Here is a 57,671-nt window from a genome sequence, read left to right as displayed (position 1 = left end):
GATGGGTCTGCTCCCGGTCCCATGGACAGCCGTCCGGTCCCCTCAAAGTCGAAATGATCTCCCTCAGGGCGCTGTACTGCTTGTATCGCTGTGAGCGATCTTTTACTGCAGGTACATACAGGCTCGTAAGATTGCTCAGCTGTGCAACACGATCAAGCTCGACGAGAGGGAGTCGCTCCACTTTCTCATCTGAGCTGCCAGCCGCCGTTACCAGCATGACTTCGAAATCATATGGATAGAGCTCCATGAGTGTCAGTTTCACTTCCGACGCGATGAAGCCGTCGTACACCTGACCGATGATGAGTTGTTGGGTCATCTGGATATCGTGGACGCTTAGGCTCGTCCCGTCAAGAAGCTGGAAGCCATCGATGGGATCGGCGCCGACGGAAGCAAACAGGGCATCCAGGAAGCTTTGTCCCCCTCCGATCACGACCTCCGCTTCTCCATTGTCTTGGAGCTCAAGGAGCAGCTGGACGGTCTTCTCCGCTACAAGGGGATGTCCCGGAACCGCATACAGGACTGAATGCTCCTTGGAAGCGGCCACAAGCTCCTGAACGATCTCCTCGTATACCGCTTCAAAGCGCTCGTGCTTTTCGTATACGGAATCGAAGGATGTATAGGTCATCCCTTCCGATTCCAATTCCTTCACGACAGGATGTTCCTTTGTACGGAGGAATAGATGATGTTCGTTTTTCAACAGTTTATATACACCCAAAGGGATCTGATCTAAATCCCCTGCACCGAGTCCGATGACTGTTATGGTATGGCTCAATTGCATTCACTACTTTCTATACCGGGGCTGAAGGCCTTTCTTCAACCGGTTCATTTTACTGCCGAATGGCAAAAAGCTGATTTCTTCTTCTGATAGATGCCCCGCTCTTAGGAATAAGAAGAGAAACACCCCCGCCCCCACTGCCACACCGACAAGGGCGAAGAGCGCCGAGGTCATCCGCTCATGCGCCCCGTTTGTCATGAGCCACCTGTAGCCAAGCAACAGGCCCTGCAGGACGAGGGTCATCCCTGCACCGCTGATAAAAAGGCTCTTATAAAATGACGGGGTGATCAAGCTGATTCCGAATAATCGCTTCATCTTCCACACAAGCCCGATCGTGATCAATCCCAATGTAAGAACCGTCGAGAGTGATGCACCCATGACACCGAACATAGGGATAAGGAGCATATTCAGGAGGTATTTGATCGGGATCCCGCCAATGATGATGGCTGCGGGGAAATAAATCCTTCCGATCCCCTGCAGGATGCCTGAAAACGTAAGGATCAGACAGCTGAAGAAAATCGATAGGGAAAACACCGACAATACGCTGGATCCGTCTGCATTCTCAAACAGCATCGTATTCGTGGGCACCATGATATTCACGAGTCCGAGCGTTGCCGCAAAACCGATAAGGATACTGATCTTCAACGCAAGCTGACTGTAGTCCCTTACGAGCTCCTGCTTCCCTTTCAGGTAAGCCGTGGTGACCAGGGGAACGATCGTCAGCGAGATGGAGGTGGCCGCAACGGTCCCAAGCTGTATGAAGGGCTGTCCACGGTCATAGACACCTTTAAGGGTCTTCGCAGCTTCCTCTCCCACCCCGTGTGTAGTCAACAGTGCATATACATTCAGGGAGTCGACAAACTGAAGAAGGACGAGGAGCATGGCGCTCACACAGATGGCTGTTCCATCTTTCATGAGGGCCGTCCAGATCCCTCTGAACCCTTTAGGGAAAAAAGAAATGCCGGTAAACAACCCTTCCTGTTTCGCTGCCGTAAATAAAACCAGGACAATCACGGCACCAAGCCCTCCCGTAATCGAGCCGAATAGCGCCCCCTGTCCGGCAGCGTAGAGAGAATCCCCCTTGGCAAGAAGGACAGTGGACGACACCAGGATGGTCACGACACGGATACTTTGCTCAGCCACCTGACTGACCGCCGTAGGTACCATCTGCTCCTTCCCCTGATGGTACCCCCTGAGGACCGATAATGGGGCCAGTAGCAAGAAGGATAAGGATATGACACGGATCAAAGGGGCCAGCTGAGGATCCCCCATCCAGGTCGAAATCATATCGGCGCCTGCATAGACGGCAACAAACCAGATCACTCCCACGAGGAGGAGGAAGATGAATGAGGTGGCCGCCACCTTCTTTGCCCCTTCCTGATCACCCCTGTCGACCTTCTCTGCCACCATTTTTGAGATGATCACAGGGAATCCATAAGTGGAGAGGGCAAGGGCAATCCCGTAAAAAGGATACACCTGCTGATAAATATAAAACCCAATATCTCCTACGATATTCTGAAAAGGGATCCGATAGACGGCGCTCAATAACTTTGTCACAAGTGCCGCCATGGTGAGGATCATCGCACCCTTCAGAAATCCTTTGGAGGAGTATGTATGACCCAATGAAATCTCTGCCTTTCAAAGGCTTCCTTCCATGAAGGAACCCTGCATATTCCCAATGATCGAAGCGTGGGATTTCTTAAAAATAGTTTACCACAAATGAAAGTAGCGGGATGAATTCCACTATCAACAAAAAAAGAAAGAGCGGCTAAGAGCCGCTCCCATGAAAATATTATTGCTCCATCTGTCTTGCCAAGAAGCTGGCTGCCGTTTCAACCGCTTTATGTTCCACTTCACCAACCGTGCGATCTTTAGAGAAGATCGCCACTGCACCGATTGGGTCGCCATTGGCAACGATCGGGGCGATGGTGTAGGAAGAAAGATCTTCCCCGTGGCCGTCAACAAGCTCGGCTTGTCCCTGCTGGGTGTGAAGGAGGGATGCGCGGTCCTCCATCACCTTCTCGATGAGTTCACCGACATTCTTATTGAGGTATTCCTTCTTGGATGCTCCTGAGATGGCGATGACGGCGTCACGGTCGCAGATCAATACCGCACTTCCGAGACTGTCATACAATGCTTCACCATACTCTTTCGCAAAGTCTCCAAGCTCCGAGATCGGAGAGTATTTCTTCAAGATGACTTCGCCGTCGCGATCGACGAAGATCTCAAGGGGATCTCCTTCACGGATCCTCAAGGTCCTGCGGATTTCTTTCGGGATGACTACACGACCTAAATCATCAATACGACGAACAATACCAGTTGCCTTCATCTATAGCTGCCTCACTTTCATCAGATGATTTTATAGGGTAAAGCGATTGAAGCCGCTCTACCGTAATTGAGTTTAGTATCTTACAACTTAGAAGTTCTATACACAATCAGTTATTATTTCTGTCATTTCTCTTAAATGCTAATAGAGGTATCTTTTTCCATCAATGGCAGCTGCATTAATACTAATACCCTTATCATAGTAAAATCAAACTACGAGCGCATTTACATTTGAGTTACATTATCATAACGATTGGTAAGGAAAACCGGCACTGTATATGTTTTCTATGACAATTATTAAGATTGGTCAGGCTTCATGAACTTCCGTTTTCAAAGCCTGGTCCAAATTCTTCACAATGTCATATGCCATATTGAACCATTTGTCTGCTTTCAGTCTTGTGGTATTGATGGAGATCTTGAGTTTGGACCCTTCCATGCCGAGTCCTACGACCCTTCCATGTTTCGAACAGATGTCGAATACCTTCGATCCATCAATGGCCGCCGTACCTTCAGGCGACATGAAGATGTTCACGCTCTTCTTATCCTGCTTGACGCTGTCGAGCCTTGTATTCCTCGCATAGACCTTCATTTCCGATATCAGGAACAGATAGCCCACTTCTTCAGGATATTCCCCGAACCGGTCAAGGATCTCTTCTTCCAGTTCCTCAACTTCTTTAAGGGAAGAAAGGGCACGGAACCGTTTATACATTTCAATCTTTTGATGGCCGTCCTTGATGTAGGTGTCCGGAATGTATGCATCAAGATCAAGATCGACCTCAAGTGAGGCTTCCGGTTGCTTAGGACGATCACCTTTACGCTCCTCGATCGCTTCTTTGAGCATCTGGGAATACAGATCGAAACCGACGGAATCAATGAACCCATGCTGCTGGGCTCCGAGCAGATTCCCCGCTCCCCGGATGGTCAGATCGCGCATGGCGATCTTGAACCCAGACCCGAGTTCCGTGAATTCCTTGATGGCCTGAAGCCTCTTCTCCGCTACCTCTGTCAGGACTTTGTCCTTGCGGTAAGTAAAGTACGAGTATGCCACGCGGTTCGACCTTCCGACACGCCCCCTCAATTGATAGAGCTGGGAGAGACCCATTCGATCCGCATCAAAGACGATGAGGGTATTGACGTTCGGTATGTCGACCCCTGTCTCGATGATCGTCGTCGTGACGAGGACGTCGTATTCCCCTGCCAGGAAGCCGAGGATCACGGCTTCCAGTTCATTTTCTGACATCTGGCCGTGGGCATACGCCACCCTGGCATCCGGTACCAGCATCGAGATTTCGTCTGCCTTCCGCTCGATATCCTCGACGCGGTTGTACAGGAAGTATACTTGACCATTACGTGCCATCTCACGTTCGATCGCCTCTTTGATGAGGGCGCCGTTGTACTCCATCACATAGGTCTGGACAGGAAAACGGTTCTCAGGCGGCGTTTCAATGACGGAGAGATCCCTCACTCCGAGCATGGACATGTGAAGGGTACGCGGTATCGGTGTCGCCGTGAGTGTCAGTACATCGATATTGGTTTTCAGCTGTTTGATCTTTTCTTTATGTGTGACGCCGAATCGTTGTTCTTCATCGATGATGAGAAGGCCAAGGTCGCGGTATTGAATATCCTTCGATAAGAGCCTGTGGGTACCGACGACGATATCGACCGTGCCATCTTTCAGGCCTTTCGTGGTCTCCTGTTGCTGCTTCCGCGTACGGAATCGGCTCAAGAGGCTGATCTCCACCGGGAAGTCCTGGAATCGTTCCTTGATGGTTTCATAATGCTGCTGAGCAAGGATCGTGGTCGGTACAAGGAGGGCGACCTGCTTCCCGTCGGCAATGGCCTTGAAGGCCGCACGGATTGCAACTTCGGTCTTCCCGTATCCGACATCCCCGCACAGGAGGCGGTCCATGGGGCGCTCCCGCTCCATATCCAGTTTGATTTCATGGATCGACCTGAGCTGATCTTCGGTTTCCTCGTATGGGAAGGCAATTTCAAACTCTCTCTGCATGTCCCCGTCAGGTGAGAAGGCGTATCCCTTCGCCGCTTCCCTTTCGGCATAAAGCTTGATGAGATCATCGGCAATATCCTGTACGGAAGAAGCAACCTTTGATTTAACCTTCTTCCATTCGTTCCCGCCAAGTTTGTACAGCTTCGGATCTTTATTCTCCGAGGCAACATATTTCTGGACCAGATCGATTTGATCGACTGGGACATAGAGCTTATCACTGCCCTGGTATTTCAGGTGGAGATAGTCCTTGTGAACACCGTTGATCTCAAGCGTTTCTATACCTAAATACTTCCCGATCCCGTGATTCACATGGACGACAAGGTCTCCCACCTTCAGCTCGGAATAACTCTTGATCCGCTCGGCATTGGACATTTTCTGCCTTCTCGGCTTTTTCTGCGTGCGCTTATTGAAGAGCTCCTCTTCCGTGATGACGGCAAGCTTCTGCAGAGGAAGTTCAAAGCCGTTCGTCAAGCTTCCATTGATCATCTGGACTTTTCCGTTAAGAAGGGTGCCGCCGTCTTTTACGAATGCAATTTCGATCTGATAATCATCCAGTACGCGCTGAAGCTTTTTCACACGCTCTTCATCCGGTCCCAAGAGAACGACGGTATACTTTCCTTTTTTCCACCGGTCGAGCTCCGCTTTCAACACATTCATCTGCCCGTGGAAGTTCTGCATGGGCTTGGTGGATACATTGAAGATGTTCTGAGGGCTCGTATTCGGTATTTGACGAAGGAACAGGGAGAAATACACCTTTGATCGTTTCGCATTGGATACAAGGGATGCAAAAGGATGCGACACGACCATGTCATGGATAATCTGCCCTTCGGAAAGCAACGAGGTATACCATTCGGCTTCCTCTTTCTCAAGGGACTCGCTCATCTCCTGCACACGGCTGTACTCATCGAAGAAGAGGACGCCGTCTTCAGGCAGATAATCTAATAGACTAGCAGGCGTTTCATAGGCGAGGGACAGATACTTGAAAATCTGTTCCGGCACCTGACCGTTCTCCAGCTGCCCGACTTCATGACCGATATATTCCGTCATCTTTTCTTTGACGCCTGCAGACTTGATCTTTTTCAAGCTTTTAGATAGACCTTTATTGATTTCTCCGATCAGCCGCTCGATGTTCTGATAGGTAAGAAGAACCTCTGTGGCAGGTCCGATATCGACCGTCTTAAGTTTGTCGATGGACCGCTGATCCTCCACTGAGAACATGCGGATGGAATCAATTTCCGTATCGAATAATTCAATTCGAACCGGATGCTGTGATGTCAAAGGGAAAATATCGACGATTCCTCCCCTGAGACTGAATTCACCCGGCGTGCTCACCATGCCTGCGCGCTGATAGCCCATCTGGACAAGCTGATTCAAGATCTCATCCAGATCGATGTCTTCACCGACGTTGAAACGGATCTGGTTCTTGATCCACAGGTCCATCGGTGGCAGGATCTTTCTCAAGCCTGATACCGGGACGATGTACACCCCGTTCTGACGCTGGGAAAGCTTGTTCAGCACTTCGATTCTCTGGGCCCTGAGTTCCGGGCTCGCCACGCTCAGTTCAGCTGCAATCAGTTCGTTGGCTGAATACAGATAGACTTCGTCCTCACTAAGGAACTGCACCAGATCCTCATAGATTTTCTGTGCTTGGAACAGATTATGTGTGACAACGATCGTCGACCGCTTCGTCTGCAGATAGACATCTGCTATATAAGCGCTTCTGGAAGAACCCGAAAGTCCTGCCACAAGCTGCTCTGAAAGACGTTCCTCGATCCCTGTGATCAGGGACTGGACTTCTTCGCTCTGATGGACATATGTTAGAATTCCTTTCAAGAGTACGCTCCTCCCCGTGTTTCAATCTATATATATGATCGCTCTTTCATATTTAAACAGAAAAATGCTTTGGTTCTTCACCAAAGCGTCTTACTGGATGATATGGTCCAACCCATGATAGTCAGGATACCGCTCAAGGCTTTCCTGACAGTCTTCACAAATGGTTTTAATCTCGATATCACCGTCATTCCGGTAATGGATCATGTGCAGCCTCTCCTCATCCGACAGCCGATCAAGACCAAGGGTTTCCGAGTTGCATGCGTGGGCAAGGGTCCCGACCTTTGTACCGCAATGCCGGCACTGATAGTGAATAGCCAAATTTCCTTCCCTCCAAACCTTTCATTACCCATTAGTATGAACGGCTTTGGAAGGAAGTATTCATTCATCAGTTGAAGTGATTCATCACTTCGATGAACGGTTTTTCAAACCATGTTTTACATGCTTCCACGCTGGAAGTGATGACTTTGTCGAGCTCAACCTGATCTTCCTTGGAGAACTTCCCGAGCACGTAATCAGGGACGCTCATCCCGTTTGTCGGTCGATCGATCCCGACTCGGATCCGGTTGAAGTTCTGAGAACCGAGATGGGCAATCGTGGATTTGATCCCATTATGACCGCCGGCGCTCCCTTTTTGCCGGAGGCGGATCTTACCGACTGGCAGGTCCAGATCATCATAGATGACGAGGAGGTCTTCGTTGGCAATGTCGAAGTAATCCATCAGGGGAACGATGCTTTCACCTGAAAGATTCATGAACGTAAGGGGCTTGAGAAGGACGATCTTCTCTCCATTATGCCGGTGAACCCCATAGACTCCCTTGAACTTCGACTGATCAAGGGGGGTGCCCAGGTTGTCTGCAAGGGCATCTATAATGTCGAACCCGATATTATGACGCGTTTGATCAAAGCGCGCTCCCGGGTTTCCTAATCCTACTATCAATTTCATTTTTTACACCTCGTTTTGACCTTATATCAATAGAATAACGCAAAAAGCGTAACCTGCAAAAGGTTACGCTGTAAAACGTTAAATTATTCTTCTTCGGATCCGTTTTCTGAAGAGGTATTGGACTCTCCGCCTTCTTCGCTTTCAGGAGAATCTTCTTCCTGCTTCTCACCGGAATCAATATCTTCCTCTTGACGCGATGCAAGAACGGAAGCAATGGTTGTTTCGTCTTCATCGTTGATGGTGAAGTTATATTGATCACGGATATCACCGATCGTGACGGTATCACCGATTTGCAGTCCGGCGATATCGACTTCGATGCTGTCTGGGATATCAGATGGTTTAGCTGAAACTGATACCTCATACAGTGGTTGCTGAAGGACTCCGCCTTCTTTCACTCCTGCCGATTCACCCGATAGATCGATGCGTACGTCAGCGTCAATTTCCTGTGACATGTTTACTGCCAGGAAGTCCACGTGAGTGACGGCATCCTTGAGATGATCCTGTTGATAATCGTTCAGGATGACGTTTTGTTTGCTGCCGTCCACATTAAGGGAGATGATCCCGTTGCGTCCAACTTCGCGAATCGTCTTGATGAATGTAATCGCGTCGACCTCGATGGCCGTATTATCCGTTTTATACCCGTACACTACTGCAGGGATGCTTCCTTTATGTCGTAGTTCCGTTAGTGAAGAACGTTTGAAGTCTTTACGTTTGGTTGCTTTCAATTCTGTTGCCATAAGTTATCCAACACCTTCCCAAATTCGTTTAGATGAAAAATTCTATATTTATTTGTTTCCCCAATCAGTATCGATTTAAACATGATCGCAGTCCGATCCCTTTCGAGGAACGGGAAGGATGCCCGCATATCAAGGCTTATGGCCGTTTGAGCTTTTTCGTTAAAAACGCAAAAAGATCCCCCAGTGATTCTGGGGGATCCTTTCAAAACATCAATCGAACAACGTGCTGACAGATTGCTGCTCATAGACGCGGATGATCGCTTCACTGATGAGCGGTGCAACGGAAAGCTGTTTGATTTTACCGATCTTTTTCTCGTCTCCGAGAGGAATGGAGTTCGTGACAACAAGTTCTTTGATCATGGAGTTATCAATGCGCTCGATGGCAGGACCTGAAAGGACAGGATGCGTACAGCATGCATATACTTCCTTCGCTCCATTTTCCACAAGGGCGTTGGCTGCCAGGGTGATGGTTCCAGCCGTATCGATGATGTCATCGATGAGGATAGCCACTTTACCATCGATATTCCCGACAATATTCATGACTTCCGCTACGTTTGGACGCGGACGGCGTTTGTCGATGATGGCGATTGGTGCTTTGAGTCTTTCTGCAAGCTTACGGGCACGTGTCACTCCTCCGTGGTCAGGGGATACGATCACGAGGTCATCACGATTGAAGTCTCTCTTCTCGAAATAATCCGCAAGAATCGGAACACCCATAAGGTGATCGATGAGGATATCGAAGAATCCTTGAATCTGTGGAGCATGAAGATCAAGTGTGATGACGCGGTCTGCTCCAGCCGTTTCAAGCAGGTTCGCCACAAGCTTCGCCGTGATTGGCTCACGGGCACGTGCTTTACGGTCCTGACGGGCATAACCGTAGTATGGCATAACGATGCTGATTGTTTTAGCAGACGCACGTTTAAGGGCATCCACCATGATCAGAAGTTCCATGAGGTTTTCGTTCACCGGTTCGCAAGTCGATTGGATGACGAATACATCACAGCCACGGATGCTTTCTTCGATATTGATCTGGATTTCCCCATCGCTGAATCGCTTAACAGATGATTTACCGAGTTCCACGCCTACTTCATCAGCGATTTCCTTCGCTAAATGGTAGTTGGAATTAAGAGAGAATATTTTAAGCTTCGAATTAGTATAAGAGTTTGGCATGGTGGACCTCCAATTATTTCTTATGATTTAGATTTTGAGCATAATTTTCTTTGTTTACCTGGCGTGCTCTTGCGATAGAGAGTGCCTCACCCGGTACGTCTTCCGTGATGGTCGACCCGGCAGCCACATAGGCGCCCTGTCCGATCGTCACCGGTGCCACGAGGTTCGAGTTGCAGCCTACGAATACACCATCTTCGATTTTGGTGAGGAATTTATTCTTCCCGTCATAGTTCACTGTGATGGAGCCACAGCCGAGATTCACGTCACTGCCTACCTCGGCATCGCCGATGTAGCTGAGATGGGACGCTTTGCTTCCTTTTCCGAATGAAGCCTTTTTAATCTCGACAAAGTTTCCGATCTTCACTTCATCGCCGATGTTTGAAGCCGGTCGGATATGAGCGAATGGACCGACCTGGACATCTGCTCCTATGAAACTATCGTGTGCGACGGATTGTCTCAGGACAGTGCGATCGCCAATTGTGCAATCCTTCACTTCCGTATTCGGTCCGACCACTGCATCCTCACCGATGACCGTGTTCCCCTTGAGCACCGTCCCTGGCAGGATGACCGTATCTCTCCCTATCGTAATATCTGAATCAATGTACGTATTTTTTGGATCTTTGATGGTTACACCATTTCTCATATGAAATTCGTTGATGCGCCCTTGCATGGTGATCTCGGCCTGTGCTAAGGCCACTCGATCATTCACACCCAGCGTTTCAGCGAAATCGCCTGTTTGATATGCGCTGACAATCTCTCCTTCGGCCTTGAGGATCTCAATCACATCCGGGAGGTAATATTCCCCTTGGACATTATCATTCGATACCTTCGTCAAAGCCTCGAAAAGAGCTTTATTGTCAAAGCAGTACGTTCCCGTATTGATCTCCTTCACGCGTAGCTCTTCGTCTGTCGCATCTTTATGCTCGACGATCCGCTCGACCAATCCTTGATCATTACGGATGATACGTCCATATCCATCCGGAGCTTCCGTATGCCCTGTAAGGATGGTCGCCTTCGCGCCGAGACCTTCATGATGTGCAACCAGCGCTTCCATCGTCTCACCCTTGATGAGGGGAGTATCTCCGCATACGACTAAAGTAGTGCCTTCCAGATTCCCTAACACATCTTCCGACTGCCTTACCGCATGAGCCGTTCCCAGCTGCTCAGCCTGCAGGGCAAAGTCACTCTTCCCTTCAAGATGGGACTTGACGAGCTCTGCACCATGGCCGACGACCGTGACCGTCTTTTCCACGTTCAATGTGGAAATATGATCGACCACATGCTCAACCATAGGCTTCCCGCACACCTGATGAAGCACTTTATATAGCTTGGACTTCATCCGGGTCCCCTGACCGGCAGCTAAAATAACGGCATATCTATTTGTCATCTCGGATCCTCCAATAACCTTTTTATCCATAACGAATATATCCTAAAAACTCACCCATTTCAAGGATTCCTCTAAAAGTACATATATTTGTTAAAGGAGAGGATGCTTGCATGGAAGAGGAAAAATGTCACCCTGAAAATTGAAAGCGATTCATCCATACCAAACCTCTCCAGCTGCACAATCACCCATATTTTTAAAAAAGTTCACAAAAACAGGTTTTCGCCTCCCGATAGAGGGTATAAGGTAAGCGAAACAAAAACCCTCGCACATAAAAAAAGAGCCTTACATAGTAGTAGGCTCTAGATGCATTCAATTCTTAAGAAGCCCCCGCTTCTTCCAGTTCTACTTCTTCTAACTCACCTAGACGATGATACTCTTCTAAAACAGCATCTTGGATCTTACCTCGGGTACCTGAATTAATCGGGTGGGCGATATCTCGGAATTCCCCATCAGGAGTGCGCTTACTTGGCATTGCCACAAATAAGCCATTGTTCCCATCGATCACACGGATGTCGTGTACGACAAATTCATTATCCAACGTGATAGATGCAATCGCTCTCATTCGGCCATCGGTGTTAACACGGCGTAATCTTACGTCTGTCACTTCCATTCTGTTCACCACCTTTTCCCTAGATGAAATCTACTGTATGTATTCAACATTTTTTTGAATATTCCTTCTTAAAGATCATATTTTTTTCAAAATTTTATTTTATTATCCGTATTTTTCTATTTCAAAGGAACTAGTCTTCTTTTGAAATGGTACCGCTTGCACACTTGCCCTCATAAAAAAACACCCGTGAAGCGTTACTTCACGAGTGCGATGACTTCGATTTCCACCAGTGCGTCCTTCGGCAGCTTTGCTACCTCCACACAGGACCTGGCCGGTTTATGAGAGCTGAAATACTCTCCGTACACTTCATTGATTGCTCCGAAATCATCCATGTTCTTGATGAATACGGTCGCCTTCACGACGGATTCAAGGCTTGCATCGGCTTCTTTCAGCACGGCTTGGAGATTGCGGAACACTTGATGTGTCTGCGCCTGCACGTCTCCTTCTACCATCATCCCTTCCGGAGTCAATGGGATCTGCCCTGAACTGTAGAACAGATTATTCACCACGATTCCCTGAGAGTATGGTCCGATGGCTGCAGGTGCCTGATTCGTTGAAACTGTACGCATTGGTATTCCTCCTCATGTCTTTATGGTAAAAACGTGACCCCTGACTGAAAGTAATTCCCCTCCGTCAACGAGATCTGTTTATCCCGTTCATTGACTTCCGACAGCTTCAGGATGGAAACATAGTCATCCACCAGTCGTTCGTCCAATGTGTCCGATTCGACAAGGACCCCGATCCCCGACAGGGTGGCAGAGAATTCCTCCAGCAGATTCTTCATTCCATTGACCGTACCACCGGCCTTCATGAAATCATCGACGACCAAGACCTTTGATCCTTCCTTCAAGCTTCGCTTCGAAAGGACCATGGATTGGATCCGCTTTGAAGACCCCGACACGTAATTGATGCTCACAGTGGACCCTTCCGTTACGCGGCTGTCGCGACGGACGATCACAACAGGCACGTTCAGGAACGATGCAATGGCATTGGCGATGGGAATCCCTTTGGTCGCCACCGTCATGATGACATCGATTTCCTTTTCAGCGAATGCAGAAGCGAGCATTTTCCCTACCTTCTTCATCAGCTGAGGATTTCCCAGAAGATCGGTCATGAACAAATATCCCCCCGGCAGGAGGCGATCTGAACTTTCCATATGTTCGCAAAGCTCACTGACGATCGCCTTTGCTTCCTCCGTATTCACCTTGGGGATATATTTCACTCCGCCCGCTGCCCCTGGAACCGTCTGGACCGTGCCTACCCCGCGCCCCTCGAATGTCTCCTTGATAATGGTCAGGTCTTCACTGATGGAAGACTTGGCTGAACCGTACCGCTCAGAGAAAAAAGTCAAAGGGACAAGCTGATGAGGACGATCCAACATGTAATGGGTCATGTCGATTAATCGCTCACTTCGTTTAAACTTCACTAAAGAAACCTCCCGAATCCGAATAATGTAATGTAAATATATCATTATTATACGGATTTAGGCAAGGACCTCTTATTCACCAAGCATCCTGACCGCGAACACCTGATCACAAAAGCCGCGAAGGCCATTATAGATCCGGTGGACCCTCGATTCATACTGCACCAATCCATATACCGTCGGACCGCTTCCACTCATCAATACCGAATCGGCACCGAAGCGCTCCATTTGCTCTTTAATATGCGCCACTTCTGGATACATATTTAATGTGACAGATTCCAAAACATTGCTGAGATGATCACAAATCCCATGGTAGCTCTCATTTTCCAACGCTTTGATCATCGCTTCTGTATCCGGGTGCTTCAGGTTTTTTACATCCAGATTTTTGTAAACATCTGCTGTAGATACACCGATCGTCGGCTTGGCCAGGATGACCCAACAGTTCGGCGGGGATGGAAGATGTCGGATCTTCTCCCCTCGTCCCGATGCAAGCGCCGTTCCCCCGTAAACACAAAACGAAACGTCAGAGCCGATTTCAGCCCCAAGATCCGCAAGCTCGTCCATGCTCAATCCAAGGCCCCACAGCTCGTTCAGACCTTTCAGCGTGGCGGCTGCATCGCTACTGCCACCTGCCAGTCCTGCTGCCACAGGAATCACCTTATCGATGGTGATGGCCACACCCTTTTTGATATTGAACCTCTTCTTTAACAACTGGGCAGCCTGATAAGCAAGATTCCGTCCGTCATCCGGAACAAACCGATTATGCGAAAGAATTGTAATTTTATCTTCTGACAGATCCACCAGTTCAATTCGATCCGCAAGATCGATCGTCGTCATGACCATTTCAACTTCATGGTAACCGTCCGGCCGCTTATGTAACACATCCAAAGACAGGTTGATCTTTGCAGGCGCCTTTACTGATAACCTCATATCATCACCTTCTTACCAATCTCTTTGCTCTATATTGTATCATACACTAATTATAACGAGTGTTTTACATCAAAGCAGTAAGTAATTTTATCACGATGGGCCGTTTAAAGGAAAGGAGCCCCCCGTTGAACAGGAAGGCTCCTTCGGTAAATAATAAAAGTCGGCTAGACTACGACTGATCCCTTGATGTCAGCTGCTGGCTTGCGAGTTCTACTGCACGCTTCACCATGTTGCCGGCATCCCGTGAAGAAATACCGCCCCAGCCTTCACGTTCCACGACATCATAAAATCCAAGATCTTTGGCCAGTTCTGCCTTCAATTGATCAGACATGACACCTTTTCGTTTAGCCATAGTCATCCTCCTTCAAGATCCACCTGGGCTTAGTATGTGCATGTACCCAGTCGGATACGAAGGGAGTTTGCACCAATTGGAATTTTTGACAAATAAAAAAGCAGTAAACGAGTTGTCTACTGCTGGCTAAAGATGATATTTCCTGCTGCTTCATCATAAAATGTTAGTTGAACTGTCTCAGTGAGAACATCTGCATAGCTGTAAGAAACTCTTTCAAACGCATTCTCTTCTTGATCGAGCTGAACCACGAACACTGAAGGATACGTTTCGGCAAGAACGCCTGAACGCTCAATCGTTTTGCGACGTCCACCGTTTGCTTTGAGCATTAATCGTTTCCCCAGATTGGAATCAAGGGACCTTTTAATGTCGGCTAATGTTTTTGGCATTTCGCTTCCACCTCACTAAAGATAAGTATAACACATTATGTAATTTCAGTCAAATAAATTTATTATTTTAACAAGAACCATGAATACCTGTCAACATATTTTATTCAACAAAAAGTACGTTTTTTCTACACCCCTACCTTTCCCCAGAAGTTGAAAAATTATGTAGACCTCGTCCAAAACCCTTATTCCTAAGCTATTTCGGGATGTACAAGCACACAAAAAGACCTTACAATCCCCTTGTAAGATCTCACTGTCTCTTCATAGATCGTCGGTAATCTTAAATGGCATTCCCGTCCGGAGCACCCCTCTAGTCTCGATCCCCCCAAGGCCCTTTTCTCCCGTGAGCGTGTTGCGGATCACATCCCACACGTTGACCGAGTCCTTGAAACCCGTAAAGCAGATCTTCGCCACAATATAGACGGGGTCGAGGGCATGGATATTCACCCTGGAAGGAGAGCTTGCGAAGTTGGCCCCAGCATGGATGAGGGACTCAAAATGGGACTGGCAGGCCCCTGCAAAGATGACTAGTTGATCAAGGTGGGGAGATTTCCTCCTCGCTTCCTTGACGGCCTCCACAAAATACTTGGAGTGCCTATAGGCATTGATTTCGCCCTTACCGCCTTTTGATTTGGTATACGCATCATGTCCGGTGAGGACGATGATATTCGGCCTGTATTTATCAATCAGAGGACCGATACGGTTCGGCATCTCGGTTTCACTGCAGTGTATCCCCTTGACGGGCACGCCGATCTTTTCGTACAGATCGAGGCATTTTCTTAAGTAACTGGGGTCCCCATCGAGGTGAAGGACCTTCCCTGGAACCTGGAAGTAGTTATAGTCCTCCCTGTAGGCATTGGTCACTCTGTATTCCTGCTTATGTTTGAGGAGTTCGATATCCTGCTTGAACAAGTCGAATGATTGCTCCTCCAGGTTGCGGAATTCCCTGGTGATCCGGTCCCGTTCCCTCGGATCCATCTTCTTCAGGTCGTGAAAAGGAGCATCCGCTATCAATCGATAATCTTCCCCGTATAGCATCGCCGTTTTTTGGTCATTCACCATACGGATATCGATCACGCGGAATAATATATCACACTGATACGATAGCCGGCCGACGACATCATTGATTTCGATATTCATATCCGTCACTCCCATAGACGATCAAGACTCAGGTCTGCCGATGTCTATCCTGCAGATTCCTTTACTTACCCTATGCAGCCCACCATTGATCTGTGTCAGCGTCCCAGGAAAAGGAAAAGAAAAAGAGACCGGACAAAGCCGGGCTCTTCGTTCGTTATTCTTTAAAATCAGGTAGTAATGCGTCACTGAGGTTCCCGAATTCTTCAATGGAAAGGGTTTCCCCCCGGCGAGTCGGATCGACGCCTGCTTTCGACAGGGCCTCCAGGATAAGATCTTTCTTTTCTTTTCCTTGTGGAAGCTGACTTGTCAGGTTGTTCAGGATGGTCTTCCTGCGCTGGGCAAAGGAAGCACGGGAAACCGTGAAAAGGAAGTCTTCATCCTGTACCTGGACGGGAGGGACGCTCCGCTTCGTCAATCTGATGACAGCTGAATCGACGTTCGGCTGCGGCATGAAGACAGACTTCGGCACGGTCATGACCATCTCTGCCTCCGTATAGTACTGAATCGCGATGGAGAGGGAGCCATAGGCCTTTGTCCCGGGACGGGCCGATATACGGTCCCCTACTTCCTTCTGGAGCATCACGCAGATCCCGTGGATCGGCAGGCGCTCCATCAACAGCTTCAAGATGATCGGCGTCGTGACGTAATATGGGAGGTTTGCCACGACCATGATATCTTCATATCCAGCGAGTTCTGTCTCGATGATCGATGCCACATCCGCTTCCAGCACATCCTGGTTCACGATCGTCACATTGTCATAAGGAGAAAGGGTGTCTTCAAGAATCGGGATCAGGCGCTGGTCGATTTCAAATGCAACCACCTTCCCGGAAGTCCGGGCAAGATGCTCCGTCAAAGCCCCGATCCCGGGTCCGATCTCGATTGCCGCCGTCTCTTTGGATAAACCTGCATGGTCGGTGATATTACGGAGGATATTCGGATCAATCAAAAAGTTCTGTCCTAGACTCTTTTTGAATGAGAACCCGTGCTTCTCCAAGATTTCCTTCGTTCGTATGGGTGTCGCTATATCTTTATGCATGCTCTTCCTCCTGAATGATCTCCATTAATGCCTTCTTGAATTCTTCCCTTTGAATATTGAACATCCGCAGACGCTTGTGCAATTGTTTCCCATTAGTGTAACCGATTCTGAGCTTCTCACCAAGGGCGATCCGGCGATCCTTTGATTTGGCACTGCCGATCAGTCCCGCGTCGATGAGGTCTTCCTGTGTGATCAGCTCTTCCTGGTCTTCTTGAATGACTTGAGCCTCTTTCAGGGCCTCCCTGATTGCTTCAGGGCTTGCATGCTCCACGCCTATTCCCCTTCCCGCCTTCGGAAGGGCATCCTTCTTATGGATGAAGGCATGCTTGCAGCCGGGTACGGCATCGCTGACGATCTTCCGGATTCGCTCCCCGGGGAAATCGGGATCCGTGAAGATGATGACACCTCGCTTTTCATGTGCATGCTTTATTTTTTCAATGGTTACGGGAGAAACGGCAGATCCATTCGTTTCAATGGTATCTGCATCCACGGAGCGACGGATCGCGACCGTGTCATCCTTCCCTTCCACCACGATGATTTCTTTAATTTTCATATTTCCTCCAAAGTCGTTGAAACTTTTTCCGGGTCTCACCCGTCTTATAGATTGAATACCTAACGACCATTATACCTTCTTCTGATAAAAATGAAAAAAAAGCAGGAGAATTCCCCTGCCTTAATCCAAGATCTTCACTTTCACCGTTTTCCGGCCCCAGCGATAGGCATCGGCATGATCTGAATAGAACACATCGATTTTGTTGCCTTTGATGGCACCGCCTGTATCAGCAGCGACCGCAAATCCATATCCCTCTACATATACCTTCGTGCCCAGAGGAATGACGGATGGATCAACGGCAATCACTTTCGCATTCGGATTTGCTTTCAGGTTCATACCTGAAGCCGTATGGCCCGAGCATCCATTACAAGAAGCCGTATAAGCAGTAGAGCTCACATAGAATTCCTTGCCGCCGCTCGGCTCTTCCTTGGTGCTGGTGGTACTAGTGCTGACAGGCTTGGCTGCAGCCGTCGATTTACCTCGTGAAACCTGGGCTACCAGCTTCTTCGTACCGACACTGACAATCTTATCCTGGCTTTCTTTGACGGTTTTTTCACTGATCAGCTTTCGGGAGACTTCTTTTCCATTCTCCTTCACGATCTCGAATTTCTTTTCTTTCTTCCCTTTTTTCCCTTCTTGAACAACCTTCTCCTGGCCGTTTTCAAGATCGGCATCTTTTTTGGAAACAACCGTAAAATCTGTTGCCTCTTCCACTACATCGGTGACTTTTTCAACTCGAACAACATTTACGACATCTTTTTCCCCAATGACTGTGTCTAATTCTGGTTCAACTCGGTCTGTTTTCTTGAGTGTGATTCCCTGTTGCTTTAAAAAGTCAGCGACCGTAGTCGAAGTAGACCATACCTTTTTCTTTTTCCCGCCGTCTACAAGGGACAGGGCAAATGCGGTATCAATCTTTACCTTCGTGTTCCCGTCAATCTTCTCTGATACATCCGGTTGAATCTCGTCGTGCTCCCCTAATTCAATATCCTGTTCAGAGAGTAAATCCTTTACCGTGTCAGCTGTCGTCCAGACCTTCTTGTTCTGATCTCCCACTGTCACATCTACCTGTTTAGCCGGTTCCCATACTATTTTCATATTATTGGATACCTTTGTATCTCCCGAGGGATACAAATAGTCTTCAGAGCGATTTGAAACATCTAATTCTTCTAATATATCTTGAATTGTATTTGCATGCGTTCTTATCTCTTTTTGCTCGCCGTCCAGGGTCAATGCGACCGCCTTCTTCGAACCTTCATAAAAAAGAATTCCGAAGATCGCTGCACTGGTAACGATCGTTGCAACCGTCACGATCCATTTCCCTCGACTCAAAGACTTGGAAAACAGGCTTTTCATGTTTTTCTCATTCATGAAAAACGCCTCCTTTTCTCGGAGTGATTATATAGAGTAATCCAAAGACTGTCAACCTGTACTTCTTTTTTCTTAATCTAGCAAAATGTTGAAATTAAGGGAACACAAAACATATTATGCAAAAAGAAAGGAAAAAAGGAAAGGGAGAGTTGTCGACAAGGTTATCCTATGTATGGACTTTCCTTTGTAGAACTTTTTGTTATTGTAGCCCTACCGGACAAGCTCTCCCCCAAATCGACAACAGCTTTTGTCAATTAATGTTGAATAATTTCTTTGCGTTGCGGGTTGTAGCTGCTTCCACCTCTTCGATGGAGATTTCTTTCAGCTCGGCGATCTGCTCAGCCACAAGCCTCACATAGGCCGGTTCGTTCCGCTTGCCCCTGTTGGGATGCGGTGCAAGATACGGACAATCGGTTTCCACCAACAGTTTCTCGAGAGGGATCTCCTTTGCCACTTCCTTCGGCTTGCGCGCATTCTTGAAGGTGACAGGACCTCCTAATGATATATAGAAATTCATATCCACACATTCCTTCGCCACTTCCGGACTTCCGCTGAAGCAGTGCATGATTCCGCCCACTTCAGAAGCCTCTTCTTCCTTGAGGATATCGACGATGTCCTGTGTGGCTTCGCGATTATGTATGATGATCGGCAGCTTCACTTTCTTAGCCAGACGGATCTGCCTTCTGAACACGTCCTTTTGCACATCCTCCGGTGATTTATCCCAGTGATAATCGAGACCCATTTCACCTAAAGCCACGACCTTCGGATGCTTTGTCCATTCTTCGATCCAATCAAGATCTTCGTCCTTCATATCGATGGCATCCACAGGGTGCCACCCTACACTTGCATAAAGAAAATCATAGGTTTCAACAAGCTCCATTGCCCTTTCGATCGTCGGCCGGTCAAATCCGACTACGACCATGTTCTCAACCCCAGCCTCTTTTGCCCGTGCTATGACCTCCTCTACATCTTCATCGAATTGCTCTGCATTCAAGTGGACATGTGTGTCAAATAGCATGTTAAACACTCCTTGTGTGAGATTAGTTTAATATAAAAAATCATGACAAGCTTCTCAGAATTGTAACAATTGCGTTACATATTATGGTTATATTGGTTGGTTTTTAGTAATTTATGTTGCTTTTTGTCCTTCACACATTGTATATAAAGCCAACGGAAATCTAAAATGATTTGTTTATAGGTCTATTGGATCTACAGGGGAAACGGAAAGCGCCATTACATAATGAAGTAACAAATTGCTTTATTAGCGATAGCTTTATCTTCTCTCAATACAGTTGATTCATACAAATCGCATTCAAAATCATTTTCTTACTATAATAAAAGAAGAAAAGGGTGTTCCACGTGGAACACCCCTTTCCTTTCTTATTTCACCCGCGCTCCATTGGCAAGGGTTTGATCGACGGTTGCAAGAGAAAGGATGCCGTTTTCCTCTCCGGCAAGAATCATTCCCTGTGACAATTCCCCACGGAGTTTGACCGGTTTCAGATTGGTGACACAGATCACCTTCCGACCGACCAGATCTTCCGGAGAGTAGAACTTGGCAATGCCCGAAACAACTTGTCGTTTCTCATATCCGAGATCAAGTTGAATCTTGAGCAGCTTATCGGTTTTTTTCACCGGTTCAGCAGCCGTCACCTGAGCAACACGGAGGTCCACTTTCATGAAATCATCAATGGCGATTTCGTCGGATTCCTCCACGGATGGTTTTTCCTCTGTAGCAGGCGCTGACCCCTGCATCTTTTCTTTGATGAAGGCCACTTCTTCGGCAAGGTCAAGGCGCGGGAAGATCGGCTCCCCTTTCTTCACCACTTCAGTACCGGCAGGAATCACGCCGAATGTTTCAAGGCTTGCCCACGTTTGAAGAGCTTCATCATGCAGATTCAACTGCTCGAAGATATTCTTCGGTGTACGCGTCAAGAACGGCTGTAAGAGAACGGCGACACGTCGTAATGATTCTGCAAGGTGACTCATTACACTGCCAAGATCTTCGCGTTTTTCTTCATCCTTCGCAAGGGCCCAAGGCTGTGTTTCATCAATGTATTTGTTCGTGCGGCTGACAAACTGCCACAGACTTGAAAGAGCAACCGAGAACTCCATGTTCTCCATCGCTTCTTCGTATTTCTTCACGGTAGCAAGGCCCATATCGGCAAGCTGCTTGTCGTACTCGCCACGAGGTCCTGCATAGCTCGGGATGACGCCGTCAAAGTATTTATTGATCATGGCAACTGTACGATTCAACAGGTTCCCTAGATCATTGGCAAGGTCGAAATTGATTCGCTCCACGAATCCTTCAGGCGTGAAGACGCCATCTGAACCGAACGGTACTTCCCTGAGAAGATAATAGCGGAGGGAGTCCAGTCCATAACGATCGATGAGTGTCACAGGATCCACGACATTCCCTTTCGACTTGGACATTTTCCCATCCTTCATGAGCAGCCAGCCATGGGCAAAGACTTTTTTCGGCAGCGGCAGCTCGAGCGCCATAAGCATGATCGGCCAGTAGATGGTGTGGAAACGGACGATTTCCTTTCCGACAAGATGAACATCTGCAGGCCAGTATTTTTGGTACTTCTGATCATTTTCCGTTCCATATCCAAGGGCGGTGATGTAGTTCGAAAGAGCATCGATCCATACATAAATGACATGTTTCGGATCACCCGGCACTTTTACGCCCCAATCGAAGGTCGTACGGGAAACGGCAAGGTCTTCGAGGCCCGGCTTAATGAAGTTATTGACCATTTCATTCTTCCTGGACTCTGGCTGGATGAATTCCGGATTTTCTTCATAATAAGCCAGAAGACGATCCACGTATTTGCTCATCTTGAAGAAGTAGGATTCTTCCTTTACTTTTTCAACGGGACGGCCACAGTCAGGACAGTTCCCGTCCACAAGTTGTCTTTCCGTGAAGAATGATTCACACGGTGTACAGTACCAGCCTTCGTATTGGTCAAGGTAGATATCACCTTGTTCCAACAGGCGGGTAAAGATCTTCTCGACGATTTCCTTATGACGCGTTTCCGTCGTACGGATGAAGTCGTCGTAAGAGATGTCGAGTTTACCCCAAAGGTCCTTGATGCCGCTGACGATTTCATCCACATAGGCCTGCGGGGTGATTCCCTTTTCTTCCGCTTTGCGCTGGATCTTTTGTCCGTGCTCATCCGTCCCGGTCAAATACATCACATCGAATCCACGCATCCGTTTGTATCGGGCCATGGCATCCCCCGCCACGGTCGTATACGCATGTCCAATATGTAGATTTCCACTTGGATAGTAAATCGGTGTTGTTAAATAGAAGGTATTCAATTTCTCTTCCACCATAATTCCTCCTCGTTATCCTCATGCCCGATGAACCTCTTCATCTGAAGCAATGTTTTCATTTCTGTCACAAATCGACCATCCAGCATCTCTCAAGGATTTGACCGATCCGCTCTCCTAAAAAACCTTTTCCTAGATAAAAACGACCCCCACAAATAGCCCATTCCAGCCGAAAGGTCTACAGTGGTATAATTGTTATGTAATTCCATTTTCTTCTTATCATCTTAACCGCTTATCTCATCAAAATATACCTAAAAATGCTGGTTTCTGCAACTATAGCGGAATCCCCTCAAACCATGTCGAAACAAAGGGTGATTCATGTCGAAATAAGTCGAATAATCACTGTTCTCAAATGAAATTCGACAATATTCTGATTCGTTACACTTATTACAATAATGTTTAATTGGTAATACATTTTTTTACAAGGTTCCGATAATGTTGTTATAACAACATTTGAATATCCATAAATTCGTAATTTTTTACAGATTAATTTGTTGACGTGTTACCAAATCGTTGGTATGATAATAGCAGTAAAAGAAATTTGTCGAATATTGACGAACTACAGAGAGATATACATTCATTTCTATTTAATGGAGGAGATTTACTATGAAATCTACAGGTATTGTAAGAAAAGTTGATGAACTTGGTCGTGTGGTTATTCCTATCGAATTGCGTCGTACACTAGGCATTGCTGAGAAAGACGCTCTTGAGATCTACGTTGATGACGAAAGAATCATCCTTAAGAAATACAAACCAAGCATGACTTGCCAAATCACTGGTGAAGTATCCGATGACAACATCAAACTAGCTGATGGCAAACTCATCCTTAGCCGCGAAGGTGCGGATATCCTTCTTAAAGAAATTCAAAACGCCCTTACTACAAAATAATTGTCGTTATAAAAAGGACTGGCCCGTGGCCAGTCCTTTTCTTATTCCCAGTTATTCTACATGGTACGCTTGATACACATCACGCTTCGGAAGGGAGCGCTCCAGTGACACTTTCTTGATTGCGTCTTTTGAAGAAGCGCCTTCCTTCTCCATGTAATGCTCGACATGCTCTTTCACCGGAAGGGATGTCCACCATTCTTCCTCGGCAACCTTTTCACCCGGAGGCCGGCCTTCGATCAGCAGGCAGAACTCCCCGCGTACTTCTCCGTCCTGAGCCCATTCCATCACTTCTTCAAGAGAGCCCCTGATGAATTCCTCGAACTTCTTCGTCAGCTCACGGCAGACCACGATTTGACGGTTACCAAGAGAGGTGTGAAGCTCCTTGAGGGTTTCTTTTAACCTGTGCGGTGATTCATAAAGGATGAACGTGCTTTCGATCTGCTTCAGTTCCTCCAGCTCGTTCCTCTTATCCTTCTTCCCCCGATGCAGGAAGCCATAGAAGTAAAATGGCTGTGGAGCGAGTCCGGAAGCGATAAGCGCAGTGAGGGCAGCATTGGCACCCGGAAGCGGAATGACAGCCACTCCTTCTTCGATTGCCAGCTGTACAAGCTCATATCCGGGATCTGAGATAGACGGCATACCCGCATCGCTTACAAGGGCTACGGTCTCCCCGTCTTTCATCCGTTCAATCAGCTTCGGGCCACTTGCTTCCTTATTATGTTCATGGTAGCTGACGATCGGGGTCTGAATTTCGAAATAATTACAGAGCTTCTTCGTATTCCGCGTATCCTCGGCGGCGATGACCGTCGCTTCCTTCATCATCCTGATTGCCCGGAACGTCATGTCTTCCAGGTTTCCGATTGGAGTCGGGACGAGGTACAGGCTCCCTGTCTGACCGTCTTCAAAGCTTTTCTGTTGGTTCATCCTTGTTGCCTCCCTTCCCGAAGAGCATCTCCCTCACTTCTTCGGTGTACTCTCCATGTTCATCGTATACATATAGCGGTGGCAGGATCTTCAGGTCGGGCTTGCCGTCCTTGATCCCCTCCACCAGGATCGTATTGGCTTCACGCCCGGCCTTCGGATAGACGAATCGCAATCTCTTCGGCTCGAGTCTATGCTTCCTCATCAGAGAAAGAATATCCAGCAACCGTCCCGGTCTATGGACGAAGGCCGCTTTCCCGCGCTGTTTCAACACAAAGGCGGCAGCCTCTATCGTGTCTTCGAGGGTACAGAGTATCTCGTGCCTCGCAATCGCAAAGTGCTCGTTCTCATTCCGTTTGTCCTCTGCAGGGGTCTCGAAATACGGTGGATTGCATGTGACGACATCAAAATGGGAGTGATGAAGAAGATTACCGATCTCTTTCACGTCCCCGAGCTTCATCTCAATCTGATCATCGAGCTTGTTGTACCTGATGCTCCGCGTCGCCATATCATGGAGCCTTTCCTGAATCTCCACTCCCGTGATGGGTACATTCGTCCTCGCTCCCATCAGAAGGGGAATGATCCCGTTTCCCGAACAGAGGTCGACGATCTTCCCCCTTTGGAGTGGAAGGTAGGTGAAGTGGGCAAGGAGGACGGCATCCAGGGAAAATGAAAACACCGAGGGACTCTGGATGATCCTCATATCTTCTGCCAATAAGTAATCCAATCGTTCATCATCTTTTAGTTCAAGCATGCGTTCCTCCTGTTTTACATCAAGAAAAAGGACCAATCCGGTTAGGAATCAGTCCTTCGTTCTCTTCCTGCCTATTTTTTATTTAAAAAGGAAAGGCAGAACAGACAATCTTCATCCTTGCGCGGACTGCCGAAATGGATATTGCAGATGTGGAAGCCTTCCTGATACAGGCGGGCAAGGTTATCGTAACCTTCCCCGATATCCAGTGCCTTCTCCCCTTCTCCTGCTCGTTCCATTGCTTGCGCTTGTCCGGCAGCCGCTGCGGATGAGGCCTCCGTTTGCTCCAGCCTGCGGCGTAAATGTTCATTCTCAAGCTTCAAAGAATGATTCTCCTCCACCATCTCAGCCAGGAACTCCTTGAGCTCACCCAATTGACGATGTAAATGATCAATTTGTTGTTCCATATTACTGACTGAATCAAAGAATTCTTTCTTATCCACAATGCTACACCCCGTTACTCTGTGGCTTGGACTGATACGGCACTCTCATTCATAATTTCATCTAATGTGAATTCAAGAACGCGTTCTTCCTCCTTGATCTCCACTTGAAGGATACGCTCAAGAATATTAAGACCAACCACTTTGCCTTTTCCATGAGGTGTCTTGATCACAGCCCCCATATCCGGAAGTTCTTCCTTGGCCGCCTCGTATTCATCGTTCTCGTACTTAAGGCAGCACATCAGGCGTCCGCACAACCCTGAGATCTTCGTAGGGTTGAGGGATAGATTTTGATCCTTCGCCATCTTGATCGATACAGGCTCAAAATCACCCAGGAACGTCGAGCAGCATAGCATACGGCCACAAGGACCGATCCCACCGAGCATCTTCGCTTCGTCACGAACGCCGATCTGACGAAGTTCGATGCGCGTACGGAAGATGGAAGCCAGGTCTTTGACCAGCTCCCGGAAATCCACGCGTCCGTCCGCTGTGAAGTAGAAAATGACCTTATTGCGGTCGAATGTATATTCCACGTCAACCAGCTTCATATCCAGACGATGCTGATTGATCTTATCACAGCAGACATTATAGGCTTCCTCAGCAGACGACTTATTCTCGTCCACAATCAACCGATCTTTTTGATCGGCGATCCGAATGACTTTTTTAAGGGGAAGCACAACGTCATTCTCACCCACTGACTTACGTTCAACAACTACTTTACCGAATTCGACCCCTCGTACGGTCTCCACGATCACATAACAATTCTTATGGACGTCGAGCTGACCCGGATCGAAATAATAGATTTTCCCCGCTTTTTTAAAGCGTACTCCTACAACATCGTACAAAGGACCATCACCCCTGCAGTTTTAGCATAAGCTGTTCTACCAGCAGCTGCGAATTCATATTGGCGTTCAACTTGCGTTTGGCTTCAAGTATGGCCGTCATATTAGTAGAAAGACGGTTCGTCGATACATGAAGTGCGTTGGATTTCCAGTTTTCCTTTTGGTCCGGGTATACAAGCTGTTCGACTTTTCCCAGCTGGATATGGAGTAAGTCTTTATATATCAGAAGTAAAAGATCCAGTGCGCGATCGACTTGATCTTTCTCTTTGAAGTGCTGTACAAAATCCTCCTGGACTTTCACCATCGCTTGGAAGGGACTTTTCTGAAGGACTTCATATAATTTTAACACTATTATTCTTGCTTGTGCAAACCACTCATTGCGACATAATTCTACAGCTTCCTCATAATGATTGGTCAAATTCGCGGCCAAAGATGCGAATTGGGGTTCGATTCCTTCTTCCAGCAACTGCTTGACAAGCTGCTCTTTCGGAAGGGGCTTGAAGGATACAACCTGGCATCTTGAGAGAATGGTCGGCAGGATGCGGTGCACGTTCTCCGTGACGAGGATGGCCGTCGTATCAGCAAGGGGCTCTTCGAGGAACTTCAGAAGGGAATTGGCTGCATTGGCAGTCATTTTATCCGAATGCACAATGATGTATACCTTTTTCTTGGACTCCACTCCGGTTTTGGAGAATTCCTCCTGCAGCGCTTTGATCTGTTCCTTTTTTATGGAAAGGCCATCCGGTTCCAGCAAATGGAGATCGGGATGGTTCCCATTATCAATCCGTCTGCAGTTGGAGCACTCTCCACAGGCAAGTCCGTCCACTTTCCGCTCACAAAGGAGCGCCTTGGCAAACAGCAGGCTCATTTCCTTTTTCCTTGTCCCCTTTTCCCCTTCGAACAGATAGGCATGGGCCACCCGATCCTTCAAGATGCTGTTCTGAAGCATTTGAAGTACGACGGGCTGGAATGGTTGTAATTCTTCCATCATCATTTCCTAATCACTCTCTTACCTGTATAGATTGATGAGCAGTCCTTTGATTTCCCCGATTTTATCCAGGATATCAATGGACGGCCTCTCCTGATCCATCACCGCTTCGGCAAGATCGATCAGGTGCTGGTCGATGGTCTCGACGAGGCGTAGCTTCCTGCCTTCGCCAAACTGATTCCACGTATGGGATTCCTGTAGCTCCACCCCGTAGTCCACCGCTTCCTTGAGGAACTTTTTCACTAGCGTCTTATATTTGGCCAAATCCCGGAAGGACCGGCTTCTCCCTAAACGGGTGCCGGCATTTCCGATAGTCGACAGCAGTTGATTCAACTGCTCCATATGCAGCTTCTGATCATGCTGCTGTACCAACTGACCAAAGCGTGCTTGCGCCGATCCCGCCTGGCGCTGATCCTTCGGCAACTTATCGACTGGTATCCGCAGGTCCTGATTAATCTTCATCCCTACACGCCCTTTTTAGAACTGATGGAATTGCTCAACCGGCATGACGAAGACCGTCGCTCCGCCGACTTCGACTTCGATCGGATAGGGAACGTATGAATCGGCGTTTCCACCCATCGGTGAGACAGGAGCCACCATCTGTTCCCTGGACTGACAGTTATCCTTGATTACTTGAAGGGCTTTATCCACCCTGATATCTTCCGTTCCGATGATGAATGTGGTATTTCCCGATTTCAGGAAACCACCGGTGCTTGCCAATTTTGTCGAACGAAAATTATGATCCCGCAGAGCATTTGATAATTTATTGCTATCCTTATCCTGAACTACAGCCATAATCAATTTCATCTGAATCATCCTCTCATTCAATCATCCATATACTTCCTACTATTATAGCACTGAACGACGCTTTCTTACACTGTCCGTTTCTGTAAAAAGCCCTTCACGATTTCGTACGCCGCATCGGCTACAGCTGTCACACTCCGGCTCGCATCGACCACTTGTATACGACTTGGATATTTATTCACAAGTTCCAAATACCCCTCCCGTACCTTATGGTGGAATCCGACCGACTCAAGATCGAGTCGATTGACCTCTCTCCCTTTATGCTGATTGATCCGGTTCAACCCTTCCTCAGGCTCGATATCAAAGTAAAGGGTAAGGTCAGGCATATGATCCTCAATGGCAAACGCATTGATCTCTTCGATGGCATCCATCCCGATTCCCCGGGCCTTCCCTTGATAAGCTAGGGAGCTGTCGATGAAGCGGTCACACAGGACCACTTTCCCCTCCCGAAGTGCCGGCAGCACCTTCTCGACGAGATGCTGCCTCCTTGCAGCGGCATAAAGCAAAGCTTCCGTTCGCTCATCCATCTCTGTATTCTCCGTATGTAAAATGACTTCCCGTATCTGTTCGGCAATCTTGATGCCACCAGGCTCCCTGGTAATGACAACGGGTACGCCATCTTCTTCCAATCGTTTTGCCAGCACGGCCAATACGGTCGACTTCCCGGCCCCTTCAGGCCCTTCAACCGTTATGAAGCTACCATTCATCATGATTGTTCCTCCAATTCCTTGAACACATAAATCTTTTTTTCTTTCAATTCGTGGCGCCCCTGGATCGCTGCGCCCATGTCCACATACTCCTTCAACCGGCCGATCACATCATCTGTGATAGCTTCACCTTTCAGGAGCAGGGGGATGCCAGGAGGATAAGGGATGACCATTTGGGAAGAAACGCGACCTTCAGCCGATTGAAGAGACACCGCCTCTTCCTCCCGATCCTTCATTTCCTTCCAACCCATGGACAAGAGACTGTAGGATCGGATGGGTGCCGGTGGAATGAACGTCTCTTCCATTTCCTCCGCGTCCATTTCCCCTTCAAGCATATCCCTGACCCTTTCCAGGACCTCCCCATAAGGAAAGTCAACGGATTCCTTCATCAGTGGAAAGATGAGCAACACCTGCCTGGGGTCGGCAAGCTCTGCAAAAACACCTATCTCCTCCAGCTTTTTCTGAAGGCGATAACCGGACCATCCGGTAAATCTGACAAGAACCTTAAGAGGATCATCGGCCCTAATCACCTTCAGTCCCGGATGAAGCCTCTCCAGTTCCGAGATGAACCAGGAGATATCTGCCAACCCCTTCGCCACATCGGACGGTTTCATCGTCCCAAGATAAGAACGGGCATAATCGAGGGATGCCATGATGGGATACGAAGGACTGCTCGATTGAAGCATGGAGAGATACTCCTTCACCCGGACCTCATCCACCCTGGAACCCTTGATATGTAAAAAAGAACCCATCGTCATGGCAGGCAGCATCTTATGAGCCGATTGGATGACGATATCCGCACCAAGAGCAAGTGCCGACTCGGGAAACTCATCGCTTGCCTGAAAATGCGCACCATGCGCTTCATCCACGATACAGGGAATCCCCTGCCTGTGCAGTTCCCCAATGATCCCGTCAATGGGATAGGTAAACCCATAATAGGTGGGATAGGTCAGCACACAGGCTTTGGCACCCGGAAACGCCTCAAGTGCCTCCTTGACCGTTTCTAACGAGACACCAAGAACGGATTCCCCCTTTTCCTCCCACTCTGGTTCGAGCAGGACCGGAACAGCACCTGCAAGCCTGATTCCATTCCATACCGACTTATGACAATTCCTCTGGACCAGTACATAATCCCCTGCCGTACACGTAGCCAGGATGGCTGCCATATTCCCTGATGTACTACCATTCACAAGAAAATGACTCGACGTGCTTCCATACAAATCCGAAAGCAAGGCCTGCGCCTCCGCAATCGGCCCCTCGGCATCGTGAAGATCATCCAAACCCGTGAGTTCCGTCAAGTCCCCTTTTTGAGCGGGATTTCCCGTAAGGATGCCATTTTTATGACCCGGTACATGAAACGAAATCGGGTCGTTTGTTATATGTTTATTGATTGCCTGCACAAGCGGCATCTTTGATTGATCAACGTTCATCTTCCACTAACCCTTCCAACACTCTATCCATCTATCGTATCATATCCAGGCTCCATTGCGCTCAGGCTTATTCTTCCTGAGCTTCCCGGGCAAAAAAAAATCATAACCAAATCGGCTATGAATAGATTTCTGGAGTATTCACTTTCTTCAACCTTTGCACGAACAGCTTATAAAGAGGATCACTCGTCTCAGTCTCCACCATTTCACGCTCGCACTCATAGCATATAAACGATGTATACAGATGGATGCCGATCCGCCTCTCCTCACTGCAAACAATGCAGCATTCACCAACCGCCTTCGCATTCACATTACTCATAGCGCTCTCCTCCTCCATACATCTATTCTGCCACCAACCGCCGAATTGTATACGCAATTATCAACTTTTCAACTAACTGAATTATCACGGTGTACTTCCATCTTATGTATCACCGGCTTGGTCTGTGTTCACAGGCTGAAAAAAGTTGGGCGTTCTGAGGAGTAATGCTGTTTCATAATTCTTTTTGTTTGTACAGGGACAGAGCGTCAAGTTTTGGGATGAACTGGTTGATGGAGAGGGATTTCTGATTTGATCCGACGGTGAGGTTTACACCATTATCATATTCGATGGTTTTTGTACACAGACAAAGCGTCAAGTTATGGGAGGTATTGGATATTTTAATTTATTTTTTTATAGTGCCTCTTACCATTTTTCTCATTTATTGTACACAGACAGAACGTCAAGTTATGGGATTTTTTGGGATTTAGGCCGTAATAATTTTATCCCTTACGAACTTGAAACTACGATTGAAAAGTCGCAGGTATGCACGGCCTTGCGCAAATACAGGGGTCGGATCGCAAATAGAAAAATGAACATTGGCACGTTTCGCAAATAAAAAGTCGATTTTCACAAATAAAATCAAAAATGTCGCAAGTAGATGGTTGAATTTCGCAGGTATTTTCGTGCGTGGAAGGGAACGATGGGTCCTTGAATGCTTCAAATGGGAAAAAGATGTTGCGAGGAATGTCGAATGGTGTCAGGTGCATAAGTGAATACTTTATCTGGAAAAACTTTACTGATAAAAGCACCCTATCCGCAGGTATCACGCCCCCTTCGCAAGGAATGAAAAAAAGTCGCAAATAAGCGCGAATCCCCCCTAGCCTCATCTCCAGATAACGCCTCTGTCCAACCCACTTGGCTGATCATATACTCCCACAGGTCATTCAAGCTCTTTGACCTTGCTCCCTTGATCACCGGCCTCATCCCATACTCTAACCGTAATTTGGTCCTCCAAACCAACCCTTTCAACCTGCGATTTTCACATATCTCTCTAATCAACATCTTTCTAGCCGCCCTATTTCAAACGGCTAACATCACCGCCGACATCCCCTGCCAACGAAAAAACACAACAAAAAAGCAACCCATCAAATGAGCTGCTTTTCTCGATATTGCCTGGCGACGTCCTACTCTCACAGGGGGAGATCCCCCAACTACCATCGGCGCTGAAGAGCTTAACTTCCGTGTTCGGCATGGGAACGGGTGTGACCTCTTCGCCAATGTCACCAGACAGGTATTCCATTGAAAGAATTGTTCTTTCAAAACTAGATAAAGGGTTGATAGTCAATCATTACCGGCGTATCGTCCAGTCCGGGAGACGCGAAGCGCCTCCTTCGTCTTACTTTGGTTAAGTCCTCGATCGATTAGTATCAGTCAGCTCCATGTGTCGCCACACTTCCACCTCTGACCTATCTACCTGATCATCTTTCAGGGATCTTACTCACATAAAGTGATGGGAAATCTCATCTCGAGGGGGGCTTCATGCTTAGATGCTTTCAGCACTTATCCCTTCCGCACATAGCTACCCAGCGATGCCTTTGGCAAGACAACTGGTACACCAGCGGTGCGTCCATCCCGGTCCTCTCGTACTAAGGACAGCTCCTCTCAAATTTCCTGCGCCCACGACGGATAGGGACCGAACTGTCTCACGACGTTCTGAACCCAGCTCGCGTACCGCTTTAATGGGCGAACAGCCCAACCCTTGGGACCGACTACAGCCCCAGGATGCGATGAGCCGACATCGAGGTGCCAAACCTCCCCGTCGATGTGGACTCTTGGGGGAGATAAGCCTGTTATCCCCGGGGTAGCTTTTATCCGTTGAGCGATGGCCCTTCCATGCGGAACCACCGGATCACTAAGCCCGACTTTCGTCCCTGCTCGACTTGTAGGTCTCGCAGTCAAGCTCCCTTGTGCCTTTACACTCTGCGAATGATTTCCAACCATTCTGAGGGAACCTTTGGGCGCCTCCGTTACTCTTTAGGAGGCGACCGCCCCAGTCAAACTGCCCACCTGACACTGTCTCCCACCCCGATAAGGGGCGCGGGTTAGAATGTCAACACAGCCAGGGTAGTATCCCACCGACGCCTCCACCGAAGCTAGCGCTCCGGCTTCCAAGGCTCCTACCTATCCTGTACAAGCTGTGCCAAAATTCAATATCAGGCTACAGTAAAGCTCCACGGGGTCTTTCCGTCCTGTCGCGGGTAACCTGCATCTTCACAGGTACTATAATTTCACCGAGTCTCTCGTTGAGACAGTGCCCAGATCGTTACGCCTTTCGTGCGGGTCGGAACTTACCCGACAAGGAATTTCGCTACCTTAGGACCGTTATAGTTACGGCCGCCGTTTACTGGGGCTTCGATTCGCACCTTCGCTTGCGCTAAGCACTCCTCTTAACCTTCCAGCACCGGGCAGGCGTCAGCCCCTATACTTCGCCTTACGGCTTCGCAGAGACCTGTGTTTTTGCTAAACAGTCGCCTGGGCCTATTCACTGCGGCTCTCTCGGGCTTGCACCCTACCAGAGCACCCCTTCTCCCGAAGTTACGGGGTCATTTTGCCGAGTTCCTTAACGAGAGTTCTCTCGCTCACCTTAGGATTCTCTCCTCGCCTACCTGTGTCGGTTTGCGGTACGGGCACCATCTTCCTCGCTAGAGGCTTTTCTTGGCAGTGTGGAATCAGGAACTTCGCTACTATAATTCGCTCGCTATCACAGCTCAGCCTTCACGATGATGGGATTTGCCTCATCATCAGCCTAACTGCTTAGACGCACATATCCAGCAGTGCGCTTACCCTATCCTCCTGCGTCCCCCCATTGCTCAAATGGAAGAAAGGTGGTACAGGAATATCAACCTGTTGTCCATCGTCTACGCCTATCGGCCTCGACTTAGGTCCCGACTAACCCTGAGCGGACGAGCCTTCCTCAGGAAACCTTAGGCATTCGGTGGATGGGATTCTCACCCATCTTTCGCTACTCATACCGGCATTCTCACTTCTAAGCACTCCACCAGTCCTTACGGTCTAGCTTCGCAGTCCTTAGAACGCTCTCCTACCACTGACACCAAACGGTGTCAATCCACAGCTTCGGTGATACGTTTAGCCCCGGTACATTTTCGGCGCAGAGTCACTCGACCAGTGAGCTATTACGCACTCTTTAAATGGTGGCTGCTTCTAAGCCAACATCCTGGTTGTCTAAGCAACTCCACATCCTTTTCCACTTAACGTATACTTTGGGACCTTAGCTGGTGGTCTGGGCTGTTTCCCTTTCGACTACGGATCTTATCACTCGCAGTCTGACTCCCATGGATAAGTCTTTGGCATTCGGAGTTTGTCTGAATTCGGTAACCCGATGAGGGCCCCTAGTCCAAACAGTGCTCTACCTCCAAGACTCTTACAACATGAGGCTAGCCCTAAAGCTATTTCGGAGAGAACCAGCTATCTCCAGGTTCGATTGGAATTTCTCCGCTACCCACACCTCATCCCCGCACTTTTCAACGTGCGTGGGTTCGGACCTCCATCCAGTGTTACCTGGACTTCATCCTGGACATGGGTAGATCACCTGGTTTCGGGTCTACGACCACATACTCATTCGCCCTATTCAGACTCGCTTTCGCTGCGGCTCCGTCTTCTCAACTTAACCTTGCATGGGATCGTAACTCGCCGGTTCATTCTACAAAAGGCACGCCATCACCCGTTAACGGGCTCTGACTACTTGTAGGCACACGGTTTCAGGTTCTATTTCACTCCCCTTCCGGGGTGCTTTTCACCTTTCCCTCACGGTACTGGTTCACTATCGGTCACTAGGGAGTATTTAGCCTTGGGAGATGGTCCTCCCAGCTTCCGACGGGATTTCACGTGTCCCGCCGTACTCAGGATCCACTCAAGAGGGAACGAAGTTTCGACTACAGGGTTGTTACCTTCTTTGACGAGCCTTTCCAGACTTCTTCGTCTACCCCGTTCCTTTGTAACTCCGTATAGAGTGTCCTACAACCCCAAGAGGCAAGCCTCTTGGTTTGGGCTAATCCCGTTTCGCTCGCCGCTACTCAGGGAATCGCATTTGCTTTCTCTTCCTCCAGGTACTTAGATGTTTCAGTTCCCTGGGTCTGCCTTCCATGCTCTATGTATTCAAGCAAGGATACTGTTCCATTACGAACAGTGGGTTCCCCCATTCGGAAATCTTCGGATCAGCTCACTTACAGCTCCCCGAAGCATATCGGTGTTAGTCCCGTCCTTCGTCGGCTCCTAGTGCCAAGGCATCCACCGTGCGCCCTTATTAACTTAACCGAATTGGTTAAAAACCTAAAATGGCGATACTCGGTAATTTCTTGACTATCAATAAAACTTTATCTAGTTTTCAAAGAACAATGTTCACTCTTTCACAGATGGAAAGAATGTTTGGTGGAGCCTAGCGGGATCGAACCGCTGACCTCCTGCGTGCAAAGCAGGCGCTCTCCCAGCTGAGCTAAGGCCCCGTATGATATGAGATTGGAAATGGTGGGCCTAAGTGGACTCGAACCACCGACCTCACGCTTATCAGGCGTGCGCTCTAACCAGCTGAGCTATAGGCCCCCAACTCTTAATGATGAGTTAAACCATCAAAACTGAACAAAACTTCGACGTCGTCAAACGTTTTAAGTAAATCTTCCTTAGAAAGGAGGTGATCCAGCCGCACCTTCCGATACGGCTACCTTGTTACGACTTCACCCCAATCATCTGTCCCACCTTAGGCGGCTGGCTCCAAAAGGTTACCTCACCGACTTCGGGTGTTACAAACTCTCGTGGTGTGACGGGCGGTGTGTACAAGGCCCGGGAACGTATTCACCGCGGCATGCTGATCCGCGATTACTAGCGATTCCAGCTTCATGTAGGCGAGTTGCAGCCTACAATCCGAACTGAGAACGGTTTTATGGGATTGGCTAAACCTCGCGGTCTTGCAGCCCTTTGTACCGTCCATTGTAGCACGTGTGTAGCCCAGGTCATAAGGGGCATGATGATTTGACGTCATCCCCACCTTCCTCCGGTTTGTCACCGGCAGTCATCTTAGAGTGCCCAACTGAATGCTGGCAACTAAGATCAAGGGTTGCGCTCGTTGCGGGACTTAACCCAACATCTCACGACACGAGCTGACGACAACCATGCACCACCTGTCACTCTGTCCCCCGAAGGGGAAAGCCCTATCTCTAGGGTTGTCAGAGGATGTCAAGACCTGGTAAGGTTCTTCGCGTTGCTTCGAATTAAACCACATGCTCCACCGCTTGTGCGGGCCCCCGTCAATTCCTTTGAGTTTCAGTCTTGCGACCGTACTCCCCAGGCGGAGTGCTTAATGCGTTAGCTGCAGCACTAAAGGGCGGAAACCCTCTAACACTTAGCACTCATCGTTTACGGCGTGGACTACCAGGGTATCTAATCCTGTTTGCTCCCCACGCTTTCGCGCCTCAGTGTCAGTTACAGACCAGAAAGTCGCCTTCGCCACTGGTGTTCCTCCAAATATCTACGCATTTCACCGCTACACTTGGAATTCCACTTTCCTCTTCTGCACTCAAGTTCCCCAGTTTCCAATGACCCTCCACGGTTGAGCCGTGGGCTTTCACATCAGACTTAAGAAACCACCTGCGCGCGCTTTACGCCCAATAATTCCGGACAACGCTTGCCACCTACGTATTACCGCGGCTGCTGGCACGTAGTTAGCCGTGGCTTTCTGGTTAGGTACCGTCAAGGCGCCGCCCTATTCGAACGGCACTTGTTCTTCCCTAACAACAGAGTTTTACGATCCGAAAACCTTCTTCACTCACGCGGCGTTGCTCCGTCAGACTTTCGTCCATTGCGGAAGATTCCCTACTGCTGCCTCCCGTAGGAGTCTGGGCCGTGTCTCAGTCCCAGTGTGGCCGATCACCCTCTCAGGTCGGCTACGCATCGTCGCCTTGGTGAGCCATTACCTCACCAACTAGCTAATGCGCCGCGGGTCCATCTGTAAGTGATAGCCGAAGCCACCTTTCAACCTTCCCCCATGCGGGGGTAGGTGTTATCCGGTATTAGCCCCGGTTTCCCGGAGTTATCCCAGTCTTACAGGCAGGTTACCCACGTGTTACTCACCCGTCCGCCGCTGATCTCAGGGAGCAAGCTCCCATCGATCCGCTCGACTTGCATGTATTAGGCACGCCGCCAGCGTTCGTCCTGAGCCAGGATCAAACTCTCCATAAAAAGTTTGAATAGCTCTTTTAAAAATAAATCTAGAATTAACGTTGACGTGTTTGTCTTGTTTTGTTCAGTTTTCAAGGTTCAAATGTTACTTAAGCTCTCTTGAGCACCTCTTAAATATACCATGATATCAGTCAGTGAGTCAAGCTTTTTCTTAAGTTGTTTTTCGATGTCGTTTTGGCGACAAGGAATATAATATCACCTATTAGCCTATTACGTCAATACTAATTTCAATTTAAATTTAAAAGATTTCATTTCCCCGGCGCAGGTATGATTTTACCCTTACCCGCACCAGGGACATCAATCAGTATACAAGATCTTCTCCGATGTATTTGATCCCCCTTTTAGGGAAGAATCCATCAGGGAATACAAGGTCCCACACCATTCCTCTCTCTCTTCTTCCTATGGCTCCTGCGATGACTATCCCTTCATCGATCCGGTGGACCGGCACATTGCGGATGAAGTAAGGAAAGCGCGTCAGGAGGTCGATGAACAAGATTCCTTCCTTTTCAATTGAGTGAACTTGAAACAGACCCTGCGCATGTTCTGCGTAGAGATTCCACTTTTGATCGGCAACGGCCATATCAGCCCGGTAGTTCCAATCGGACTGATGCATCTTTGGATAGTTTCGTAGAAAGAGGTCGGCAAATAATGATTCATAGCGACTCAGCATCGGGAGGGATTCTTTGATCAAGGGAAGGACTTTCGGGGAGAGGGCTGTGTGTTCCCGCTCATCAAGCCAAGTGAGGAAAGCGTGGAGTTCATGAAGGAACAAGTGGGTGAAGTTCTTTTCCTGGAGTATTTTCGTTTTACTCGGGAGATAGGTGAAGATGAGCTCTTCCCAGAACGAATAGGGGCACTCATTCCAAGAGTCTGGACATTCGTCTTCGAGGTGGAGGGTCATATACGAAGCAATGACTTCAAGGAATAGGTTTCTTCCAGGCGAAACCCGATTCTCTTTTTTGAAGGTGACAAAGTCTTTACCATAGTAATAGAGGAGACCACGGTATTTCATCTTGAACTCCCGACTTACCCTGAACATGTCCAGCATGTCTTGATGATCTTCTGGACACTCCAGTGATGTGGTATGCGATCCGCCGTATTCCGGTACAACTTCTCCTTTTTTCAATCCATCACCATCTTTCCATTTATTATCATGAGCAACATGACTTCTTCAGTATATCATAAACCGCCTTTATTTGACTGAATATTACAACTATTTAACAGTAGCAGGGAACCGTCCTCCTTTCTCGAATGTGTGTTGATAGAGAGGGGATGGAAAAGATGGAGAATCAGAAACCTGCCATACAGGATGAGTACGAGGATGATTTTGCATGGTGCTATGGATGCGGGCGCCTGAATGAAGAGGGGCATAAATTCAGGACCGGAGTGGAAGGAGAGAAAACCATTACGGTGTATACGCCTGAACGAAAACATACGGCGATACCCGGTTTTGTGTATGGAGGGGTGATCGCCTCCCTCATCGATTGCCACGGAACGGGGTCCGCCGCTATCACCCTGCATCAGAAGAACGGAGGGACGATCGGGGACGGGAGTATTCCTCCACGGTTCGTGACGGCTTCTTTGTCTGTTGATTTCATGAAGCCGACGCCTCAGGACGTTCCACTAAAGGCGGTGGGTACAGTCCATGAGATCCACCCTAAGAAATTCAGGGTGGAAACAGAAGTATTCGCTGACGAGGAGCTTTGCGCCAAAGGTGAAGTGATTGCCGTCGTCATGCCTGCGTCATTCGGTGGATAATCAAAAAGCCGCCTGCTCCAATCTGGAGCAGGCGGCTTTTCTCATAAGACCCACATCTGAATGACCGTCAGCCCTACGACTCCCGGAATCCCAAGGATCCCTGAGATCGAAGAGGTGGCGAGGTTGATCGGAACGTGGATGCCGTATTTACTTCCGAACGCATTCAAGAAAAACAGAAACAATGCGCCGATCATCACTTTAATGGCGACTTGTCCCACAAATCGCAGCGGCTTGATCGGAACTCCCGTGGCAAGCAGGAGGATGATCAATCCACTGATGGCTGCAATGACGATGACAGGGCTCATACCTTATCTCCTTTCTAAAGAACGAATCGTCCTGTTATAGAAAGGATATGAAGGTTGTCTACCTTTTTATGACGATGTTTCGATGTTTCGCTTCCTTGAACAGGAAAAAATATTTCGCTTCTGCGATTTTCGTATGACATTGGGCACCAAGGCTGTAGTCGACGCTCATTTCGTCGATGGACTGCTGCCGGTTCCACTGATCCTTCATTTCATCCAGGACGTTCAATAAGGATTGGTCATACTCTTTTTTCAGCTTGCCCTTCTTTCTGAAAAACAATTGGATCCACTCCTTCTAGACGTCTCTTCTTCCCTCGAGGGCTTTGGATAGGGTCACTTCATCCGCATACTCCAAGTCTCCACCGACCGGGAGTCCATGTGCAATCCGGGTAATGCGGATACCTGAAGGTTTGACCAGCCTTGAAATGTACATGGCAGTCGCTTCCCCTTCGATGTTGGGGTTCGTGGCAAGGATGACTTCCTGGATGACATCGTCTTGAAGACGTTTGATCAGGTCCGGCACATTGATATCTTCCGGTCCGATCCCATCCATCGGGGAAATGGCTCCATGAAGCACATGATAAAGGCCGTTGTACTCTCTCATCTTCTCCATGGCGATGACGTCCTTCGGGTCCTGGACGACACATAGGATGCTTCTGTCCCTCCGCTGATCCTCACAGATATAGCAGGGGTCCTGGTCGGTAATGTGACCGCAGACGGAGCAGTAGCTGAGGTTCCGCTTCGCATTCACGAGTGCTTTCGCAAAATCGAGCACGGTGTCTTCTTTCATACTAAGAACAAAAAAAGCCAGACGGGCCGCAGTTTTCGGCCCGATCCCCGGCAATTTCATAAAGCTGTCAATCAGCTTTGATATAGGCTCAGGATAGTGCATCGGTTAGCCTCCTAGAACATGCCCGGCAGGTTCATTCCTTTTGTGAATTGACCCATCGTGGAGTTCGTTAATTCTTCTGCCTTTTTAAGGGCGTCGTTCGTCGCAGCAAGAACTAGATCTTGCAGCATATCGATATCTTCGGGATCTACGACTTCTTCATTGATCTTCACGTCAAGGACCTGTTTGTGTCCTGAAACGATGACAGTGACCATACCGCCGCCTGCTGTTCCTTCGATTTGCTTTTCGCCGAGTTCTTCCTGTGCTTCAGCCATCTTCTTTTGCATTTTTTGCATTTGCTTCATCATATTTTGCATATTACCCATTCCACGCATGTTCATTACCTCCATAAAATGTTTTGAATGAATCAATCATTGACTTCCATTAAATCGGGTCCGACCAATTTTTCCGCTTCGGTCAGCAGGCTGTCTTCTTCTTTGTCGGGACCTTCCTGATCACTTGATTTCGAGTGACGGATGAAATCTTCCCGGATGCCTGTCCACTGATCTTCTGGCACCCCTATGGCCGCATAGCTGCTGCCCGTCAGTTCTTCAAGGATCGAAGAAATGGCAGAGGTAAAGGCATGGTTCTCCATCGCCATCTGACAGTGGATATCATACTTGAATTTTAACACAAACGAGCCGCTTGTTGCCGCTACCGGTTCCGCATCATTGAGAAGGGCGGATTGTGAGCGCATCTGGCGCTGATTGAGGGTTTCGACCATATCCCCCCACCGGCTCTTGATTTTGTTCAGGTCTTCTTTCGTGGCTGACTTCAGCACTTCCTGGATCTGTCCTGCAGGAACACGGAAGCCTTTTTTGGCCCTGACCGGTTTCTTGGCCGCTTGAGGGGCACTTGCTTCCCCTTGGATCGCCACACCGTTTTGCTTAAGCTGTTCTAGTTCTCTTTCCAACTTGCCGATCTTCTTCATCATCTCTTCGACTTCGGGAGAGCCCGATGCTTTAGGCGCATCCATCTGACAGAGCTTCACAATGGAGACTTCCAGATAGATGCGGGCATGGTTGGTGAATTTCATCTCCTGCCCCGCCTGGTTCAGCACGTCGATATACTGATAGATCTGATGTGGCTCGATCTGCCCGGCGAGCTCCTTGAATTCATCATCGAGCATCACACGCTCGAGTGATTCCTCAAGGTTCGGTGCCGTTTGGTGAAGGAGCATATCCCGGAAGTACAGAATGAAGTCTTCTGCGAAGCGGGCCGGATCCTTTCCTTGGAAAAGAAGTTCCTCAAGGGCACCGAGGGCCGTCGCTACATCCCTCTCCATGATGGCCCTGCCGAGGCGGTTCAGGTAATCCTGGGAGACGGCACCCGTCACTGTGAGGGCGTCATCAACGGTCACCTGGTCCTGGCTAAAGGAAATGGCCTGATCGAGGAGACTCAGGGCATCACGCATGCCGCCTTCCGCTGCACGCGCGATGATGTTCATGGCGTTCTCTTCATACTGGACACCGGACTCCGTGGCGATGTGACTCATCCTGCCCACGATATCCTTTGCCGTGATCCTTCTGAAGTCGAAGCGCTGACATCTCGAGATGATCGTAAGCGGGATTTTATGGGGCTCTGTGGTGGCAAGGATGAAGATGACATGCTTCGGTGGTTCCTCCAGCGTCTTCAACAGGGCGTTGAAGGCACCGATCGACAGCATGTGGACTTCATCGATGATGTAAACTTTATAGTCGACGACGTTCGGTGAATACTTCACCTTGTCTCGGATATCCCTGATTTCTTCCACGCCATTATTGGACGCGGCATCGATTTCGATCACATCGGGGATGGATCCATCGGTGATCCCTTTGCAGGCATCGCATTCATTGCAAGGCTCCGCTACGGGAGAACGTTCACAGTTGACGGCTTTTGCCAGGATCTTGGCAGCACTCGTCTTTCCTGTTCCACGCGGTCCGGAGAAGAGGTAGGCATGGGAGATCTTCTGTTGAAGGAGGGCATTCTGCAACGTTTTCGTCACATGCTGCTGCCCGACGACATCGATGAACGATTGCGGTCGCCACACACGATATAATGCTTGATATGCCAAGATACTCCCCCCTCTTATGTATGTTCTATCCTGTCTATTATAACGAGTTTGAAATGGTTTTACAAAGGAATCCCGGACCAAAAACCATTCGGTCCTTAATAAACAAAAAACCCATCCGTTCCGGGATGAGTTGTTGTATATGTAAATAACTGCCGTGCACCTTTCCTCGACAAGCATCCATAGGCGTTACTTAAGTAGTTAGCTCAGCCCAGGCAGCCCCGCGGCACATGGAAGCTTCCACTTAATGCTGCTTCCTTCCGGACCTGACATGGTTCATGGATTTCCATTGCGCAGGACCCAGACGTCGACACCACTTGCTTAAGGCAGACCCTACAGATTGCAAGCCTCAGAAAGGAATTCAGTCTCGCTAGAGCGGATTGCGAGTACAGGACACCGCTACCTTCCCACCTAGCACGGCAAAATTGATACCACTATTCAGTTGCACCGCAAAAGAGCGACGCAAGATTAAGTATACTAGCATTCAAGGTAAAAAGCAACGGATGGGTGATGTAAATTATTTGAATTTCCTCTCCGCTTTCTTCCTTGCCCTTAAATCCTTGAAGAAAGAAGAAAGCATTCCTCCGCACTCCTGTTCCATCACACCCGGTACCACCACACATTGATGATTGAACCGTTCATCATCGAGCAGGTTCATGAGGGTTCCGACACAGCCAGCCTTCGGATCCTTCGCTCCATAGATCACCTTTTCCACCCTGGAGAGGATGATGGCTCCCGAACACATCGGACATGGCTCCAATGTCACATACAGCTCGGCCCCTTCCAGTCTCCACGTCCCTATACGCTCACACGCTTCCTGGATGGCAAGCATTTCTGCATGGGTGACGGCATTCTGGGTCGTCTCCCGCAAATTATGCCCCCGCCCGATGATTTCATCTCCAAGAACCACCACCGCACCGATGGGAACCTCTTGGATGGCAGCCGCTTTTCCCGCTTCTTTGAGGGCTTCTATCATAAACCGTTCGTCTCTTGTCATAATCGTATGCTCCTGATCACGTAATGGCTTCATTGTACTAAAAATGGACGGTGTATGGAAAGGGGATGTCCGACACTGCTCATAAAATCCTTCCGTTCATACAGACTAAAAGAAGAAAGGTGATGATGAAATGAACACAAATGATACTGCCCTCCTGATCATCGACGTGCTGAATCCCTTCGATTTCACATATGGCGAGACCCTTGCCGACCACACGCGCACCATAGTTCCCCCTCTATTGAAGACCCGTGATCACTGCAGGGAGAATGGAATCCCGGTCATCTACATCAATGACCACTATAAGCTATGGAAGGCCGATTACAAGAAGATCTATCAAACATGTCATAACGAGAGAAGCGATGCCATCATGACGCCTCTGAAACCGGGGGACGATGATTATTTCCTCATTAAACCGAAGCATTCCGCCTTCTACGGGACCGCCCTGAATACCCTCCTTCATCAGCTCTCTGTCAAAACGCTGATTCTTACGGGCATTGCAGGCAACATTTGTGTCCTGTTCACGGCAAATGATGCCTATATGAGGGAATTCAAGCTGATCGTCCCATCGGATGCCATTGCCTCGGTGAGCGAAGAAGATAATCGCTATGCCCTTACGATGATGGAGAACGTCCTGAAAGCCACCGTTGCCCCTACAGAAAATCTATTTGGCTCATCATAACTTCCATCCTCCCCTCATAGAATCCCTATAGCGGATACACAAATGGGAGGGGAAAGCATGCAGATCCATGTCGTACAGCCTAATCAATCCCTGTCTGGCATCGCCCAGGCTTACGGTACAACCGTTAAAGATATCGTGGAGGCCAACGAGCTGCCGAATCCGAATAATCTCGTCGTCGGTCAGGCCCTGGTCATCCCCATCATCGGGAGTTTCTATTATATACAGCCCGGGGACAGCTTATGGCTGGTCTCACAGAAAACCGGCATTTCCTATCAGGAGATTGCCAAAGCGAACGGCATCACCCCGAATCAACAGCTCCAAGTCGGGTACCGTCTCTATATCCCGCCTCGTCCGAAGACCAAGGGAGAGTTCAATGCGTATGTAGAGCCGTATGGTAAAGAAGTCGCACCGAATCTCGAGGAAAGTGCAAAGGAGGCCGCTCCTTACCTGACCTATCTTGCACCGTTCAGCTTCCAGGCCCAAAGGGACGGCACGCTGAAGGAGCCCCCACTCGGTAATCTGATCCAAACCGGCAAGAATAATAACAACGTCATGATGATGGCCATCACCAACCAGGAAGAAGGCGCCTTCAGTGATGAGCTCGGACGCATCCTCCTGAACGACCAGGCCATCCAGAACACCTTCCTCGATAACGTTGTCAAAACAGCTAAGAAATATGGATTCCGGGATATCCATTTCGACTTTGAATACCTTCGCCCTCAGGACAGGGATGCTTATAACCAGTTCCTCCGGAAAGCAAAGGCCCGTTTCAATCAAGAAGGCTGGCTCCTCTCCACGGCCCTCGCCCCGAAGACGAGTGCCGACCAGAAAGGGAAATGGTATGAAGCCCATGATTATAAAACCCAGGGGGAGATCGTTGATTTCGTGGTGATCATGACGTATGAGTGGGGCTACAGCGGCGGTCCAGCCATGGCGGTATCACCCATCGGTCCGGTAAGGGATGTGCTTGAATATGCCGTGTCAGAGATGCCTTCAAGCAAGATCCTCATGGGGCAGAACCTGTATGGATATGATTGGACCCTTCCGTTCAAGCCGGGGACCACAGCTAAAGCTCTCAGTCCCCAGCAGGCAATCCAGCTTGCCGCACAGAACAATGTACGGATTCAATATGATGAAAAAGCCCAGGCTCCTTTCTTTAAATACAAAGCAACTGATGGTACCGATCATGAAGTCTGGTTTGAAGATGCCAGGAGCATCAATGCGAAATTCGATCTGCTGAAGGAATTAAAGCTAAGGGGAATGAGCTACTGGAAGCTCGGTCTTTCCTTCCCGCAGAACTGGCTCCTTCTCTACGATCGGTTCGACGTCACCAAGCGATAAAGACGGGTGCCCAGGGGGCATCCGTTTTTTTCTGGAAAAGTTTATGCAAAATAAGCTGAACACTCTTTCAGGCGATTATGATACAATAAATCCTGTCGAAAAATACCGTCATATTTTGAGGAGGACACACGTAATGGGGCCGATTCCGTTCATAACCGTCGAAGGTCCGATTGGTGTAGGAAAGACCTCTCTTGCCAAGGCGATATCCGAGCATTTTCAATTCCATCTGCTCAGGGAGATCGTTGATGAAAATCCATTCCTGGACAAGTTTTATGATGATATCGAGGAGTGGAGCTTTCAAACGGAGATGTTTTTCTTATGCAATCGATATAAACAGCTTGAAGATATCGAAAAGCATTACCTGTCACAGGAGAAATCCGTGGTGGCCGATTACCATATCCTGAAGAATATTGTGTTTGCGAAGCGGACATTGAAGGACGCGCAGCAATTTGATAAATACTTGAAGATCTATGACATCCTGACGTCGGATATGCCGAGACCCAATGTGATCATTTATTTGAACGCCGGTCTTGATACGCTTCTCAGCAGGATCGAAAAACGTGGCCGGGATTTCGAGAAGAAGATCAGCCCGCTCTATTTGAAACAGCTGTCACTGGATTATGATGAATATATGGAAGCATTCGAGGAAAAACATCCTGATATCCCTGTCCTTCGCTTTAACGGCGATGAGGTTGATTTCGTTCAGCGGCAGGATGACTTGGAGCTTATCCTGAAGCAGCTTGAGACTACACTTAAAGAAGGAGTCCACCACCATGAATCTTCGAACTAAATATGGCATACCGAATAATGCCGTCATCACCATTGCAGGAACCGTCGGGGTCGGAAAATCCACGATGACCAACGGACTTGCAGAAGCATTGGGGTTCAGGACGTCATTTGAAAAAGTCGATACGAACCCTTACCTAGACAAGTTCTATAAAGATTTCAAGAGCTGGAGCTTCCACCTTCAAGTGTACTTCCTCGCCGAACGCTTCAAAGAGCAAAAGAGGATTTTCGAATACGGGGGTGGCTTCATCCAAGACCGTTCCATCTATGAAGACACGGGCATCTTCGCGAAAATGCATCATGAAAAGGGCACGATGAGCGATACCGACTATGAAACGTACACCAGTCTCTTCGACGCCATGGTCATGACGCCTTACTTCCCGCATCCTGATCTTCTCATCTATCTGGAAGGATCCCTCGATCATATCATCGACCGGATCCGCGAGCGAGGACGTCCGATGGAGCAGGAAACGCCGGTCGAGTACTGGGAAGAGATGCACGAACGCTATGAAAACTGGATCAATAACTTCAATGCCTGTCCGGTCCTGCGCCTTGATATCAGGGAATATGATCTTGTGAAGGATGCGGGTTCCATTGAACCGATCATCGAGCGCATCGCTTACTTCATCGAACAGACACGGATGTTGAAGAACTGAGATGGCATACTAAAACCGCCTGGAGCTTTCCAGGCGGTTTTGTTGTTCAAAGCGTATCAGTTACTGATCACAACATTTTCTGTTACAGTAGACACGAAAGACGAAAGGAGAAATCATCATGAATCAATCCCTATATAGTCAGTTCCAGCTGACAAGAGCCCAGCTCCTCAATGAAATCAAAGACCTGAAGGCAGACGTCATCGACGTGCAGCCGGAAGGATTGAACAATACGATCCATTGGCATATCGGACATGTCCTTACTGTCACTGAACAGTTCATGTTCGGATTTGAAAGCCTAGGAAACACACTTCCTGCACGCTATGCCGAATTATTCGGCTACGGCTCGAAGCCGGCAGACTGGAGCGGTGATGTTCCTTCAGTCGAAGAGCTTGCTTCTCAGCTGCAAGACCAGCTTCTACGCATCAATGAACTATCGGACGAGCACCTCGCCCAGCCCCTTGAACAGCCGTTCCATGGCCTCAAGACATTCGGCGAACTTGCCCACCTATCCCTCAGCCATGAAAGTCAGCATCTCGGACAGATGCACGCCATCAAGCTGTTGGCAGAACGAACCATCGTCAACGGATAATCTGAAGCCGGTCATATGACCGGCTTTTTTATGTGATCTTCCTCCGCTTCAGTATGGCTTCCACAATCGGGACCGTCATCCCGATCAATACGACGGGCAGGAACCATTCGAACATCCCCTTTACCCACCCCATGGCAATCGCAACGGTCTCGAATGCCAACAGTGAAAATACCAGCACAAAAGAATTCTTCATCACATTCAGCATCTGCCGACTATTCAGGTAAAATGCCTTTGCATTTGATTCATTCAGTCTATCCGGGTAATTATGGACCTCAGGAAACTTCTCCAACAGATGCATGGATAGTCCCAGCATGAGTCCGATCGCCGGGAGGATGAGCAGCTCATACTTCGATCCCCACCGTGTGATTTCTGTCAGACTATAATGAGCCGGCACCTGGTCAGGAAGCGACGTCCAGGTCATGACAAGTAAACCCGTCATCCCCACATAACTGCCTGCCCCCACCAAGTCCCACAGCTTTTCCCTGGTTGTCTTCGGTATCGAGAGTTTCGGTCGATTTCCACCCATGTACACCACGCCTTTCTCACTAATCCATACGATTTTACCTTTTGGAGGTTTCAAATAATGGAAAAGAAATCGTTTACGTTCATCCGTACGGAGGTATACATGACTAAAGGATACACATCAGAGGAGGATGAAGATGGAGGAAAAAATGACGTACTATGTAGATATCAATAGCGGGGACGTGACCCCTGAAGCCGTGCAGAATCACAGCCCAAGCTTCCGGATCCTGGCCACTCAAGGGGAAGTGGAAGAACTGAAGCTCATGTTTGAGCAAAACGAGGCGGATGCAAGGTCCACCATGAAACAGGCACAGTTCCCGCTCCGTAAGGATTATAATGCACCTGAGAACGAACTCTATGATGAATCCATGAGGCAGATCTTCGGGAAAATCTTCGAGCTTGGGGATGAAGAAGCGAAGCGACATATTGCAGAGAATGGCATATTGGACAGCAAGTACAATCCAGAGCTGAGAGAAGACATCGAAAACCTCAAATAACCAATAAAAAAGACTGCTACTTCATAAGAAGTAGCAGTCTCTATCTCCAATGTTTATGCGCATTGGTTAATATTAAAATCAATGGAGGAGGAAGGGGGATTCGAACCCCCGCGGGCTTTGACACCCCTGTCGGTTTTCAAGACCGATCCCTTCAGCCGGACTTGGGTATTCCTCCGTATCGACAAGAATTATAATACCACGCTTAAAATTTGAAGTCAACAACATCTTTTATTTTTTTAAAAAAAGGTGCCACAGCTGCCTCTTCCACAGCCGTAGCACCTTTTTGCCCTTATCCTTTGATGACTTCCAGCCCACGCATATATGGACGAAGTACTTCAGGAACGATGACCGTACCATCCTCCTGCTGATAGTTCTCAAGGATTGCCGCCACGGTACGTCCGATGGCAAGTCCAGAACCGTTCAGCGTGTGAAGATGTTCAGGTTTCGCATTCGTTTCCCTTCTGAAGCGGATGTTTGCACGACGTGCTTGGAATCCTTCGAAGTTACTGCAAGAAGAGATTTCACGATACGTGCCGTAGCTTGGGATCCATACTTCAAGATCATATTTCTTCGCTGCCGTGAAGCCCAGGTCCGCTGTACACATAGAGAGGACACGGTATGGAAGACCAAGGAGCTGAAGCACTTTCTCTGCATGACCTGTCAGTTTCTCGAGTTCATCATAAGAATCCTCCGGCTTGACGAAACGGACAAGCTCGACTTTGTTGAACTGATGCTGACGGATCAGCCCGCGTGTGTCGCGTCCCGCAGAACCTGCTTCAGAACGGAAGTTGGCGCTATATGCCACATAGCTCAGTGGAAGATCGTCCCCTTTGATGATTTCATCGCGGTGGTAGTTCGTCACAGGAACCTCAGCCGTCGGTACGAGGAAGTAATCTTCGCTTTCGATGCGGAATGCATCCTCTTCGAATTTCGGAAGCTGACCGGTTCCCGTCATGCTTGCACGGTTCACGAGGTATGGCGGAAGCATTTCAGTGTAGCCATGCTCATCCATGTGAAGATCCATCATGAAGTTGATCAACGCACGTTCCAGACGCGCACCCATCCCTTTATAGAAAACAAATCGGCTTCCGGTTACTTTGGCAGCTCGTTCAAAGTCGAGAATATCAAGCCCTGTTGCGACATCCCAGTGAGGCTTCGCTTCAAAATCGAACTCTCTGATCTCGCCCCATGTTCGCGCTTCTACGTTGTCATCTTCCGTTTCACCCACCGGTACTGATTCATGAGGGATATTTGGAATCGCCATAAGGATGCGGTCGAGTTCTTCCTCCACTCCTCGTAATTCATCATCCAGCGTCTTGACTTGTGCACCGACTTCACGCATTTCCACGATGAGGTCCTGTGCATCCTGCTTTTCTTTTTTCAATTTCGCAATTTGTTGGGAAACGTCGTTCCGCTTGCTCTTCAGGTCTTCCGTTTCAACAAGGAGTTCCCTTCTCCGCTTATCAAGCTCTTCGAATTTACCGAAGTCTTCAAGGTCTTCTCCCCTGTGTTGAAGACGTGCTTTCACATCTTCCAGATTGTTTCTCAAATACTTAATGTCCAACATAGCTCTTCCTCCTTTAAAATGACACGTCCAAAAACGATAAAAAACCCCCATCCCTGGTAAAAGGGACGGAGGTTTCCGCGTTGCCACCCTAATTGAAGACAGATGACTGCCTTCCTCTTAGAGATGGTAACGGAATCACCGAAAATACTTACTTCATTCAGTACTTCACTCGAGGATGGATTCATAAAGGCCTTGTATCGGTTCGCACCAGCCACCGACTCTCTTGATCAAGCTTCCCTTACTACTAGCTCCTGTCATCGATTTAAATGTGTATTGGTTATAACATAATCTACTACAATGATTTCCGATTTGCAAGTGGATTATGCCAATGACTTTTCTAGACTCTCTTCTACCATCTTCACGAAATACTGCGTGAGACGATGGTCATCGGTCAGTTCCGGATGGAATGAACACCCCAGGAACTGACCATGGCGGGCTAAGACGATCCGTCCATCATGCTCTGCCAGGATCTCCACTTCTTCCCCGGCCTCGACGATATGGGGAGCCCTGATGAAGACCGCATTGAACGCTTCCCCCACATGGCTGATCGTCAGGTCGGCTTCGAAGCTTTCCTTCTGACGCCCGAAGGAATTACGCTCTACCGTGACATCCATGACGCCAAGATGAGGCGCATCGTATCCGACAAGCTTCTTCGCCAGCAGGATCAGTCCTGCACACGTTCCGAACATCGGCTTCCCAGCAGAAGCAAATTCCCTCAACGGCTCCATAAAGCCGTAGCGGTCGATGAGTCTCCTCATCGTCGTGCTTTCTCCTCCAGGCATGATGAGCCCGTCCACTTCGTTAAGCTGCTCTACTCTTTTGATGACCAGGGCCTCAGCACCCGATGCTTCAATCGACCGGATGTGTTCCCTCACTGCCCCCTGAAGGCCGAGTACACCTATCTTCGTCATGGCTGATTACCACCCGCGGTCCTGCATGCGGTTTTCTGGAAGGATCGATGCAATTTCGACGCCTTTCATGGCCACTCCAAGCTCTTTGGAAAGATCGGCAATCAGCTTGTAATCTTGGTAGTGAGTCGTCGCTTCCACGATGGCTTTAGCGAATTTCTCAGGATTCTCAGACTTGAAGATCCCTGAACCTACGAATACTCCATCTGCTCCAAGCTCCATCATAAGGGCAGCATCAGCTGGGGTTGCCACTCCGCCTGCTGCGAAGTTCACGACCGGAAGACGTCCGTTTTCTTTGATTTCAAGAAGTAGTTCGAACGGTGCGCCAAGAAGTTTGGCTTCCGTCATGATTTCATCTTCATTCATGGAGACAAGCTTGCGTACCTGCGCGTTCACTTTACGGATATGGCGGACGGCTTCGACGATGTTGCCTGTTCCCGGCTCACCCTTTGTGCGAAGCATGGATGCCCCTTCGCCGATGCGTCGTGCTGCTTCCCCAAGATCACGGCAACCACATACGAATGGAACCGTGTAGTCACGCTTATTCAAGTGGTATTCTTCATCAGCTGGAGTGAGTACTTCACTCTCATCGATGTAGTCAACACCCATTGATTCCAGTACTTTCGCTTCTACGATGTGACCGATACGCGCTTTTGCCATGACCGGGATCGAAACGGCCCCCATGACTTCTTCCACGATGCGCGGGTCAGCCATACGGGCAACTCCGCCAGCTGCACGGATATCTGCAGGCACTCGCTCCAGCGCCATGACGGCAACGGCTCCAGCCTCTTCTGCAATCTTCGCTTGTTCTGCATTGACAACGTCCATGATGACGCCGCCTTTTTGCATTTCTGCCATTCCTCGTTTAACTCGATCTGTACCAGTTCTCATGTATGTAGCCCCCTTGTGTTTTCCAGGGATGTCCCGCATGAAATGAAGAAATCGGACTATACCCATCGGATTGAATATTGTTGCTCTACTGCTTAATAAACAATAAATTCACACTTCTGTCAAGGTAGCCAGCGGGCATTTCGGCCCAAGGTCACCCTGGCAATTTTTTATAAAAAAACATCAGGCTTCCGTGAAAACCTGATGTTTTTCCTAGCAAGAATCAGAACCAGCCCTTGACCGTAGAAGTCACAGAGCCCCAGATGTCACTGAAGAAACCGCCAACCGCCCTCATGGAGAGGATGAACCAGTTCGCTTTTTCTACGCCATCTGCCGTTACAACAGCTGCTTTTGAACTGCCGCCCTTGTCCGTGAGATACCCGAGACCGTCATCTGATTTCACTGTGACGTAGCCTATGGTTTCTCCTTTTTTAACTGGGGCTTGCAGTTTACCGTCTTCATTCAATTTTTTCTTATCCACCTCGAATTGAGGTTTGAATTTCTTATCCGCATCCGTCTTCAATACCATTTGAAGAGGATCTTTTGTGTGGATCTTAACACTCTTTTCTTTCCCTTTTACAACTGGCATCGTCTTATGCCCTTTGATTTCGTAATTGGCAGGGTAGACTTCTTCCAATGTGTAATTGTTGAAGGCATAATCAAGCAGTTTGCGTGTTTCGTTGAAGCGTGCATCATAGGAATTTTCACCTGAAGGAACATTCACGTCCATTACAACCGAGATGAATCGGATGCCGTCGCGTTCAGCCGTTCCTGTGAAGTTGGCACCTGCGAAATCCGTTGTACCGGTCTTCAGCCCGTCCATTCCTTCGTATTCACGAATAAGTCCCGGAAGCATCCAGTTCCAGTTAGACATATCAGTAGAATCTCCACCCTTATCGAATACTTTCTTCGGAATGCTCGATGTTTCGAGAATTTCCGGGTGGTCTTTCAAAAGACGAAAAGCGAGTGTGGCCATATCTTTTGCCGACATGACATTTTCTTCATCCGGCTCTCCGACAACTGAATCGAAATATTGAGATAGGTCTGCATTATTGAGACCTGTAGAGTTTACAAATTTATAATGTTCCAAGCCCAATTCTTTGGCTTTTGCATTCATCATTTCGACGAATTTCGCTTCGGATCCTGCGATGGTTTCCGCAATCCCCATGGTAGCCGCATTGGCTGAATAAATCGCCATGGCTTCATAGAGTTCTTTCACCGTGTAGCTTCTGCCCACTTCGAGGGAAACATTGCTAAGCCCCGTATTGTGGGACATTTTTGAAATGTTCATTGGCACTTCGTATGTTTGATCCCATTTTACTTTTCCGTCTTGAATAGCTTCTAGCAACAGATATTCTGTCATCATTTTTGTCATACTTGCAATGCCTTGTGCATTGTCCGCGTTCTTTTCATAGAGAATTTTGCCCGTACTCGCTTCTACCAGGATTGCCGCCTTCGCTTTAACATCCAGATCGTCCTGGGCTGCACTGGCAGGCTTTTGGACAAGGCCCATCGCCAACATTAATACCATCATACAAACAACAGATTTTTGAATCCAACTTCTTTTCACTATTAGCCCTCCAAGATTTTATGTACACCTTCGTTATTTTAACATAGTTCAAATGGTTCGAATAGATAGAGAATATTACTAGTTTTCAGTTAGGTCGGGGGATGCAAGCCCTTGGATACATATTATTTCCAATAATAAAAAAAGCTGGCTAAGATAGCCAGCTTTTTCAATCTGAAGCGAATTCCACCGGTCCATCCAGCGGAATAAATTATATTAAGATAATGAATAGTTAGGTGCTTCTTTCGTGATTTGTACATCATGCGGATGGCTCTCGCGAAGACCTGCGCCGGTCATGCGTGTGAACTGTGCATGCTCGCGGAGATCGTGGAGATCCTTCGTGCCGCAGTAGCCCATTCCTGAACGGAGACCACCGATCAGTTGATACAATGTGTCGGCAAGAGGGCCTTTGTAAGGGAGACGGCCTTCGATGCCTTCTGGAACAAATTTCTTCGCTTCCTCTTGGAAGTAACGGTCTTTAGACCCTTTTTCCATGGAGCTGACAGAACCCATACCTCTGTATACTTTGAAGCGACGGCCTTGGAAGATTTCAGTTTCCCCAGGGCTTTCTGTCGTTCCTGCAAGGAGGCTTCCGAGCATGACAGCATGTCCACCGGATGCCAATGCTTTGACAACGTCTCCTGAGTACTTGATTCCACCATCGGCGATGATGGCTTTACCGTGCTTGCGTGCTTCCGTCGCACAGTCATAAATGGCTGTGATCTGGGGAACACCGACACCTGCTACGACACGGGTCGTACAAATGGAACCTGGTCCGATTCCCACCTTCACCACATCGGCTCCTGCTTCGATCAGATCTCTTGTTCCCTCAGCTGTAGCTACGTTACCCGCAACGATATTCAATGTCGGATAGGCATTGCGGATATCGCTTACGATGGAAAGGACGCCTGCAGAGTGACCGTGCGCTGTATCGATGACGATGATATCGACTGCGGCTTTCACGAGGTGCTCGACGCGTACCATGGTGTCTTTCGAGATCCCTACGGCTGCCCCAACGAGAAGTCGTCCTTGTTGGTCTTTAGCTGAGTTCGGGAATTCAATGACTTTCTCGATATCTTTGATGGTGATAAGGCCTTTCAACGTACCTTCTCCATCGATGAGTGGGAGCTTTTCAATTTTGTGCTGCTGAAGGATTTTTTCGGCTTCTTCAAGCGTCGTGCCTACAGGAGCTGTCACGAGATCTTCTTTCGTCATGACATCAGAGATGAGAATCGAATAATCCTGAATGAAACGGAGGTCGCGGTTGGTCAGGATCCCAACCAGTTTTTGTTCCTCTGCGTTGTTGACGATCGGAACACCGGAAATTCTATATTTGCCCATCAAGTGTTCGGCTGCGAAGACTTGATTGTCTGGAGTCAGGAAGAACGGATCGGTGATGACTCCACTCTCAGAACGTTTTACCTTATCGACTTGCTCAGCCTGCTGTTCGATGCTCATGTTCTTGTGGATGACACCAAGACCACCTTGACGCGCCATGGCGATGGCCATCTCTGCTTCTGTGACCGTATCCATACCGGCACTGATGATCGGGACGTTCAGTTTCACTGTATCCGTAAGTGCGACGGAAATGTTCACATCTTTCGGCAACACCTCTGAACGAGCCGGTGTCAATAGCACATCATCAAACGTTAAACCTTCTTTAGCAAATTTAGATTCCCACATAATTTTGGCCTCCCTATCCGAAAATATTATTAGTAGGTTATCAATTGGGCAAAATACTGTCAAGAACTATAGGATTAGTTTAACTATTCAGATTAATCGGAGGTTGTACATTTGCATGATATCAGGCACTGGAGGGACTTCCTCCACTATTTCCAATCGGCTTCCTATACCCAGAAATTCCTGAGACGATGTTATCGTTCCATGCCCGGATCCGATGTCAAAAGCTATGATAATTGCTACCCCTTCATGTATTATCTCGAACAAGGGGAGATCTATTATAAACAGGCAGAAGATTCGCCGCTTTCGATTAAGCCCATCCTTCTTTTTTACGGTTTCATCCATTTCATCAAGGCAGTCGTGCTCACCACGGATCCGAACTATCCGGAGACCACCACCGTCCTCGCCCACGGGATCACCTCCCGGAAAAGGAAGAAACAGCAGTACCGATTCCTTCACGATGAGGTGAAGATCCAGAAGAACGGCCTCTTTACCCACTTCTCCTCCCTCCACTTCGACCTTAAGCACCTGGAAGGGGAAAAATACAAAATGGAATACCTCTTGGATCAGATCCCTGAGATGGCCGATTCCTTTTCAGTCCTCATGAAGAAGACGACCATGTTCCCTTTTACGGAAGGAAGGTTGTCCATTGAAGAGAATCTGCTGAACCACTTCCACTGGACACCCGATTCCTTTCGCCAGCATCACTCATCCTTACCCGAAGGGATCCACTGGGAAGGGCAGGACACCCTTTCCACTACCCTGAGGAACGAAGCTCTTCCCTTCAGGTGGAACCGTCAGGAACGGAAGCTCGCCCTGCCTGCAATCAAAAACGAAGCAAGCTCCCTGCCGGAGGTTCTCATTCACTATGCCATCCTTTACAATCTCAGCATGATTGCACGCTACGAAACCGAGTGGTGGATGGAACTATTGAAAAACCGGACCACCGAGGACTACCCGTTAATCCTCGCCTTCATCACCCTCACAACCGAAAAGGGCCCTTCCCTATTAGGGGAGCTCCTTGAAAACAAAATGAAGCAGGAGGGGGAATGAACCTCTCCTGCTTACACCTATTGCTGAAGCAATTTCACAATATAATCTTCGATTTTCCGTGGATTGGTCTGAGGCGAATAACGATCATACACTTCTCCATCTTTTGAAATAAGGAACTTTGTGAAATTCCATTTGATATCGGATAAAAGAAGCCCCTTCTTCTCCTTGGTCAAATACTTGAATAGGGGATGCGCATCCTTCCCCTTCACATCCACCTTTGCGAACATCGGGAATGACACCCCATAGTTCACCTGACAGAACTCAAGGATCTCATCTTGATCATCAAACTCCTGATTCATGAACTGATCGCACGGGAACCCAAGGACAACCAGCCCCTGTTCTTTATACTCCTCATACAGACCCTGCAGCTCCTTGAACTGAGGCGTGAACCCGCACTTACTTGCCGTATTCACGATCAGCATCACCTTGCCTTCATAGTCCTCCAGCGCTACATCTGAACCATCGGATTTTTTTACCGTCAAATCATATAGTGAAGAAATCATACTATCTCTCCTTTTTCACATTTACGTAATTTAATCATACTCATTGAACGGACGTAAGGCAATTTTGAAGATGGTGTGAGGTGAAGGTGTGTGAAGGGTTGAGTGCTTTAGCAGAAACCGTTGGGTTTGAACACAGACAAAGCGTCAAGTTCTGGATGTTTTTGGAAGAATACACCGATTAAGTTTGAATAGATCACTAGCATATTTCTCATGAGGTGCACAGAGACAGAACGTCAATTTATGGAATTTTTTGGATGTTAATGAGGGTTTTTTGTAGGTAAGTCGGTGGCTTGGCTATTGGCTTTTTCGGGGCCGATGACTCTACTGGGTTTTGTGTATGAAAGGGGTATGAGAAGACGCTCTTCTGTTGCAGAAACCGTTGGGTTTGAACACAGACAAAGCGTCAAGTTCTGGAGGTTTTTGGGAATCAAAGAGAGATATTTTCACTCATTACAAATTTAAAAATATGATTCACAGTTCACTAGTAGATAGAGCCGTTCGCAAATAAAGGAAAGGGATCACAAATAGAAAAATGGCCAGTGATCCGTTTCGCAAATACAAAGTCGATTCTCGCAAATAGAATGAAAAATGTCGCAAGTTAATGGTTGAATTCCGCAGGTATTTTCGCTCCTGGGGGGAACGAGGGGTCCTTCAATGTTCAAAAGGGTCAAAAGGTGTTATGAGGAATGTCGAATGGCGTCAGGTGCTCAAGAAGATACAATATATGGGAAAATATCACTAATAAAAGTAACCTATCCGCAGATATCAGGCCCCCTTCGCTCGGAATCAAAAAAAGTCGCAAATAAGCGCGACTCCCCCATAGCCTTATCTTCGGCAAACGTTTTGTCCCTTCCGTTTCGCTGATCATATACTCCCACAGGTTATTAAAAAGACCTTTTCGATCCTCACCTAGAAGAGAAGTATCTCCCGTACTTTAACCCCGATATTGCAAACTCCTACACCCTTGCAACCTTCGCATTCCCATATCTCTCTTTCCTGCCAACTAAAAAAACACCACAAAAAAAGCAGCCCATCAAATGAGCTGCTTTTCTCAATATTGCCTGGCGACGTCCTACTCTCACAGGGGGAGATCCCCCAACTACCATCGGCGCTGAAGAGCTTAACTTCCGTGTTCGGCATGGGAACGGGTGTGACCTCTTCGCCAATGTCACCAGACAGGTATTCCATTGAAAGAATTGTTCTTTCAAAACTAGATAAAGGGTTGATAGTCAATCATTACCGGCGTATCGTCCAGTCCGGGAGACGCGAAGCGCCTCCTTCGTCTTACTTTGGTTAAGTCCTCGATCGATTAGTATCAGTCAGCTCCATGTGTCGCCACACTTCCACCTCTGACCTATCTACCTGATCATCTTTCAGGGATCTTACTCACATAAAGTGATGGGAAATCTCATCTCGAGGGGGGCTTCATGCTTAGATGCTTTCAGCACTTATCCCTTCCGCACATAGCTACCCAGCGATGCCTTTGGCAAGACAACTGGTACACCAGCGGTGCGTCCATCCCGGTCCTCTCGTACTAAGGACAGCTCCTCTCAAATTTCCTGCGCCCACGACGGATAGGGACCGAACTGTCTCACGACGTTCTGAACCCAGCTCGCGTACCGCTTTAATGGGCGAACAGCCCAACCCTTGGGACCGACTACAGCCCCAGGATGCGATGAGCCGACATCGAGGTGCCAAACCTCCCCGTCGATGTGGACTCTTGGGGGAGATAAGCCTGTTATCCCCGGGGTAGCTTTTATCCGTTGAGCGATGGCCCTTCCATGCGGAACCACCGGATCACTAAGCCCGACTTTCGTCCCTGCTCGACTTGTAGGTCTCGCAGTCAAGCTC

At 48.4% G+C, this 57,671-nt stretch carries 54 protein-coding genes, 3 tRNA genes, 5 rRNA genes, 1 other RNA gene and 1 other annotated feature (2 of these 64 only partly in view); of the genes, 9 read left to right on the top strand and 54 right to left on the bottom strand.

Going from position 1 to position 57,671, the window contains the following annotated elements; translation table 11 throughout:
* The 21 genes from yabN to metG all read right to left on the bottom strand — a co-directional run.
* Window positions 1-778, bottom strand: the 5' portion of a protein-coding gene (gene yabN, locus K6T23_RS00370) for a bifunctional methyltransferase/pyrophosphohydrolase YabN (RefSeq protein ID WP_238283379.1). The gene continues 692 nt to the left of window position 1, outside the view; only the first 778 of its 1,470 coding nucleotides appear in the window; it begins with the start codon at window positions 776-778; its stop codon lies beyond the left edge, outside the window.
* 3 nt (window positions 779-781) lie between these two features.
* Window positions 782-2,398 (bottom strand): putative polysaccharide biosynthesis protein, encoded by a 1,617-nt coding sequence (locus K6T23_RS00365; RefSeq protein WP_238283378.1) that lies wholly within the window; start codon window positions 2,396-2,398, stop codon window positions 782-784.
* Window positions 2,399-2,567: 169 nt separating this feature from the next.
* Complete coding sequence (gene spoVT, locus K6T23_RS00360; RefSeq protein WP_056541679.1) at window positions 2,568-3,104, bottom strand: stage V sporulation protein T; 537 nt, start codon at window positions 3,102-3,104, stop codon at window positions 2,568-2,570.
* Between the two features lie 303 nt (window positions 3,105-3,407).
* Window positions 3,408-6,941: a transcription-repair coupling factor gene (mfd, locus tag K6T23_RS00355; RefSeq protein ID WP_238283377.1), complete on the bottom strand. Its 3,534-nt coding sequence runs from the start codon at window positions 6,939-6,941 to the stop codon at window positions 3,408-3,410.
* A 90-nt stretch (window positions 6,942-7,031) separates the two neighbouring features.
* Complete coding sequence (locus tag K6T23_RS00350; RefSeq protein ID WP_238283376.1) at window positions 7,032-7,259, bottom strand: anti-sigma-F factor Fin; 228 nt, start codon at window positions 7,257-7,259, stop codon at window positions 7,032-7,034.
* Between the two features lie 67 nt (window positions 7,260-7,326).
* Window positions 7,327-7,884: an aminoacyl-tRNA hydrolase gene (gene pth / locus K6T23_RS00345; RefSeq protein WP_056541675.1), complete on the bottom strand. Its 558-nt coding sequence runs from the start codon at window positions 7,882-7,884 to the stop codon at window positions 7,327-7,329.
* An 83-nt stretch (window positions 7,885-7,967) separates the two neighbouring features.
* Window positions 7,968-8,621 (bottom strand): 50S ribosomal protein L25/general stress protein Ctc, encoded by a 654-nt coding sequence (locus K6T23_RS00340; protein ID WP_238283375.1) that lies wholly within the window; start codon window positions 8,619-8,621, stop codon window positions 7,968-7,970.
* A gap of 210 nt (window positions 8,622-8,831) precedes the next feature.
* Window positions 8,832-9,791 (bottom strand): ribose-phosphate diphosphokinase, encoded by a 960-nt coding sequence (locus tag K6T23_RS00335; protein WP_053429996.1) that lies wholly within the window; start codon window positions 9,789-9,791, stop codon window positions 8,832-8,834.
* A 13-nt stretch (window positions 9,792-9,804) separates the two neighbouring features.
* Window positions 9,805-11,178, bottom strand: coding sequence for a bifunctional UDP-N-acetylglucosamine diphosphorylase/glucosamine-1-phosphate N-acetyltransferase GlmU (glmU, locus tag K6T23_RS00330; protein ID WP_238283374.1), 1,374 nt, complete (start codon window positions 11,176-11,178; stop codon window positions 9,805-9,807).
* A gap of 316 nt (window positions 11,179-11,494) precedes the next feature.
* Window positions 11,495-11,788: a septation regulator SpoVG gene (gene spoVG, locus K6T23_RS00325; protein ID WP_048007721.1), complete on the bottom strand. Its 294-nt coding sequence runs from the start codon at window positions 11,786-11,788 to the stop codon at window positions 11,495-11,497.
* A 194-nt stretch (window positions 11,789-11,982) separates the two neighbouring features.
* The gene (locus K6T23_RS00320) at window positions 11,983-12,357 is read right to left on the bottom strand and encodes a RidA family protein (RefSeq protein ID WP_238283373.1); all 375 of its coding nucleotides are present in this window, start codon (window positions 12,355-12,357) and stop codon (window positions 11,983-11,985) included.
* A 20-nt stretch (window positions 12,358-12,377) separates the two neighbouring features.
* On the bottom strand, window positions 12,378-13,214 hold the full coding sequence (gene purR, locus K6T23_RS00315; RefSeq protein ID WP_053429998.1) for a pur operon repressor: 837 nt from the start codon (window positions 13,212-13,214) through the stop codon (window positions 12,378-12,380).
* A 72-nt stretch (window positions 13,215-13,286) separates the two neighbouring features.
* Window positions 13,287-14,141, bottom strand: a complete 855-nt coding sequence (gene ispE / locus K6T23_RS00310) for a 4-(cytidine 5'-diphospho)-2-C-methyl-D-erythritol kinase (RefSeq protein ID WP_079513571.1) — start codon at window positions 14,139-14,141, stop codon at window positions 13,287-13,289.
* A gap of 169 nt (window positions 14,142-14,310) precedes the next feature.
* Window positions 14,311-14,493 carry a small, acid-soluble spore protein, alpha/beta type gene (locus K6T23_RS00305; RefSeq protein WP_053430000.1) on the bottom strand — a complete coding sequence of 61 codons (183 nt, stop codon included), beginning with the start codon at window positions 14,491-14,493 and terminating at the stop codon, window positions 14,311-14,313.
* 116 nt (window positions 14,494-14,609) lie between these two features.
* On the bottom strand, window positions 14,610-14,879 hold the full coding sequence (gene veg, locus K6T23_RS00300; protein ID WP_048007716.1) for a biofilm formation stimulator Veg: 270 nt from the start codon (window positions 14,877-14,879) through the stop codon (window positions 14,610-14,612).
* A 258-nt stretch (window positions 14,880-15,137) separates the two neighbouring features.
* A complete protein-coding gene (gene yabG / locus K6T23_RS00295) occupies window positions 15,138-16,016 on the bottom strand; it encodes a sporulation peptidase YabG (protein ID WP_238283372.1) in 879 nt (292 codons plus the stop codon).
* 154 nt (window positions 16,017-16,170) lie between these two features.
* Window positions 16,171-17,052, bottom strand: coding sequence for a 16S rRNA (adenine(1518)-N(6)/adenine(1519)-N(6))-dimethyltransferase RsmA (gene rsmA, locus K6T23_RS00290; RefSeq protein ID WP_238283371.1), 882 nt, complete (start codon window positions 17,050-17,052; stop codon window positions 16,171-16,173).
* Entirely contained in the window at window positions 17,045-17,605 is a 561-nt protein-coding gene (rnmV, locus tag K6T23_RS00285) for a ribonuclease M5 (protein ID WP_053430003.1), read from the bottom strand. The genes rsmA and rnmV overlap by 8 nt, the downstream gene beginning before the upstream one ends.
* 120 nt (window positions 17,606-17,725) lie before the next feature.
* Entirely contained in the window at window positions 17,726-18,976 is a 1,251-nt protein-coding gene (locus K6T23_RS00280; RefSeq protein WP_238283370.1) for a G5 and 3D domain-containing protein, read from the bottom strand.
* A 250-nt stretch (window positions 18,977-19,226) separates the two neighbouring features.
* Window positions 19,227-19,994, bottom strand: coding sequence for a TatD family hydrolase (locus tag K6T23_RS00275; RefSeq protein WP_238283369.1), 768 nt, complete (start codon window positions 19,992-19,994; stop codon window positions 19,227-19,229).
* A gap of 362 nt (window positions 19,995-20,356) precedes the next feature.
* Entirely contained in the window at window positions 20,357-22,309 is a 1,953-nt protein-coding gene (gene metG / locus K6T23_RS00270) for a methionine--tRNA ligase (RefSeq protein WP_238284358.1), read from the bottom strand.
* 606 nt (window positions 22,310-22,915) lie between these two features.
* Here metG and K6T23_RS00265 point away from each other — a divergent pair.
* Window positions 22,916-23,197 carry a transition state genes transcriptional regulator AbrB gene (locus tag K6T23_RS00265; RefSeq protein WP_048007712.1) on the top strand — a complete coding sequence of 94 codons (282 nt, stop codon included), beginning with the start codon at window positions 22,916-22,918 and terminating at the stop codon, window positions 23,195-23,197.
* 51 nt (window positions 23,198-23,248) lie between these two features.
* Here the strand turns inward: K6T23_RS00265 and rsmI are convergent, their stop codons facing one another.
* The 16 genes from rsmI to K6T23_RS00185 form a co-directional block, all read right to left on the bottom strand.
* Complete coding sequence (gene rsmI, locus K6T23_RS00260; protein WP_238283368.1) at window positions 23,249-24,121, bottom strand: 16S rRNA (cytidine(1402)-2'-O)-methyltransferase; 873 nt, start codon at window positions 24,119-24,121, stop codon at window positions 23,249-23,251.
* Window positions 24,099-24,872 carry a tRNA1(Val) (adenine(37)-N6)-methyltransferase gene (locus tag K6T23_RS00255; protein ID WP_056541655.1) on the bottom strand — a complete coding sequence of 258 codons (774 nt, stop codon included), beginning with the start codon at window positions 24,870-24,872 and terminating at the stop codon, window positions 24,099-24,101. The genes rsmI and K6T23_RS00255 overlap by 23 nt, the downstream gene beginning before the upstream one ends.
* Before the next feature lie 71 nt (window positions 24,873-24,943).
* Window positions 24,944-25,312 (bottom strand): DNA replication initiation control protein YabA, encoded by a 369-nt coding sequence (yabA, locus tag K6T23_RS00250; RefSeq protein WP_056541651.1) that lies wholly within the window; start codon window positions 25,310-25,312, stop codon window positions 24,944-24,946.
* 14 nt (window positions 25,313-25,326) lie between these two features.
* Window positions 25,327-26,154 carry a PSP1 domain-containing protein gene (locus tag K6T23_RS00245; RefSeq protein ID WP_053430007.1) on the bottom strand — a complete coding sequence of 276 codons (828 nt, stop codon included), beginning with the start codon at window positions 26,152-26,154 and terminating at the stop codon, window positions 25,327-25,329.
* Between the two features lie 7 nt (window positions 26,155-26,161).
* A complete protein-coding gene (gene holB, locus K6T23_RS00240; protein ID WP_056541648.1) occupies window positions 26,162-27,145 on the bottom strand; it encodes a DNA polymerase III subunit delta' in 984 nt (327 codons plus the stop codon).
* A gap of 15 nt (window positions 27,146-27,160) precedes the next feature.
* Window positions 27,161-27,601, bottom strand: a complete 441-nt coding sequence (locus K6T23_RS00235) for a YaaR family protein (RefSeq protein ID WP_056541645.1) — start codon at window positions 27,599-27,601, stop codon at window positions 27,161-27,163.
* Between the two features lie 15 nt (window positions 27,602-27,616).
* Window positions 27,617-27,946 carry a cyclic di-AMP receptor DarA gene (locus K6T23_RS00230; protein ID WP_048007747.1) on the bottom strand — a complete coding sequence of 110 codons (330 nt, stop codon included), beginning with the start codon at window positions 27,944-27,946 and terminating at the stop codon, window positions 27,617-27,619.
* 65 nt (window positions 27,947-28,011) lie between these two features.
* Window positions 28,012-28,650 carry a dTMP kinase gene (tmk, locus tag K6T23_RS00225; RefSeq protein WP_222929173.1) on the bottom strand — a complete coding sequence of 213 codons (639 nt, stop codon included), beginning with the start codon at window positions 28,648-28,650 and terminating at the stop codon, window positions 28,012-28,014.
* On the bottom strand, window positions 28,650-30,080 hold the full coding sequence (locus tag K6T23_RS00220) for an aminotransferase class I/II-fold pyridoxal phosphate-dependent enzyme (RefSeq protein ID WP_238283367.1): 1,431 nt from the start codon (window positions 30,078-30,080) through the stop codon (window positions 28,650-28,652). The genes tmk and K6T23_RS00220 overlap by 1 nt, the downstream gene beginning before the upstream one ends.
* 115 nt (window positions 30,081-30,195) lie before the next feature.
* On the bottom strand, window positions 30,196-30,396 hold the full coding sequence (locus K6T23_RS00215) for a sigma factor G inhibitor Gin (protein ID WP_238283366.1): 201 nt from the start codon (window positions 30,394-30,396) through the stop codon (window positions 30,196-30,198).
* Window positions 30,397-31,507: 1,111 nt separating this feature from the next.
* Window positions 31,508-31,624, bottom strand: a 5S ribosomal RNA gene (gene rrf, locus K6T23_RS00210).
* Between the two features lie 113 nt (window positions 31,625-31,737).
* Window positions 31,738-34,671, bottom strand: a 23S ribosomal RNA gene (locus K6T23_RS00205).
* Between the two features lie 112 nt (window positions 34,672-34,783).
* A tRNA-Ala gene (locus K6T23_RS00200) sits at window positions 34,784-34,859 on the bottom strand.
* Between the two features lie 20 nt (window positions 34,860-34,879).
* Window positions 34,880-34,956 (bottom strand) — tRNA-Ile (locus tag K6T23_RS00195).
* Between the two features lie 81 nt (window positions 34,957-35,037).
* Window positions 35,038-36,588: ribosomal RNA gene (locus K6T23_RS00190) — 16S ribosomal RNA — on the bottom strand.
* The 16S, 23S and 5S rRNA genes sit together here with 2 tRNA genes alongside, the layout of an rRNA operon.
* Window positions 36,589-36,889: 301 nt before the next feature.
* Window positions 36,890-37,714, bottom strand: a complete 825-nt coding sequence (locus K6T23_RS00185) for a hypothetical protein (RefSeq protein WP_238283365.1) — start codon at window positions 37,712-37,714, stop codon at window positions 36,890-36,892.
* A gap of 155 nt (window positions 37,715-37,869) precedes the next feature.
* Here K6T23_RS00185 and K6T23_RS00180 point away from each other — a divergent pair, with 155 nt between their 5' ends.
* On the top strand, window positions 37,870-38,346 hold the full coding sequence (locus K6T23_RS00180) for a PaaI family thioesterase (protein ID WP_419245614.1): 477 nt from the start codon (window positions 37,870-37,872) through the stop codon (window positions 38,344-38,346).
* Between the two features lie 41 nt (window positions 38,347-38,387).
* On the opposite strand, the gene K6T23_RS00175 is transcribed toward K6T23_RS00180, so the two are convergent.
* From K6T23_RS00175 to tadA, 7 genes are all read right to left on the bottom strand, one after another.
* Window positions 38,388-38,651, bottom strand: a complete 264-nt coding sequence (locus tag K6T23_RS00175; RefSeq protein ID WP_048007497.1) for a pro-sigmaK processing inhibitor BofA family protein — start codon at window positions 38,649-38,651, stop codon at window positions 38,388-38,390.
* 58 nt (window positions 38,652-38,709) lie between these two features.
* Complete coding sequence (locus K6T23_RS00170; protein ID WP_053427859.1) at window positions 38,710-38,928, bottom strand: YaaL family protein; 219 nt, start codon at window positions 38,926-38,928, stop codon at window positions 38,710-38,712.
* Window positions 38,929-38,943: 15 nt separating this feature from the next.
* Window positions 38,944-39,540 (bottom strand): recombination mediator RecR, encoded by a 597-nt coding sequence (gene recR / locus K6T23_RS00165; RefSeq protein WP_048013171.1) that lies wholly within the window; start codon window positions 39,538-39,540, stop codon window positions 38,944-38,946.
* Between the two features lie 11 nt (window positions 39,541-39,551).
* Window positions 39,552-39,872, bottom strand: coding sequence for a YbaB/EbfC family nucleoid-associated protein (locus K6T23_RS00160; RefSeq protein ID WP_048013172.1), 321 nt, complete (start codon window positions 39,870-39,872; stop codon window positions 39,552-39,554).
* 32 nt (window positions 39,873-39,904) lie between these two features.
* Complete coding sequence (gene dnaX / locus K6T23_RS00155) at window positions 39,905-41,590, bottom strand: DNA polymerase III subunit gamma/tau (RefSeq protein WP_056541962.1); 1,686 nt, start codon at window positions 41,588-41,590, stop codon at window positions 39,905-39,907.
* A 152-nt stretch (window positions 41,591-41,742) separates the two neighbouring features.
* An RNA gene (gene ffs, locus K6T23_RS00150) (signal recognition particle sRNA large type) lies at window positions 41,743-42,007 on the bottom strand.
* Window positions 42,008-42,104: 97 nt separating this feature from the next.
* The gene (gene tadA / locus K6T23_RS00145) at window positions 42,105-42,584 is read right to left on the bottom strand and encodes a tRNA adenosine(34) deaminase TadA (protein ID WP_238283364.1); all 480 of its coding nucleotides are present in this window, start codon (window positions 42,582-42,584) and stop codon (window positions 42,105-42,107) included.
* A gap of 130 nt (window positions 42,585-42,714) precedes the next feature.
* Between tadA and K6T23_RS00140 the strand changes: the two genes are divergently transcribed.
* The 5 genes from K6T23_RS00140 (at window position 42,715) to K6T23_RS00120 (ending at window position 46,635) form a co-directional block, all read left to right on the top strand.
* Window positions 42,715-43,263: a cysteine hydrolase family protein gene (locus tag K6T23_RS00140; protein ID WP_238283363.1), complete on the top strand. Its 549-nt coding sequence runs from the start codon at window positions 42,715-42,717 to the stop codon at window positions 43,261-43,263.
* Between the two features lie 57 nt (window positions 43,264-43,320).
* Window positions 43,321-44,604: a glycosyl hydrolase family 18 protein gene (locus K6T23_RS00135; RefSeq protein WP_056541973.1), complete on the top strand. Its 1,284-nt coding sequence runs from the start codon at window positions 43,321-43,323 to the stop codon at window positions 44,602-44,604.
* Window positions 44,605-44,737: 133 nt separating this feature from the next.
* Window positions 44,738-45,394 (top strand): deoxynucleoside kinase, encoded by a 657-nt coding sequence (locus K6T23_RS00130; protein ID WP_238283362.1) that lies wholly within the window; start codon window positions 44,738-44,740, stop codon window positions 45,392-45,394.
* On the top strand, window positions 45,378-46,046 hold the full coding sequence (locus tag K6T23_RS00125) for a deoxynucleoside kinase (RefSeq protein ID WP_056541978.1): 669 nt from the start codon (window positions 45,378-45,380) through the stop codon (window positions 46,044-46,046). The genes K6T23_RS00130 and K6T23_RS00125 overlap by 17 nt, the downstream gene beginning before the upstream one ends.
* A gap of 118 nt (window positions 46,047-46,164) precedes the next feature.
* Window positions 46,165-46,635 carry a DinB family protein gene (locus K6T23_RS00120; protein WP_056541981.1) on the top strand — a complete coding sequence of 157 codons (471 nt, stop codon included), beginning with the start codon at window positions 46,165-46,167 and terminating at the stop codon, window positions 46,633-46,635.
* 28 nt (window positions 46,636-46,663) lie between these two features.
* On the opposite strand, the gene K6T23_RS00115 is transcribed toward K6T23_RS00120, so the two are convergent.
* A complete protein-coding gene (locus K6T23_RS00115; RefSeq protein ID WP_238283361.1) occupies window positions 46,664-47,161 on the bottom strand; it encodes an SdpI family protein in 498 nt (165 codons plus the stop codon).
* A 133-nt stretch (window positions 47,162-47,294) separates the two neighbouring features.
* On the opposite strand from K6T23_RS00115, the gene K6T23_RS00110 reads away from it, so the two are divergent.
* The gene (locus K6T23_RS00110; protein ID WP_056541987.1) at window positions 47,295-47,654 is read left to right on the top strand and encodes a hypothetical protein; all 360 of its coding nucleotides are present in this window, start codon (window positions 47,295-47,297) and stop codon (window positions 47,652-47,654) included.
* A gap of 82 nt (window positions 47,655-47,736) precedes the next feature.
* On the opposite strand, the gene K6T23_RS00105 is transcribed toward K6T23_RS00110, so the two are convergent.
* The 6 genes from K6T23_RS00105 to guaB all read right to left on the bottom strand — a co-directional run bounded on the left by K6T23_RS00105 (window position 47,737) and on the right by guaB (window position 54,267).
* Window positions 47,737-47,829, bottom strand: a tRNA-Ser gene (locus tag K6T23_RS00105).
* Window positions 47,830-47,943: 114 nt separating this feature from the next.
* On the bottom strand, window positions 47,944-49,221 hold the full coding sequence (gene serS / locus K6T23_RS00100) for a serine--tRNA ligase (protein WP_056541990.1): 1,278 nt from the start codon (window positions 49,219-49,221) through the stop codon (window positions 47,944-47,946).
* Between the two features lie 58 nt (window positions 49,222-49,279).
* Window positions 49,280-49,488, bottom strand: a binding site (T-box leader).
* A 53-nt stretch (window positions 49,489-49,541) separates the two neighbouring features.
* Window positions 49,542-50,132 (bottom strand): pyridoxal 5'-phosphate synthase glutaminase subunit PdxT, encoded by a 591-nt coding sequence (pdxT, locus tag K6T23_RS00095; protein ID WP_238283360.1) that lies wholly within the window; start codon window positions 50,130-50,132, stop codon window positions 49,542-49,544.
* Window positions 50,133-50,138: 6 nt separating this feature from the next.
* Window positions 50,139-51,020 carry a pyridoxal 5'-phosphate synthase lyase subunit PdxS gene (pdxS, locus tag K6T23_RS00090; protein WP_048007483.1) on the bottom strand — a complete coding sequence of 294 codons (882 nt, stop codon included), beginning with the start codon at window positions 51,018-51,020 and terminating at the stop codon, window positions 50,139-50,141.
* 220 nt (window positions 51,021-51,240) lie between these two features.
* On the bottom strand, window positions 51,241-52,551 hold the full coding sequence (locus tag K6T23_RS00085; RefSeq protein WP_179125648.1) for a D-alanyl-D-alanine carboxypeptidase family protein: 1,311 nt from the start codon (window positions 52,549-52,551) through the stop codon (window positions 51,241-51,243).
* 249 nt (window positions 52,552-52,800) lie between these two features.
* A complete protein-coding gene (guaB, locus tag K6T23_RS00080; RefSeq protein WP_053427847.1) occupies window positions 52,801-54,267 on the bottom strand; it encodes an IMP dehydrogenase in 1,467 nt (488 codons plus the stop codon).
* A gap of 111 nt (window positions 54,268-54,378) precedes the next feature.
* On the opposite strand from guaB, the gene K6T23_RS00075 reads away from it, so the two are divergent.
* Window positions 54,379-55,317 carry a YaaC family protein gene (locus K6T23_RS00075; protein ID WP_238283359.1) on the top strand — a complete coding sequence of 313 codons (939 nt, stop codon included), beginning with the start codon at window positions 54,379-54,381 and terminating at the stop codon, window positions 55,315-55,317.
* 17 nt (window positions 55,318-55,334) lie between these two features.
* On the opposite strand, the gene K6T23_RS00070 is transcribed toward K6T23_RS00075, so the two are convergent.
* The 3 genes from K6T23_RS00070 to K6T23_RS00060 all read right to left on the bottom strand — a co-directional run.
* Window positions 55,335-55,817, bottom strand: a complete 483-nt coding sequence (locus tag K6T23_RS00070; protein WP_273546618.1) for a glutathione peroxidase — start codon at window positions 55,815-55,817, stop codon at window positions 55,335-55,337.
* Between the two features lie 1,062 nt (window positions 55,818-56,879).
* Window positions 56,880-56,996 (bottom strand): 5S ribosomal RNA (gene rrf / locus K6T23_RS00065).
* A gap of 113 nt (window positions 56,997-57,109) precedes the next feature.
* Window positions 57,110-57,671, bottom strand: a 23S ribosomal RNA gene (locus K6T23_RS00060) (it continues 2,372 nt past the right edge of the window).

The sequence above is a fragment of the Rossellomorea marisflavi genome, assembly GCF_022170785.1.
Lineage (GTDB): Bacteria > Bacillota > Bacilli > Bacillales > Bacillaceae_B > Rossellomorea > Rossellomorea marisflavi_B.
Note: the sequence above shows the minus strand (reverse complement) of the source record. Positions and strands in the feature narration are given on the sequence as shown.

What these genes read in the sequence shown, in the direction of transcription:
- spoVT (WP_056541679.1), bottom strand. Translation starts at nt 3,104, where the DNA reads ATGAAGGCAACTGGTATTGTTCGTCGTATTGATGATTTAGGTCGTGTA.
- pth (WP_056541675.1), bottom strand. Translation starts at nt 7,884, where the DNA reads ATGAAATTGATAGTAGGATTAGGAAACCCGGGAGCGCGCTTTGATCAA.
- K6T23_RS00340 (WP_238283375.1), bottom strand. Translation starts at nt 8,621, where the DNA reads ATGGCAACAGAATTGAAAGCAACCAAACGTAAAGACTTCAAACGTTCT.
- K6T23_RS00335 (WP_053429996.1), bottom strand. Translation starts at nt 9,791, where the DNA reads ATGCCAAACTCTTATACTAATTCGAAGCTTAAAATATTCTCTCTTAAT.
- glmU (WP_238283374.1), bottom strand. Translation starts at nt 11,178, where the DNA reads ATGACAAATAGATATGCCGTTATTTTAGCTGCCGGTCAGGGGACCCGG.
- spoVG (WP_048007721.1), bottom strand. Translation starts at nt 11,788, where the DNA reads ATGGAAGTGACAGACGTAAGATTACGCCGTGTTAACACCGATGGCCGA.
- K6T23_RS00320 (WP_238283373.1), bottom strand. Translation starts at nt 12,357, where the DNA reads ATGCGTACAGTTTCAACGAATCAGGCACCTGCAGCCATCGGACCATAC.
- ispE (WP_079513571.1), bottom strand. Translation starts at nt 14,141, where the DNA reads ATGAGGTTATCAGTAAAGGCGCCTGCAAAGATCAACCTGTCTTTGGAT.
- K6T23_RS00305 (WP_053430000.1), bottom strand. Translation starts at nt 14,493, where the DNA reads ATGGCTAAACGAAAAGGTGTCATGTCTGATCAATTGAAGGCAGAACTG.
- veg (WP_048007716.1), bottom strand. Translation starts at nt 14,879, where the DNA reads ATGCCAAAAACATTAGCCGACATTAAAAGGTCCCTTGATTCCAATCTG.
- yabG (WP_238283372.1), bottom strand. Translation starts at nt 16,016, where the DNA reads ATGAATATCGAAATCAATGATGTCGTCGGCCGGCTATCGTATCAGTGT.
- rsmA (WP_238283371.1), bottom strand. Translation starts at nt 17,052, where the DNA reads ATGCATAAAGATATAGCGACACCCATACGAACGAAGGAAATCTTGGAG.
- rnmV (WP_053430003.1), bottom strand. Translation starts at nt 17,605, where the DNA reads ATGAAAATTAAAGAAATCATCGTGGTGGAAGGGAAGGATGACACGGTC.
- K6T23_RS00280 (WP_238283370.1), bottom strand. Translation starts at nt 18,976, where the DNA reads ATGAATGAGAAAAACATGAAAAGCCTGTTTTCCAAGTCTTTGAGTCGA.
- K6T23_RS00275 (WP_238283369.1), bottom strand. Translation starts at nt 19,994, where the DNA reads ATGCTATTTGACACACATGTCCACTTGAATGCAGAGCAATTCGATGAA.
- K6T23_RS00265 (WP_048007712.1), top strand. Translation starts at nt 22,916, where the DNA reads ATGAAATCTACAGGTATTGTAAGAAAAGTTGATGAACTTGGTCGTGTG.
- rsmI (WP_238283368.1), bottom strand. Translation starts at nt 24,121, where the DNA reads ATGAACCAACAGAAAAGCTTTGAAGACGGTCAGACAGGGAGCCTGTAC.
- K6T23_RS00255 (WP_056541655.1), bottom strand. Translation starts at nt 24,872, where the DNA reads ATGCTTGAACTAAAAGATGATGAACGATTGGATTACTTATTGGCAGAA.
- holB (WP_056541648.1), bottom strand. Translation starts at nt 27,145, where the DNA reads ATGATGATGGAAGAATTACAACCATTCCAGCCCGTCGTACTTCAAATG.
- K6T23_RS00235 (WP_056541645.1), bottom strand. Translation starts at nt 27,601, where the DNA reads ATGAAGATTAATCAGGACCTGCGGATACCAGTCGATAAGTTGCCGAAG.
- K6T23_RS00230 (WP_048007747.1), bottom strand. Translation starts at nt 27,946, where the DNA reads ATGAAATTGATTATGGCTGTAGTTCAGGATAAGGATAGCAATAAATTA.
- tmk (WP_222929173.1), bottom strand. Translation starts at nt 28,650, where the DNA reads ATGAATGGTAGCTTCATAACGGTTGAAGGGCCTGAAGGGGCCGGGAAG.
- K6T23_RS00220 (WP_238283367.1), bottom strand. Translation starts at nt 30,080, where the DNA reads ATGAACGTTGATCAATCAAAGATGCCGCTTGTGCAGGCAATCAATAAA.
- K6T23_RS00215 (WP_238283366.1), bottom strand. Translation starts at nt 30,396, where the DNA reads ATGAGTAATGTGAATGCGAAGGCGGTTGGTGAATGCTGCATTGTTTGC.
- K6T23_RS00180 (WP_419245614.1), top strand. Translation starts at nt 37,870, where the DNA reads ATGGAGAATCAGAAACCTGCCATACAGGATGAGTACGAGGATGATTTT.
- K6T23_RS00175 (WP_048007497.1), bottom strand. Translation starts at nt 38,651, where the DNA reads ATGAGCCCTGTCATCGTCATTGCAGCCATCAGTGGATTGATCATCCTC.
- recR (WP_048013171.1), bottom strand. Translation starts at nt 39,540, where the DNA reads ATGCACTATCCTGAGCCTATATCAAAGCTGATTGACAGCTTTATGAAA.
- K6T23_RS00160 (WP_048013172.1), bottom strand. Translation starts at nt 39,872, where the DNA reads ATGCGTGGAATGGGTAATATGCAAAATATGATGAAGCAAATGCAAAAA.
- tadA (WP_238283364.1), bottom strand. Translation starts at nt 42,584, where the DNA reads ATGACAAGAGACGAACGGTTTATGATAGAAGCCCTCAAAGAAGCGGGA.
- K6T23_RS00140 (WP_238283363.1), top strand. Translation starts at nt 42,715, where the DNA reads ATGAACACAAATGATACTGCCCTCCTGATCATCGACGTGCTGAATCCC.
- K6T23_RS00135 (WP_056541973.1), top strand. Translation starts at nt 43,321, where the DNA reads ATGCAGATCCATGTCGTACAGCCTAATCAATCCCTGTCTGGCATCGCC.
- K6T23_RS00130 (WP_238283362.1), top strand. Translation starts at nt 44,738, where the DNA reads ATGGGGCCGATTCCGTTCATAACCGTCGAAGGTCCGATTGGTGTAGGA.
- K6T23_RS00125 (WP_056541978.1), top strand. Translation starts at nt 45,378, where the DNA reads ATGAATCTTCGAACTAAATATGGCATACCGAATAATGCCGTCATCACC.
- K6T23_RS00120 (WP_056541981.1), top strand. Translation starts at nt 46,165, where the DNA reads ATGAATCAATCCCTATATAGTCAGTTCCAGCTGACAAGAGCCCAGCTC.
- K6T23_RS00115 (WP_238283361.1), bottom strand. Translation starts at nt 47,161, where the DNA reads ATGGGTGGAAATCGACCGAAACTCTCGATACCGAAGACAACCAGGGAA.
- K6T23_RS00110 (WP_056541987.1), top strand. Translation starts at nt 47,295, where the DNA reads ATGGAGGAAAAAATGACGTACTATGTAGATATCAATAGCGGGGACGTG.
- serS (WP_056541990.1), bottom strand. Translation starts at nt 49,221, where the DNA reads ATGTTGGACATTAAGTATTTGAGAAACAATCTGGAAGATGTGAAAGCA.
- pdxT (WP_238283360.1), bottom strand. Translation starts at nt 50,132, where the DNA reads ATGACGAAGATAGGTGTACTCGGCCTTCAGGGGGCAGTGAGGGAACAC.
- pdxS (WP_048007483.1), bottom strand. Translation starts at nt 51,020, where the DNA reads ATGAGAACTGGTACAGATCGAGTTAAACGAGGAATGGCAGAAATGCAA.
- K6T23_RS00085 (WP_179125648.1), bottom strand. Translation starts at nt 52,551, where the DNA reads ATGATGGTATTAATGTTGGCGATGGGCCTTGTCCAAAAGCCTGCCAGT.
- guaB (WP_053427847.1), bottom strand. Translation starts at nt 54,267, where the DNA reads ATGTGGGAATCTAAATTTGCTAAAGAAGGTTTAACGTTTGATGATGTG.